This is a genomic window from Micromonospora sp. DT44, assembly GCF_049841635.1.
GTDB lineage: Bacteria > Actinomycetota > Actinomycetes > Mycobacteriales > Micromonosporaceae > Micromonospora.
Map to the genome: position 1 here is coordinate 76,392 of NZ_JBNCKS010000006.1, position 56,428 is coordinate 132,819.

Annotated in this window: 54 protein-coding genes and 5 pseudogenes (1 of these 59 running past the window's edge); 37 read left to right on the forward strand and 22 right to left on the reverse strand. The window is 71.1% G+C overall.

Annotated features, from left to right (window positions below; genetic code table 11):
• Nucleotides 1–145 precede the first annotated feature (145 nt).
• Entirely contained in the window at nt 146–487 is a 342-nt protein-coding gene (locus ACLQ25_RS05245; RefSeq protein WP_425729602.1) for a YnfA family protein, read from the forward strand.
• A 519-nt stretch (nt 488–1,006) separates the two neighbouring features.
• Nucleotides 1,007–1,687, forward strand: coding sequence for a polysaccharide deacetylase family protein (locus tag ACLQ25_RS05250; protein WP_425729603.1), 681 nt, complete (start codon nt 1,007–1,009; stop codon nt 1,685–1,687).
• Nucleotides 1,688–1,690: 3 nt separating this feature from the next.
• On the opposite strand, the gene ACLQ25_RS05255 is transcribed toward ACLQ25_RS05250, so the two are convergent.
• Nucleotides 1,691–2,635: an NADP-dependent oxidoreductase gene (locus tag ACLQ25_RS05255; RefSeq protein ID WP_425729604.1), complete on the reverse strand. Its 945-nt coding sequence runs from the start codon at nt 2,633–2,635 to the stop codon at nt 1,691–1,693.
• Nucleotides 2,636–2,746: 111 nt separating this feature from the next.
• Here ACLQ25_RS05255 and ACLQ25_RS05260 point away from each other — a divergent pair, with 111 nt between their 5' ends.
• Nucleotides 2,747–3,295, forward strand: coding sequence for a TetR/AcrR family transcriptional regulator (locus tag ACLQ25_RS05260; protein WP_425729605.1), 549 nt, complete (start codon nt 2,747–2,749; stop codon nt 3,293–3,295).
• A 172-nt stretch (nt 3,296–3,467) separates the two neighbouring features.
• Here ACLQ25_RS05260 and ACLQ25_RS05265 read toward each other — a convergent pair whose 3' ends face one another.
• Nucleotides 3,468–4,859 (reverse strand): KamA family radical SAM protein, encoded by a 1,392-nt coding sequence (locus ACLQ25_RS05265; protein WP_425729606.1) that lies wholly within the window; start codon nt 4,857–4,859, stop codon nt 3,468–3,470.
• A 153-nt stretch (nt 4,860–5,012) separates the two neighbouring features.
• Between ACLQ25_RS05265 and ACLQ25_RS05270 the strand changes: the two genes are divergently transcribed.
• From ACLQ25_RS05270 to ACLQ25_RS05310, 9 genes are all read left to right on the forward strand, one after another.
• Complete coding sequence (locus tag ACLQ25_RS05270; protein ID WP_425729753.1) at nt 5,013–6,062, forward strand: zinc-binding alcohol dehydrogenase; 1,050 nt, start codon at nt 5,013–5,015, stop codon at nt 6,060–6,062.
• Between the two features lie 4 nt (nt 6,063–6,066).
• The gene (locus ACLQ25_RS05275; RefSeq protein ID WP_425729607.1) at nt 6,067–7,632 is read left to right on the forward strand and encodes an amidohydrolase; all 1,566 of its coding nucleotides are present in this window, start codon (nt 6,067–6,069) and stop codon (nt 7,630–7,632) included.
• A 22-nt stretch (nt 7,633–7,654) separates the two neighbouring features.
• The gene (locus ACLQ25_RS05280) at nt 7,655–9,217 is read left to right on the forward strand and encodes a lysine 5,6-aminomutase subunit alpha (protein ID WP_425729608.1); all 1,563 of its coding nucleotides are present in this window, start codon (nt 7,655–7,657) and stop codon (nt 9,215–9,217) included.
• Nucleotides 9,210–9,959 (forward strand): OAM dimerization domain-containing protein, encoded by a 750-nt coding sequence (locus ACLQ25_RS05285; protein ID WP_425729609.1) that lies wholly within the window; start codon nt 9,210–9,212, stop codon nt 9,957–9,959. The genes ACLQ25_RS05280 and ACLQ25_RS05285 overlap by 8 nt, the downstream gene beginning before the upstream one ends.
• Nucleotides 9,956–10,351: a hotdog domain-containing protein gene (locus ACLQ25_RS05290; protein ID WP_425729610.1), complete on the forward strand. Its 396-nt coding sequence runs from the start codon at nt 9,956–9,958 to the stop codon at nt 10,349–10,351. Before ACLQ25_RS05285 ends, ACLQ25_RS05290 begins: the two co-directional genes overlap by 4 nt.
• Complete coding sequence (locus ACLQ25_RS05295) at nt 10,348–11,679, forward strand: glutamate mutase L (RefSeq protein WP_425729611.1); 1,332 nt, start codon at nt 10,348–10,350, stop codon at nt 11,677–11,679. The genes ACLQ25_RS05290 and ACLQ25_RS05295 overlap by 4 nt, the downstream gene beginning before the upstream one ends.
• A gap of 562 nt (nt 11,680–12,241) precedes the next feature.
• Entirely contained in the window at nt 12,242–13,861 is a 1,620-nt protein-coding gene (gene lnt / locus ACLQ25_RS05300) for an apolipoprotein N-acyltransferase (RefSeq protein WP_425729612.1), read from the forward strand.
• A gap of 34 nt (nt 13,862–13,895) precedes the next feature.
• Nucleotides 13,896–14,705 (forward strand): polyprenol monophosphomannose synthase, encoded by an 810-nt coding sequence (locus ACLQ25_RS05305; protein WP_357118545.1) that lies wholly within the window; start codon nt 13,896–13,898, stop codon nt 14,703–14,705.
• A 62-nt stretch (nt 14,706–14,767) separates the two neighbouring features.
• Complete coding sequence (locus ACLQ25_RS05310; RefSeq protein WP_425729613.1) at nt 14,768–15,292, forward strand: FxsA family protein; 525 nt, start codon at nt 14,768–14,770, stop codon at nt 15,290–15,292.
• 64 nt (nt 15,293–15,356) lie between these two features.
• Here ACLQ25_RS05310 and ACLQ25_RS05315 read toward each other — a convergent pair whose 3' ends face one another.
• From ACLQ25_RS05315 to ACLQ25_RS05325, 3 genes are all read right to left on the reverse strand, one after another.
• Complete coding sequence (locus ACLQ25_RS05315) at nt 15,357–15,698, reverse strand: RNA polymerase-binding protein RbpA (RefSeq protein WP_046564157.1); 342 nt, start codon at nt 15,696–15,698, stop codon at nt 15,357–15,359.
• Between the two features lie 236 nt (nt 15,699–15,934).
• Nucleotides 15,935–17,110: a hypothetical protein gene (locus ACLQ25_RS05320; RefSeq protein WP_425729614.1), complete on the reverse strand. Its 1,176-nt coding sequence runs from the start codon at nt 17,108–17,110 to the stop codon at nt 15,935–15,937.
• A gap of 26 nt (nt 17,111–17,136) precedes the next feature.
• The gene (locus ACLQ25_RS05325; protein WP_425729615.1) at nt 17,137–18,489 is read right to left on the reverse strand and encodes an MFS transporter; all 1,353 of its coding nucleotides are present in this window, start codon (nt 18,487–18,489) and stop codon (nt 17,137–17,139) included.
• A 57-nt stretch (nt 18,490–18,546) separates the two neighbouring features.
• On the opposite strand from ACLQ25_RS05325, the gene ACLQ25_RS05330 reads away from it, so the two are divergent.
• The 3 genes from ACLQ25_RS05330 to ACLQ25_RS05340 are packed head-to-tail and all read left to right on the forward strand — an operon-like array spanning nt 18,547 to nt 21,367.
• Nucleotides 18,547–19,191 (forward strand): TetR/AcrR family transcriptional regulator, encoded by a 645-nt coding sequence (locus tag ACLQ25_RS05330; RefSeq protein ID WP_425729616.1) that lies wholly within the window; start codon nt 18,547–18,549, stop codon nt 19,189–19,191.
• A gap of 59 nt (nt 19,192–19,250) precedes the next feature.
• On the forward strand, nt 19,251–20,552 hold the full coding sequence (locus ACLQ25_RS05335; RefSeq protein WP_425729617.1) for a flavin-containing monooxygenase: 1,302 nt from the start codon (nt 19,251–19,253) through the stop codon (nt 20,550–20,552).
• Nucleotides 20,549–21,367: an SDR family NAD(P)-dependent oxidoreductase gene (locus ACLQ25_RS05340; protein ID WP_425729618.1), complete on the forward strand. Its 819-nt coding sequence runs from the start codon at nt 20,549–20,551 to the stop codon at nt 21,365–21,367. Before ACLQ25_RS05335 ends, ACLQ25_RS05340 begins: the two co-directional genes overlap by 4 nt.
• Nucleotides 21,368–21,375: 8 nt before the next feature.
• Here ACLQ25_RS05340 and ACLQ25_RS05345 read toward each other — a convergent pair whose 3' ends face one another.
• On the reverse strand, nt 21,376–21,960 hold the full coding sequence (locus ACLQ25_RS05345) for a LysE family translocator (protein WP_425729619.1): 585 nt from the start codon (nt 21,958–21,960) through the stop codon (nt 21,376–21,378).
• Here ACLQ25_RS05345 and ACLQ25_RS05350 point away from each other — a divergent pair.
• From ACLQ25_RS05350 to ACLQ25_RS05360, 3 genes and pseudogenes are all read left to right on the forward strand, one after another.
• A pseudogene (locus ACLQ25_RS05350) lies at nt 21,959–22,462 on the forward strand (IS30 family transposase); the annotation flags it as partial. The gene ACLQ25_RS05345 and the pseudogene ACLQ25_RS05350 overlap by 2 nt on opposite strands.
• A gap of 249 nt (nt 22,463–22,711) precedes the next feature.
• A pseudogene (locus ACLQ25_RS05355) lies at nt 22,712–22,756 on the forward strand (hypothetical protein); the annotation flags it as partial.
• 38 nt (nt 22,757–22,794) lie between these two features.
• A complete protein-coding gene (locus tag ACLQ25_RS05360; protein WP_425729761.1) occupies nt 22,795–23,241 on the forward strand; it encodes a hypothetical protein in 447 nt (148 codons plus the stop codon).
• A gap of 303 nt (nt 23,242–23,544) precedes the next feature.
• Here the strand turns inward: ACLQ25_RS05360 and ACLQ25_RS05365 are convergent, their stop codons facing one another.
• Both ACLQ25_RS05365 and ACLQ25_RS05370 read right to left on the reverse strand, forming a co-directional pair.
• Nucleotides 23,545–24,738: a hypothetical protein gene (locus ACLQ25_RS05365; RefSeq protein WP_425729620.1), complete on the reverse strand. Its 1,194-nt coding sequence runs from the start codon at nt 24,736–24,738 to the stop codon at nt 23,545–23,547.
• 587 nt (nt 24,739–25,325) lie between these two features.
• Nucleotides 25,326–25,892, reverse strand: coding sequence for a maleylpyruvate isomerase N-terminal domain-containing protein (locus ACLQ25_RS05370; protein ID WP_425729621.1), 567 nt, complete (start codon nt 25,890–25,892; stop codon nt 25,326–25,328).
• A 63-nt stretch (nt 25,893–25,955) separates the two neighbouring features.
• Between ACLQ25_RS05370 and ACLQ25_RS05375 the strand changes: the two genes are divergently transcribed.
• Nucleotides 25,956–26,942, forward strand: a complete 987-nt coding sequence (locus ACLQ25_RS05375) for a helix-turn-helix domain-containing protein (protein WP_425729623.1) — start codon at nt 25,956–25,958, stop codon at nt 26,940–26,942.
• Nucleotides 26,943–26,953: 11 nt separating this feature from the next.
• Here ACLQ25_RS05375 and ACLQ25_RS05380 read toward each other — a convergent pair whose 3' ends face one another.
• Nucleotides 26,954–27,433, reverse strand: coding sequence for a hypothetical protein (locus ACLQ25_RS05380; protein ID WP_425729625.1), 480 nt, complete (start codon nt 27,431–27,433; stop codon nt 26,954–26,956).
• A 53-nt stretch (nt 27,434–27,486) separates the two neighbouring features.
• Nucleotides 27,487–27,679 (reverse strand): annotated as a pseudogene (locus ACLQ25_RS05385) (IS110 family transposase); the annotation flags it as partial.
• A 120-nt stretch (nt 27,680–27,799) separates the two neighbouring features.
• Here ACLQ25_RS05385 and ACLQ25_RS05390 point away from each other — a divergent pair.
• The 12 genes and pseudogenes from ACLQ25_RS05390 to ACLQ25_RS05445 all read left to right on the forward strand — a co-directional run.
• Nucleotides 27,800–28,006, forward strand: a pseudogene (locus ACLQ25_RS05390) (transposase); the annotation flags it as partial.
• A gap of 1,232 nt (nt 28,007–29,238) precedes the next feature.
• Nucleotides 29,239–30,648 (forward strand): glycosyltransferase, encoded by a 1,410-nt coding sequence (locus ACLQ25_RS05395; protein WP_425729627.1) that lies wholly within the window; start codon nt 29,239–29,241, stop codon nt 30,646–30,648.
• 112 nt (nt 30,649–30,760) lie between these two features.
• Nucleotides 30,761–32,225: pseudogene (locus tag ACLQ25_RS05400) on the forward strand (NF041680 family putative transposase).
• 59 nt (nt 32,226–32,284) lie between these two features.
• Complete coding sequence (locus tag ACLQ25_RS05405) at nt 32,285–33,235, forward strand: ABC transporter ATP-binding protein (RefSeq protein ID WP_425729755.1); 951 nt, start codon at nt 32,285–32,287, stop codon at nt 33,233–33,235.
• 15 nt (nt 33,236–33,250) lie between these two features.
• Nucleotides 33,251–34,009 carry an ABC transporter permease gene (locus tag ACLQ25_RS05410; RefSeq protein ID WP_425729629.1) on the forward strand — a complete coding sequence of 253 codons (759 nt, stop codon included), beginning with the start codon at nt 33,251–33,253 and terminating at the stop codon, nt 34,007–34,009.
• 31 nt (nt 34,010–34,040) lie between these two features.
• Complete coding sequence (locus ACLQ25_RS05415) at nt 34,041–34,823, forward strand: ABC transporter permease (RefSeq protein WP_425729631.1); 783 nt, start codon at nt 34,041–34,043, stop codon at nt 34,821–34,823.
• Between the two features lie 252 nt (nt 34,824–35,075).
• The gene (locus tag ACLQ25_RS05420) at nt 35,076–36,500 is read left to right on the forward strand and encodes an FAD-dependent monooxygenase (RefSeq protein ID WP_425729757.1); all 1,425 of its coding nucleotides are present in this window, start codon (nt 35,076–35,078) and stop codon (nt 36,498–36,500) included.
• Between the two features lie 73 nt (nt 36,501–36,573).
• The gene (locus ACLQ25_RS05425; protein WP_425729633.1) at nt 36,574–36,906 is read left to right on the forward strand and encodes an ArsR/SmtB family transcription factor; all 333 of its coding nucleotides are present in this window, start codon (nt 36,574–36,576) and stop codon (nt 36,904–36,906) included.
• A 5-nt stretch (nt 36,907–36,911) separates the two neighbouring features.
• The gene (locus ACLQ25_RS05430; protein WP_425729635.1) at nt 36,912–37,352 is read left to right on the forward strand and encodes an SRPBCC family protein; all 441 of its coding nucleotides are present in this window, start codon (nt 36,912–36,914) and stop codon (nt 37,350–37,352) included.
• Nucleotides 37,349–37,945 (forward strand): maleylpyruvate isomerase family mycothiol-dependent enzyme, encoded by a 597-nt coding sequence (locus ACLQ25_RS05435; RefSeq protein WP_425729637.1) that lies wholly within the window; start codon nt 37,349–37,351, stop codon nt 37,943–37,945. The genes ACLQ25_RS05430 and ACLQ25_RS05435 overlap by 4 nt, the downstream gene beginning before the upstream one ends.
• Nucleotides 37,946–38,123: 178 nt before the next feature.
• Entirely contained in the window at nt 38,124–38,561 is a 438-nt protein-coding gene (locus ACLQ25_RS05440; protein ID WP_425729639.1) for a hypothetical protein, read from the forward strand.
• Between the two features lie 19 nt (nt 38,562–38,580).
• A complete protein-coding gene (locus tag ACLQ25_RS05445) occupies nt 38,581–41,769 on the forward strand; it encodes a tetratricopeptide repeat protein (protein WP_425729641.1) in 3,189 nt (1,062 codons plus the stop codon).
• 59 nt (nt 41,770–41,828) lie between these two features.
• Here the strand turns inward: ACLQ25_RS05445 and ACLQ25_RS05450 are convergent, their stop codons facing one another.
• The 10 genes from ACLQ25_RS05450 to ACLQ25_RS05495 all read right to left on the reverse strand — a co-directional run bounded on the left by ACLQ25_RS05450 (nt 41,829) and on the right by ACLQ25_RS05495 (nt 50,882).
• Nucleotides 41,829–42,488 (reverse strand): dihydrofolate reductase family protein, encoded by a 660-nt coding sequence (locus ACLQ25_RS05450; RefSeq protein WP_425729643.1) that lies wholly within the window; start codon nt 42,486–42,488, stop codon nt 41,829–41,831.
• A gap of 57 nt (nt 42,489–42,545) precedes the next feature.
• Complete coding sequence (locus ACLQ25_RS05455; RefSeq protein WP_425729645.1) at nt 42,546–43,259, reverse strand: AraC family transcriptional regulator; 714 nt, start codon at nt 43,257–43,259, stop codon at nt 42,546–42,548.
• A gap of 181 nt (nt 43,260–43,440) precedes the next feature.
• Entirely contained in the window at nt 43,441–44,136 is a 696-nt protein-coding gene (locus tag ACLQ25_RS05460; RefSeq protein WP_425729647.1) for a hypothetical protein, read from the reverse strand.
• Nucleotides 44,133–44,627: a SigE family RNA polymerase sigma factor gene (locus ACLQ25_RS05465; RefSeq protein ID WP_425729649.1), complete on the reverse strand. Its 495-nt coding sequence runs from the start codon at nt 44,625–44,627 to the stop codon at nt 44,133–44,135. Before ACLQ25_RS05465 ends, ACLQ25_RS05460 begins: the two co-directional genes overlap by 4 nt.
• 140 nt (nt 44,628–44,767) lie before the next feature.
• Entirely contained in the window at nt 44,768–45,448 is a 681-nt protein-coding gene (locus tag ACLQ25_RS05470; protein WP_425729651.1) for a CHAP domain-containing protein, read from the reverse strand.
• A 115-nt stretch (nt 45,449–45,563) separates the two neighbouring features.
• Nucleotides 45,564–48,326: a BTAD domain-containing putative transcriptional regulator gene (locus ACLQ25_RS05475; RefSeq protein ID WP_425729653.1), complete on the reverse strand. Its 2,763-nt coding sequence runs from the start codon at nt 48,324–48,326 to the stop codon at nt 45,564–45,566.
• A gap of 203 nt (nt 48,327–48,529) precedes the next feature.
• Entirely contained in the window at nt 48,530–48,937 is a 408-nt protein-coding gene (locus tag ACLQ25_RS05480; protein WP_425729655.1) for a hypothetical protein, read from the reverse strand.
• 119 nt (nt 48,938–49,056) lie between these two features.
• Nucleotides 49,057–49,518 (reverse strand): HNH endonuclease, encoded by a 462-nt coding sequence (locus ACLQ25_RS05485; protein WP_425729657.1) that lies wholly within the window; start codon nt 49,516–49,518, stop codon nt 49,057–49,059.
• A gap of 9 nt (nt 49,519–49,527) precedes the next feature.
• Entirely contained in the window at nt 49,528–50,103 is a 576-nt protein-coding gene (locus ACLQ25_RS05490; protein WP_425729659.1) for a nucleotidyltransferase family protein, read from the reverse strand.
• A 44-nt stretch (nt 50,104–50,147) separates the two neighbouring features.
• Nucleotides 50,148–50,882 carry an SDR family oxidoreductase gene (locus tag ACLQ25_RS05495; protein WP_425729661.1) on the reverse strand — a complete coding sequence of 245 codons (735 nt, stop codon included), beginning with the start codon at nt 50,880–50,882 and terminating at the stop codon, nt 50,148–50,150.
• A gap of 129 nt (nt 50,883–51,011) precedes the next feature.
• Here ACLQ25_RS05495 and ACLQ25_RS05500 point away from each other — a divergent pair, with 129 nt between their 5' ends.
• On the forward strand, nt 51,012–51,497 hold the full coding sequence (locus ACLQ25_RS05500) for an RrF2 family transcriptional regulator (RefSeq protein ID WP_425729663.1): 486 nt from the start codon (nt 51,012–51,014) through the stop codon (nt 51,495–51,497).
• A 23-nt stretch (nt 51,498–51,520) separates the two neighbouring features.
• Here ACLQ25_RS05500 and ACLQ25_RS05505 read toward each other — a convergent pair whose 3' ends face one another.
• The gene (locus ACLQ25_RS05505) at nt 51,521–53,074 is read right to left on the reverse strand and encodes an ArnT family glycosyltransferase (RefSeq protein ID WP_425729665.1); all 1,554 of its coding nucleotides are present in this window, start codon (nt 53,072–53,074) and stop codon (nt 51,521–51,523) included.
• 172 nt (nt 53,075–53,246) lie between these two features.
• Here ACLQ25_RS05505 and ACLQ25_RS05510 point away from each other — a divergent pair, with 172 nt between their 5' ends.
• Entirely contained in the window at nt 53,247–53,753 is a 507-nt protein-coding gene (locus tag ACLQ25_RS05510) for a DinB family protein (RefSeq protein ID WP_425729667.1), read from the forward strand.
• A 24-nt stretch (nt 53,754–53,777) separates the two neighbouring features.
• Nucleotides 53,778–54,413, forward strand: coding sequence for a GNAT family N-acetyltransferase (locus ACLQ25_RS05515; RefSeq protein WP_425729669.1), 636 nt, complete (start codon nt 53,778–53,780; stop codon nt 54,411–54,413).
• Here ACLQ25_RS05515 and ACLQ25_RS05520 read toward each other — a convergent pair.
• Entirely contained in the window at nt 54,366–54,629 is a 264-nt protein-coding gene (locus ACLQ25_RS05520; protein ID WP_425729671.1) for a flavin reductase, read from the reverse strand. The genes ACLQ25_RS05515 and ACLQ25_RS05520 overlap by 48 nt on opposite strands.
• A gap of 201 nt (nt 54,630–54,830) precedes the next feature.
• Between ACLQ25_RS05520 and ACLQ25_RS05525 the strand changes: the two genes are divergently transcribed.
• The 3 genes from ACLQ25_RS05525 to ACLQ25_RS05535 all read left to right on the forward strand — a co-directional run.
• Nucleotides 54,831–55,601 carry a DUF5753 domain-containing protein gene (locus ACLQ25_RS05525; protein ID WP_425729673.1) on the forward strand — a complete coding sequence of 257 codons (771 nt, stop codon included), beginning with the start codon at nt 54,831–54,833 and terminating at the stop codon, nt 55,599–55,601.
• Nucleotides 55,592–55,783: a DUF397 domain-containing protein gene (locus ACLQ25_RS05530; RefSeq protein WP_425729675.1), complete on the forward strand. Its 192-nt coding sequence runs from the start codon at nt 55,592–55,594 to the stop codon at nt 55,781–55,783. The genes ACLQ25_RS05525 and ACLQ25_RS05530 overlap by 10 nt, the downstream gene beginning before the upstream one ends.
• A gap of 94 nt (nt 55,784–55,877) precedes the next feature.
• Nucleotides 55,878–56,428, forward strand: partial view of a sulfite exporter TauE/SafE family protein gene (locus tag ACLQ25_RS05535; protein ID WP_425729677.1) — the 5' portion only. The gene runs 181 nt beyond the window's last position; the window shows 551 of its 732 coding nt (coding positions 1–551); it begins with the start codon at nt 55,878–55,880; its stop codon lies beyond the right edge, outside the window.

Consider the following 56,428-nt stretch of genomic DNA (forward strand, 5'->3'; position numbering starts at 1 on the left):
CACGGTTGCCTCTTCGTCGGCAGCGTCATCTGACTATCCCCTGCGAGATGTGTATAAGCGACAGCACGTGACCTGCGCGGTCGGGGGGTCCCCGAGCAGATGCTGCTCGGGGACCCCACGCGTGCGAGCCGTTAGGGTCGGCGGCGTGACCGTGCTTCGTTCGCTGGTGTTGTTCGCGTTGGCTGCCCTGGCCGAGATCGGCGGCGCCTGGCTGGTCTGGCAGGGTTGGCGTGAGCAGCGCGGCCTGTGGTGGATCGCCGCAGGTGTCGTCGCCCTCGGCTGCTACGGCTTCGTGGCCACGTTCCAGCCGGACCCGAACTTCGGCCGCATCCTGGCCGCGTACGGCGGCGTGTTCGTGGCCGGCTCGCTGGGCTGGGCGATGGTGGTAGACCGATTCCGCCCAGACCGCTGGGACCTGCTAGGCGCAGCCCTGTGCCTGCTAGGCGTAGCCATCATCATGTACGCCCCCCGAACCCCAACGTCATAACCCCCCTTGCGCCCTCGCCCTCGCTCCCTCGCCCTCGCCCCTTTACGCCGTCGATCATGGAGTTGTGGTGGGGACGAAGCCCTCACCAGGCCCCAATCCAGGCACCAGAAGTCCATGATCGACGCTTGCGGGGAGCACGGGCTCCCGAGTGCGGCGATCTTGCACTTTCTGTGGTGGCGTAACGGGCATCTCGCTCATTCCGGCGACCGAAAGTGCAAGATCGGCGGGAGGTCGGCGGGGGCGGGGGGGCGGTCAGGTCTGCTCGCTTCTGCGATGATGCGGCGCGTGATGGGACCACGGCTGCGCTCGTTCTCGTGTGGGGTGCTGGTTGTGGTGGCCTCTATTGGCGTTGGCGGGTGCGCGGCGTCTCGGGTGCCGCCGCCGGAGCGGCCGACGTTCGTCGGACCATCCGCCGTGCCCTCGGCCGGCAGCGCCGGATCGGCAGCTTCTCCGACGGCAACCCCGCCGACGACGGGAACTCCGACGTCGGGCGTTGCGAGCGTCCCTGGGGCGTCGAGGGTGGGGGCCAGGGCGCCGGTGGTCGACCATGGGCCACGGGCCGGCAGCCGGGTCGCGTTGACGTTCGACGCGGACATGACCGACGGGATGCTGGCCAATCTGCGCAGTGGCAAGGTGCGGTCGTACGCGAACCTGCGGATCCTTGACCTGCTGGAACGGGAGCAGGTGCCGGCGACGTTCTTCCTGACCGGCAAGTGGGTGCAGCGGTACCCGGAGGTGACCCGGCGGATCGCCGCCAATCCGCGCTTCGAGTTGGCGAACCACACCTACGGGCACGCGGCGTTCACGGCGGACTGTTACGACCTGCCCCGGCTGCCGGTCGACGAGTTGGCCGCCGACGTGGCGAAGACGTTCGAGGTGATCGCGCCGTACGGGGGACGGCAGACGCGGTACTTCCGCTTCCCGGGGTTGTGCCACAACGCGGCGGCGTTGGACGCGTTGGCGCCGTTGGGTGTGACGGTGGTGGACGGTGACGTGGTGAGCGGTGATCCGTTCGCGAAGGCGTGGAAGCCGCTGGTGCGGGCCGTCCTGGACCACGTCCGTCCCGGCTCGGTGGTGATCATGCACGTGACCGAGGCGAACGCGGCGATGACCGATGAGGCGTTGCCGCACATCCTGGCCGGGTTGCGCGAGCGTGGGTTGACGCCGGCGCCGTTGTCCGAGGTGCTGGCCGAGGGCTGAGGTTCAGCTTTCCCATACGTCATCGACGGTCAGGACGATCTTGCCGCGCCGGGATCCGCGCTCGGCCGTCCGGTGCGCGTCGGCCACCTTCGGAAGGGGGAAGGCTGCTTCGATCGGCACCCTGAACCGGCCCTCGGTGAACAGTTCGGCTGCGGCGGGCAGTCCGTGGCGGCCGTCGGGTTCGCCGGCCAGTTGTCCCATGGACAGGCGGACGCCGTGGGTGGGGGCGGTGAAGTCGGCGAGGGTGACGACTGCTGTGGGGTCGCCGGTGAGGTGGAGCAGTTCGGCCAGGGACCCGGCGCCGGCGACGTCGAGGGCGCGGTCGATCCGGGTCGCTCCCACGGCGTCGAGGCGGGTCGTGAGGTCGGGGCCGTAGGTGACAGGTGTTGCCCCGAGCTGGCGGAGGAGGTCGTGGTTGTCGGCGCGGACGGTGCCGATGACGTGGACGCCACGGGCGGCGGCGAGTTGGACGGCGATGCTGCCGACACCGCCGGCGGCGCCGTCGACAAGCAGTGTCATGCCGGGCCGTAGGTCCAGCAGGTCGAGGGCCCGGGTGGCGGTTTCGACGCTGGTGCCGGCCGCGCCCGCCTGGGTCCACGGCATGGTGGTGGGCTTGTGCGTCCAGAGCTGTAGGACCGCGAACTGTGCGCTCGCGCCGCCGAGTGTGGCCAGCTCGACGATGCCGAAGACGTGGTCGCCGAAGGTCACGCCGTCGACGTCGTCGCCGATCTCGTCGACGGTGCCGGCGGCGTCGACGCCGGGGATGTGGGGCAGGGGCAGGCGGGCACTCATCGGGGTCCGGCCGGAGCGGAGGCCGATGTCGACGGGGGAGACGCCGGCGGCGTGGACGCGGATGCGGATCTGGCCGGCCCGGGGGCGTGGCGCGTCGGTGGTGCCGAGGTGGAGTACCTCGGGGCCACCGAACCGGTCGTACTGCACGGCGAACATCAGGGGCTCCTCTGCCTGGTGACGGGGTGGTGGTCGTACCGTAGGCAGGAAATGGAGCAGCTGTTCCGCTGTGGGGTCAAGTGAGAGGGAGGCCGGCCGGAGATGTCTCAGATGCAGCGTGCCGATGCCCGGTCCAACCGTGATCGGGTGGTGGTGGCGGCGCGGGAGGCGTTTGCGGCAGCGGGGCTTGAGGTGCCCATGCGGGAGGTGGCGCGACGGGCGGGCGTTGGTGTGGCGACCCTGTACCGGCACTTCCCGTCGCGTACGGAGTTGGTCGCGACGGTCCTGGCCGAGCGTGTGGCCGACTGTGGTGTGCAGATGCGCCGCGCGCTGGACGATCCGGATCCGTGGCGGGCGCTGGCCGGGGTGGTGGGCGTGTTCGCCGAGCGGCAGATTCATGACCGGGCGCTCAACGAGGCGCTGTTGGGTCCGGGTGCGGTGGGTGCGGCGTTTCAGCAGGAGCGGCGGGAACATTCGCAGGCGTTGGATGTGCTTGTCGTACGGGCGCGGGCCGCGGGTGTGCTGCGTAATGGCGTCGACGCGGACGATGTTCGGGCCGGCCTGTTGGCGATCGCGTCGCTGCGGCGGTTGCCGCCGGCGGCGAGTGCCCGGGTGATCGGTAGGGTTGCCGGTCTCGTGCTGGCCGGTCTCCGCGCCTGACTGCGGGCGGACTGTCACGGTTGTGGTTGCGCCGGACATGGACTGGACGTGCGCTCAGGGACAGAGCGGATGCGTTGCGCGGCAGCCACGGGTGGCGGGTGCTGCGGGACATGGACGCGGCCGGTGACGGCGACACCCCGGGGGTCTGCCCGGGGGTGTCGCCGTGGGTGGGTCAGTCGTCGCGGTGCTCGGTCCACCACTGCTGTCCGTCGGCGGGCAGGGTGTCGATCGGGTCGTAGTAGGCGTAGCGCTTGTTGAGCGCCTCCAGGTCGGCGGACTCGATGGAGGTGCGGTAGTTCTTGGTCCAGTAGGAGATGCCGCGCTCACGGTCGTAGTCGGTGAGCATGTGGACCCAGCGCTTGCCGACGAAGGGGACGTCGCAGACGATCCGCGGGGTGGCGTAGCCGGGCAGGTAGCCCATGATGTCGTGCTGGAGCTGCTGGGCGTGCCAGACCGGGACCCGCCAGTGCTCGGCGTTGGGGATCATGTCGCACATGTAGAAGTAGTACGGCAGGATGCCCGCTTCGCCCTGGAGGGCGAAGCAGAGGTCGAGCAGGTCGGCGTTCGTGGCGTTGACGCCACGCATGAGGACGCCCTGGTTGCGGACGTCGCGTACGCCGACGTCGAGCGCGGTCTGGGCGGCCTTGGCGACCAGTGGGGTCAGCGACTGGGCGTGGTTGACGTGGGTGTGGATGGCGAGGTTGACGCCGCGCCGGGCGGCGGTGCGGGCGACCCGTTCGAGGCCTTCGACGACGTCGGGCTGGAGCCAGTGTTGGGGGAGGCCCATGAGGGCCTTGGTGGCGAGCCGGATGTCGCGGACCGTCTCCAGTTCCAGCAACCGCATCAGGTACGACTCGAGGTTGCGCCAGGGGACGTTGGCGACGTCGCCGCCGGAGACGACGACGTCGCGTACGCCGGGGTGGTTCTTGAGGTAGGCGATGTGGGCGTCGTAGCGGTCGACGGGCTTGAGGGTGAGCTTGAGTTTGTCGACGGTGGGGGTGGAGTTGCCGACGAGGTCCATGCGGGTGCAGTGCCCGCAGTACTGCGGGCAGCTGGAGAGCAGTTCGGCGAGGACCTTGGTGGGGTAGCGGTGGGTGAGGCCTTCGGCGACCCACATGTCGTGCTCGTGGAGGCTGTCGCGGCTGGCATAGGGGTGTGAGGGCCAGTCGGTGCGCCGGTCGGAGGCGACCGGGATCATGTAGCGGCGGATCGGGTCGGCGAGCAGCGCTTCGGTGCTCATCGCCTCGAACGGCACCATCGTGTTAATCATCTGTGGGGGCACCAGCATGGACATGGTGGCCAGTGCCAACTGGTCGGCCTCGAGGTCGGCGTAGAAGGTCTCGTCGATGGTGTCGCCGAGGACGGCGCGGAGCTGCTTGATGTTCTTGACGCAGTTGACGCGCTGCCACTGGGCGCTTTCCCACTGGTCGCGGGTGACGTGTCGCCAGCCGGGGAAGCGGGTCCAGTCGGGTTCGACCAGGGGGCGGCGGTGGTATTCGTACGGCTGCCCGGCGGTCGGTGTGGCGACCGGGGCGTGACGGGGTTGGGGGATGGTCTGGGTCACGGCCCCTCCTCGGTGGTGCGGTGGATCATCGAAGCTCGAAGGCTACTGGAAAATATTCGGCAAAGAAATTAGTCTGCCGTAAGTTTTCCCGTTACGCGAGCCCTGGCCGGGGCTTCGAGCGGCTGCGTAGGGGAGGTTGACGTGACGTCACCGGTGGGACTGCACCGCGTCGTGCAACCGGCGGGGGTGCTGCCGCAGGCGGCGTGGCGCCTGGACGCGTCGAGGGAGATCGCGCCGAACGAGGTGCGGATCCGGGTGCAGCGTCTGAACCTGGACGCGGCGAGCTTCCGTCAGTTGTCGGAGAAGCACGGCGGGAACGGTGACGCGGTACGCGCCGAGGTGTTGGAGATCATTTCCACGCGGGGCAAGATGCAGAACCCGGTGACCGGCTCGGGTGGGATGTCGATCGGCGTCGTCGAGGAGGCCGGTCGGCGTTCCCCGCTGGGACTCAAGCCCGGCGAGCGGGTGGCCTCGCTGGTGTCGTTGACGCTGACGCCGCTGGTGATCACCGACGGGTTGGCCCGCTGGGACGGTCGCAGCGAGCAGGTGCCGTGTGACGGGTGGGCGATCCTGTTCGCCCGGTCGATCGCGGCGGTGCTGGCCGAGGACGAGGATCCGCAGTTGTCCCTCGCCGTGTTGGACGTGTGTGGGGCGCCGGCGCTGACGGCGCGGGTGGTGTCGCGTCACGTCGAGGACCGGCGGCGTGCCGGCGATCCGACGCCGGTGAGCGTGGCCGTGATCGGTGGAGCGGGCAAGAGCGGGTCGCTGTCCCTGGCCGCTGCGCGGCGCGCGGGCGCCGCCCGTACCGTCGGGGTGGTTCCGGTGGCGGCGGAGCGCGACACGCTGACGGCGGCCGGGCTGGCGTCGGTGGTGGCGGTGGCCGACGCGCGGGATCCGGTGGGCCTGTCCACGGCGGTGACCACGGCGCTGGGTACGCCGGCGGACGTGACGGTGGTCTGCGTGGACGTGCCGGGTTGTGAGCACGGGGCGGTCCTGGCGACCGCGGACGGCGGCACGGTGATCTTCTTCTCGATGGCGACGAGCTTCTCGGCGGCGGCGTTGGGCGCGGAGGGGCTGGCGGCGGACGTGACGATGCTGGTGGGCAACGGGTACGTGCCGGGGCACGCGGAGTTGGCGCTGGGGTTGCTGCGTGCCGAGCCGGGGGTGCGCCAGCTTTTCGCGGCGCGGATCGCGGCAGACTGAGGTCATGACGAACCCCTCGACGTTGTACCGCGGCGGCGTGTTGCACTGTCCGGCGGATCCGAGCGCGACCGCGCTGCTGGTGTCCGGTGGGCGGATCACCTGGTTGGGCACGGACGGTGACGCGCCGCCGGCCGACCGGGTGGTGGACCTGGGTGGGGCGCTGGTGACGCCGGCGTTCGTGGACGCGCACGTGCACGCCACGGACACCGGTTTGGCGTTGTCCGGGTTGGCGTTGTCCGGGGTGCGGTCGGCCGCGCAGTTGCTGGACGCGGTGGCGGGTTTCGCGGCGGGTCTGCCGGCGGACGCGGTGGTGCTGGGGCATGGCTGGGACGAGTCGGGTTGGTCGGATGCGACGTTGCCGGACGCGGCGGCGCTGGACCGGGCGGCCGGTGGCCGGCGGGTGTACCTGTCGCAGGCGTCGATCCATTCGGCGTTGGTGTCGTCGGCGTTGCTGGCGGCGTGCCCGCAGGTGGTGGACGCGGCCGGCTACGACCCGTCGGGTTGGCTGCGTCGCGACGCGCACCACGTGGTGCGGGCGGCGGCGCAGGGGTCGGTGACGCGGGCGCAGCGGGTGGCGGCGCAGCGGGTGGCGCTCGCGCACGCGGCGTCGTTGGGTATCGCGGCGGTGCACGAGTGTGGCGGTCCGGAGATCTCCGACGAGGAGGACTTCACGGGTCTGCTGGGCATCTCGGGCGCGGGGGTGCCGGAGGTGTACGGGTACTGGGGTGAGTTGGGTGGCGCGGCGAGGGCCCGGGAGTTGGGCGCGGTGGGCGCCGGCGGGGACCTGTTCGCCGACGGGGCGTTGGGGTCGCGTACGGCGCACGTGTCGCAGCCGTACGGCGACGGTGACGGCTCCGGGCACGGTTACCTGACGATCGAGCAGGTGCGTGATCACCTGGTGGACTGCGCGGCGCACGGCCTGCAGGGCGGGTTCCACGCGATCGGTGACGCGGCGATCGGCACGGTGCTGGACGGGTTCGCGGCGGCGGCGGCGACGCTGGGTGTGGAGCGGCTGCGGGCGGCCCGGCACCGCGTGGAGCACGCCGAGATCATGAGCCGGCGGATGATCGCGCGGTTCGTGGAGTACGGGATCGTGGCGAGCGTGCAGCCGGCGTTCGACCGGCTGTGGGGTGGTGCGGGCCGGATGTACGAGGCGCGCCTGGGCCTCGCGCGGTCGTTGGAGTCGAACCCGATGGGTGCCATGCACTCGGTGGGTGTGGCGTTGGCGTTCGGGTCGGATTCGCCGGTGACGCCGTTGGATCCGTGGGGGTCGGTGCGGGCGGCGGCGGCGCATCACAACCCGGCGCAGCGGATGAGTGTGCGGGCGGCGTTCGCGGCGCACACGCGTGGCGGGTGGCGGGCGGTGCACCTGGACGCCGAGGGGGTGCTGGCGCTGGGTGCCCCGGCGACGTTCGCGGTGTGGTCGACGCCGGCCGGCGTCGAGCGGGGTCTGCCGGTGCTGCTGGCCGAGGATCCGGACCTGCGCGGCCCGGACGACCCGACGCCGCTGCCGGTGTGTCGGCGGCTGGTGCTGCGCGGCGAGGTCATCTATGAGGAAGGGTCGTCGTGAGCGAGCAGATGAGCGGTGTGGCGTGACCGGGAAGCTTGATCTTGATCCGGTGTTGGTGGCGCGGGCGCGGGAGTTGGCGCGGCGGGCCGGGCAGCCGGTGGTGGACCTGGCGCGCAGCCACACGACGGTGTCGGTGGAGCGGGCGGTGCTGCGCCTCGCCGGGGTGGAGGGCGCCGACCCGGACGGCATTCCGTGGGTGAACCGGCTCGTCGACGCGGTCGTCGCGGACGTCGGCCTGGGGCACGGGGTGGCGGCGCCGGTGTTCGACGCGCTGGTGCGCGAGGGCAGCACCGACGTGACGTTGCTGGCCCAGAAGGCCGCCGCCGGGTCGGTGCGGTTCGGCGTGCCGTCGGGTCGGGCGGCCACGTCGGCCCGGTCGGCGGCCCGCCGGGCGGTGGGCGCGGGGATCCGGCGGATCGACCGGCGGCGCATCGAGCGGGACCGGCTCGTCAAGCGGCACGGTGACCCGGCGCAGCGGCCCTGGATCTACCTGATCGTGGCGACCGGGGACATCTACGAGGACATCCCGCAGGCGCAGGCGGCGGCGCGGGCGGGCGCGGACGTGATCGCGGTGATCCGGTCCACGGGCCAGTCGTTGCTGGACTACGTGCCCGAGGGCGCCACGCGCGAGGGGTTCGCCGGCACGTACGCCACGCAGGAGAACTTCCGGCTGATGCGCGCGGCGTTGGACGCGTCGTCGAAGGAGTTGGGCCGCTACGTGCGGCTCACGAACTACGCGTCGGGGTTGTGCATGCCGGAGATGGCGACCCTGGCCGGCCTGGAACGCCTCGACATGATGCTCAACGACTCGATGTACGGGATCCTGTTCCGCGACATCAACCCGGTGCGCACGTTCGTCGACCAGCGGTTCTCCCGGCAGGTCCACGCCCGCGCGGGGATCATCATCAACACCGGTGAGGACAACTACCTGACCACCGCCGACGCCGTCGACGAGGCGCACACGGTGACGGTGTCGCAGTTGCTCAACGAGTTCTTCGCCCACGAGGCGGGCCTGGCGGACTGGCAGTTGGGCCTGGGGCACGCCTTCGAGATCAACCCGGAGGTGCCGGAGTCGTTCCGTCTGGAGCTGGCGCACGCCCTGCTGGCGCGGGAGTTGTTCCCCGACGCGCCGCTGAAGTGGATGCCGCCGACGAAACACATGACCGGTGACGTGTTCCGGGGCAACCTGCTCGACGGGTTCTTCAACCTGGCGGGGGCGCTGACCGGTCAGGGGATCCTGCTGGTGGGGATGATGACCGAGGCGGTGGTGACGCCGTGGTTGTCCGACCGGGACATCGCGCTGCAGAACGTGCGGTACGTCCTGGGCGCGGCCGGCGGGCTGCACGAGGACTTCGTTCCGGCGGCGGGCGGGTTCATCCGTCGCCGCGCCAACCAGGTGCTCGGTGAGGCCCTGGACCTGCTGGAGCGCATCGGGGAGCAGACGCTGCTCACCGCGATCGCGGAGGGCACCTTCGGGATCATGAAGCGGCCCGCGGACCGGGGCAAGGGCCTCGACGGTGTCGCCGCGCACGAGGGCGACTACTACAACCCGGCCACGGAGATCCTGGAGGCGGGTCGTGAGTAAGGCGATCGTTCGGCCCTACGGGGACACCACCGGCGACGGGATGGTGCAGGTGTCGTTCACCCTGCCCGTGCCGCATGACAAGCGGGCCGAGGGCGCGGCGGTGCAGTTGGCCAACAAGATGGGCATCGACCCGGCGATGGTGGTGCACGCCAAACCGATGGGGGACGGGTTCACGTTCTTCGTCGTGTACGGGCGGGTGAACCATCTCGTCGACCTGGCCGCCGTGCAGGTCGTGGAGCGGGACTTCGCGCTGCTATCGGCCAAGGACGTCAACACGGTGATCAAGCAGCGGCTGCGGCGCAAGCTGTCCGTGGTCGGGGCATGCATCGGCACCGACGCGCACACCGTGGGCATCGACGCGATCCTCAACGTCAAGGGCATCGCGGGGGAGAAGGGCCTGGAGTACTACCGGGAGCTGAAGGTCACCAACATGGGCGCGCAGGTCAGCGTCCCGGAGTTGGTGGAGGCCGCGCGGGCGGAGAAGGCCGACGCGGTGCTCGTGTCGCAGGTCGTCACGCAACGCGACGCGCACCTGCACAACACGCGGGAGATGTCGGCGGCGTTCCGGGAGGCCATGCCGGCGGGCAGGCGGCCGCTGCTGATCGTCGGCGGTCCCCGTTTCGACGAGACGATGACCGACGAGTTGGGCGTCGACCGGATCTTCGGTCGGGGCACCACGCCGGGCGAGGTGGCCAGCTACCTGGTGCACGCCCTGATCACGCGACGGAAGGCGAACGCATGAGCGACGACGCGCGGCTCGGGTTGACGGTGACGCACCGGCGGTACGTGCCGTACGCGCACGCCCACTACGCCGGCAACCTCGTCGACGGGGCGTACGCCCTGGGGCTGTTCGGTGACGTCGCCACCGAGGTGTGCATCCGCACCGACGGCGACGAGGGCCTGTTCGCCGGGTACGCCGACGTGCGGTTCACCGCGCCGATCCGCGCCGGAGACGTGGTCGAGGTGACGGCGCGGGTGTCGCGGGTGGGCAGCCGCAGCCGCACCCTGGAGCTGAGCTGCGCGGTGGTGTGCCGGGGCCGCCCGGACCGCTCCGAGTCCGCCGCCGAGGTCCTCGACCCGCCGATCGTGGCGGTGACCGCGACCGGCACCGTGGTCGTACCCGCTTCGTCATGACCCTCGCGGTCTGCGCGGACGTCGGCTCCACGTACACCAAGGCGGCCGTGGTGGACCTGGCCGCCGGTGTCCTCGTCGGCGCGGCGGCCGCGCCCACCACGGTGGGCAGCGACGTGCTGCGCGGCCTGGACGCCGCGGTCACGGCGGCCACCGCCGGGCTCGGGCTGCGCGACGTGCCGTGGTACGTCTGCTCGTCCGCCGGCGGTGGGCTGCGGCTGGCCGTCATCGGGTACGAGGCCCTCGTCACCGCGCAGGCGGGCCGGCGGGTCGGGTTGTCGGCCGGCGCGCACGTGGTGCACACCGCCGCCGGGCGGCTCGACGCGGCGGCCCTGGCCGCGCTGCGGGCGGCCCGGCCGGACGTGGTGCTGCTGGTGGGTGGCACCGACGGCGGCGACGCCGACACGATCCGCCACAACGCGACCCGGCTGTCCCGCGCCCGCTGGCGCACACCGCTCGTCCTGGCCGGCAACGCCGACGTGCGTGCCGAGCTGACCGGGCTGTTGCGGGACGCCGGTGTGCCGGTGAGCGGCGCGGACAACGTGCTGCCGCGCATCGGGGTCCTCGCGCCGGGGTCGGCGCGGGCGGCGATCCGGGCGGTGTTCCTGCGGCACGTCATCGGTGGTAAACGACTGTCCCGGGGCACCCGTTTCGCGCGCCTGGTGCGGGCGGCCACGCCCGACGCGGTCCTGACCGGGGTGGAGGTGCTCGCGGACACCATCGGCGGTGACCTGGCCGTCGTCGACGTGGGTGGGGCGACCACCGACGTGTACTCGGTGCTCACCCCCGACGAGCGGGCCAGCGGGCCGGGCCGGGAGGTCGCCGGCAGCCTGTGGCGTGCCCGCACCGTCGAGGGCGACCTCGGCATGCGGTGGAGCGCCCCGGGGGTGGTGCGCGCGGCCGTCGAGGAGCGGCTGCTCACCGACGCGGGCGGCCTCACCGCCGCCGCCGACCGGCGGGCGGCCGACCCGGCGTTCCTGGCCGTCGACGACGCCGAGCGGGCCGTGGACGCGCGGATCGCCACCCTGGCGGCGACGGTGGCGCTGCGCCGGCACGCCCGTGGTGTCGCCACCGGCGAGCGGGCCGGGCGGGACCTGCGGGACGTGCGGCTGCTGGTGGGCTCCGGTGGGGTGCTGCGGCACGCGCCCGCCGACGCGTCGGGGCGGGTGCTGGCGGCGGTCCTGGCCGACCACGCGGGCGGGTGGGCGGTGCCGCGCGCCGCCCGCGCGGTCGTGGACGTCGACTACGTGCTGGCCGCCGGAGGGCTGCTCGCCGAGGAACACCGGACGGCCGCGCAGGCGCTGTTGCGCCACCATCTGTGCCCGCAGTGAGACACACCGATCCGACACGCCGTGTCGCAACACACGACAGGCCCGGGTGGGTTGACAGGAGGCGGGGTGCAGCACGTACCGTCTTTGAGTCCTACCACGGGAAGCGGCTGTTGTTCGCTTCGTCCCTTCGTCCGCTGGCCGAGCGACATGTTTGAGCGTCATCGTCGCGGCGGCCAGGTCCAGCGGGCGGGGGTCGGCGGGGCGGCGCGAACCGGCCGCGGTTACCGGTGTACGGGCAGGGTGAGGTGCACGGCCAGTAGACAACGGCCCGGCGGGGGCAGCCAGTCAACCGCCTGGTCGGTCCGAAGGTCGGCGTGCCCCATCCTCGCCCCACCGGCCGGGAAGGGCCTGGGAGCATCGGGGCGCGGCGCAAGCCGCGCCCCGATTTCATGTGCGCCCAACGTCGCCCGCCTCCAACGTCCGCGCCGATCGTGCGGTTTCTGTCGTCGAGATGGGCGGGAATGCCCCTTGTGTCGGGGCAGCACGTGCAAGATCGCGGAGCAGGGGTCAGGCGCGGTTGGCGGCCGGGTAGCCTTCGGCGGGTGATCGAGGTGAAGCAGCGGTGACGACGCTGGACCGGGACGAGAGTCACGTCCCCACGGCGACCAGTGCGCCGGTCGCCGCGGGTCGGCCGCTGCCGCTGCGCGTGGCCGCGCCGATGGCCGTGGTCGCCGGGTTGGCCCTGCTGCTGGCGTTCCCGCCGTACGGGGTGTGGCCGCTCGCGCCCGTCGGGGTGGCCCTGCTGGCCGCCGCCGCCCACCGGCGGCGGTTGCGCGCCGGCGCCGGCCTGGGCTTCCTCACCGGGGTGGCGCTGTTCGCGCCGATGCTGGCCTGGACGAACCTGCACACCGGCTACCTGCCGTGGGTGCTGCTGTCGTTGCTGCAGGCCGGCTACCTGGCGCTGCTCGGCGCCGCCACCGCCTGGGTGTCCCCCCTGGCCGACCGGGGTCCCTGGCAGTGGCCGGCACTGACCGGGCTGCTGTGGGTGGGGCAGGAGGCGGTGCGCGACCGTACCCCGTTCGGCGGTTTCCCGTGGGGTCGTCTCGCGTTCAGCCAGGACGACTCGCCGCTGCTGCGCCTGGCCGCCCTCGGCGGCGCGCCACTGGTCACCTTCGCCGTGGCCCTCGTCGGTGGGCTGCTCGCCGCCGCCGTCTGGCGGGGCTGGGCGGCCCGCCGCGACGCCCGGCCCGAGTGGTGGCTGGCGGCCGTCGTACCCGCCGCCGTCGCCGTGGCGGTGGGCGCGGTGAGCCTGCTGGTGCCCGTCGCCGCCGTGGGCGGCGGCAAGACCGTGACCGTCGCCATCGTGCAGGGCAACGTGCCGCGCCTCGGCCTGGACTTCAACGCCCAGCGGCAGGCCGTGCTCAACAACCACGTCGACGCCACCATCGAGCTGGCCGCCCGGGTCGTCGCCGGCACCGCGCAACGGCCCGACCTGGTGGTGTGGCCGGAGAACTCCAGCGACATCGACCCGCTGCGCAACCCCACCGCCGGGGCCCGCATCGCCCAGGCCGCTGAGGCGATCCGCGCGCCCATCCTGGTCGGCGCGGTGCTGCTCGGCCCCGGCCCCGGGCAGGTCCGCAACGCGGGCATCCTGTGGCGACCCGGCACCGGCGCCGACATGGCGCAGCTCTACACCAAACGGCATCCGGTGCCGTTCGCCGAGTACGTGCCGTTGCGGGACATCGCGCGCATGGTCAGCGACAAGGTCGACCTGATCCGCACCGACTTCGTACCCGGCAGCACCCCGGGCGTGGTACGAGCCGGCCCGGCGACCCTCGGCGACGTGATCTGCTTCGAGGTCGCCTACGACGAGGTGGTCCGCGACACGGTCACCGGCGGCGCGCAACTGCTGGTGGTGCAGACCAACAACGCCACCTTCAACGAGGCGGAGGCCCGCCAACAGCTGGCCATGGTGCGGCTGCGGGCCGTCGAGCACGGCCGCCCCGCGCTGATGGCCTCCACGGTCGGCGTGTCCGGGTTCGTCGCCCCCGACGGGCGGGTAAGCGATGCCACCGGGTTCAACACCCGGGAGGTCGTGGTGCGGCAGCTACGGCTCGACAGCGGGCTCACCCTCGCCACCCGCCTCGGCTGGTGGCCGGAGCTGGCCCTGGCCGGGCTGGCGGTGGCCGGGCTGGTCGGCGCGGGCGTGCTGCGGCGCCGCCAGCGGGTCGTGCCCGGATAGCAGCAGCCGGTACGCCGGCGGGAGCGGAGGAACCGTGGTCCAGGCGACCGATACGATCCGGCGTCCCGACGAGGTGCCCGGCGTGGGTCGGGTCCTCGTGGTGATCCCCACCTACAACGAGGCCGACAACGTGGCGGCGATCGTGGGGCGGGTCCGCCGGGCCGCCCCCACCGTGAGCATCCTCATCGCCGACGACAACAGCCCCGACGGCACCGGCGCGATCGCCGACGCCCTCGCCGACGGCGACCCGCACGTGCAGGTGTTGCACCGCAGGGGCAAGGAGGGGCTCGGCGCCGCGTACCTGGCCGGGTTCGGGTGGGCGCGCGAGCGCGGCTACCACGCGGTGGTGGAGATGGACGCCGACGGCTCCCACGCCCCGGAGGACCTGCCGGCGCTGCTGGAGGCCGCCCGGGACGCCGATGTGGTGATCGGGTCGCGGTGGACCAGCGGGGCGCGGGTGGTGAACTGGCCGCTGCGGCGGCTGCTGCTGTCGCGCGGCGGCAACCTGTACGCGCGTCTCGCGCTGGGCATGCCCGTCTCGGACGCGACCGGCGGCTACCGGGTGTACCGGACCAGCGCCCTGGACGCCATCGACCTGGCGTCGGTGACCTCGCAGGGGTACTCGTTCCAGGTGGAGCTGTCGCGGCTGGCGCACCGGGCGGGGGTGCGGATCGTGGAGGTGCCGATCACGTTCGCCGAGCGGGAACGCGGCGACAGCAAGATGAGTCCGCGCATCGTCGCCGAGGCGTTGTGGCGGATCACCGCGTGGGGTGTGCAGGACCGGCGGCAGGCCGTACGCCGCAGCCTGAACGGCACCCCCACCGGTCAGGTGCGGTGGCCGTGAGCGCGGCCGTGTCATGCTGGATGCGCGGTTCGTGTCGTGCCGCGGGATGGCGATGAGGTGAGATGCGCCGAGGACTGAGGTTCGTGCCGCTGGCCCTGCTGCTGACGGTGGTGCTGGAGCTGGCGGTGTTCGTCGTCGTGGGCAAGGCGGTGGGGTTCGGCGCGGCGGTGCTGTTGGTGTTCGCGGCGTCCCTGCTGGGGCTGGTGCTGCTGCGCCGCGAGGGAATGCGCGCCTGGCGGGGGTTCCGCACCGCCGCGCAGGCCGGGCAGCCGCCGGGACGGCAGGTGACCGACGGGCTCGTCGGGTTGGCCGGTGCGCTGCTGCTGGCGATACCCGGGCTGGTCAGCGGCCTGGTCGGGTTGCTGCTGATGGTGCCGCCGGTGCGCCGGTTGGCCCGCTCCGGGGTGCAACGCGTCGCCGAGCGGCGGGTGTCGTCGATGGTCGCCGGTGACCTGTTCGGGCCGCGTACGGTTCGGGTGCGTCAGGGCGCGCCACAGCCGCCGCCACGTCCGCAGCCGGAGCAGCCGGTGGTCGTCGACGGTGGCCGCGCCATCGAGGGCGAGATCGTCGAGCCGGGCCGCAACTGAAATCCACACACACACGACGGCGCCCCCGGGAAATCCCGGGGGCGCCGTGTCGTGCGGGTGCGGCTCAGGCGCGGCCGCGGCGGGTACGAACCTCCTGGAGCCGCTCGGCGAGGATGTCCTCGAGCTCGGCGATCGAACGCCGCTCCAGCAGCATGTCCCAGTGGGTACGCGGCGGCTTGGCCTTCTTCTGCTCCGGCTCGCTGCCGTCGACGAGTCGGGCGACGCTGCCGTCGAACTTGCACTCCCAGGTCGTCGGGACCTCGGCGTCGACGGCGAACGGCACCTCGAACTGGTGGCCCTTGGCGCAGAGGTACTCGCGGGTCTGACGCGGCGCGAGCTCCGTGTTGCGGTCGGATTCGTAGCTGACCGCGCCCAGCCGGCTTCCGCGCAGCATACGCTCGCCCATGATCGACTTCCCCTCGTTCGTGGTGCTGGTCTTCTGGGTGTAACGGCGCGTTCCCGTCGCCCCATTCCCGCCCGAGGGCGTGAGGCGTCCACGGGCGGGCCGGAACCAAGGGTAGCCGGCCACGACCGGGACGCCACGGCGGTGGCGTGTCGTGACTGCCACCGGGGATGTTAGGGCATGCCGAAGTCCCGGTCCGACCGAAGACTTTGACACACGCCCTAACCGCCCGAACGCGGTCAAGGTTGCGGGGACGTCGCAGCCGGGCCGGAAGCGGGTGCGGCCGCGCCGAGGCGCGCCAGCGCCAACGCCAGGTCGCTGACCTGGTCACCGAGCTGCGCCACCCGCCGCTGGGCCATGTCCCGGTCGGCCTCGGCGGCGTCGAGCCGTATCTTCAGGGCCGTGAGCCGCCCCTCGGCGGTGGCCGCGGCCTGCCGGGCGGCGGTCAGCTCGGCGGTGAGCGTGTCGCGCTGCTCGGTCGCGGCCGTCAGCTCCGCGCGGAGCCGGGCGGCCAGCTCGGCGGCCTCCTGCCGGGCGTCGTCGGCCTCGGCGGCGACGGCCTGGGCGCGGTCCCGGGCCCGTTCGGCCTGTTCCCGGGCCCGGGCGGCGTCCGCGGCCTCGGCGCGGGTTCGTGCGGCGTCCGCGCGGGCCTGGTCGATCTGACGGCGTACGTCCTGTGCCTCGGCCTGCCACCGCGCGGCCCGCTCGCCCGCGTCGGCAGCGTCCCGGGTGGCCCGTTCGGCGTCGGCGCGCGCCGCGTCCCGCTCGATTGTCAGGTCGGCCGCGCGCTGCCGTTCGGTGTCGCGCTCGCCCCGCAGGTCACGGACCTCGGCGCGGGCCTGGTCGCGGTCGCGTTCGGCCTGCGCGCGCAGCGCCTCGGCGGCGCTGACGTCGTGGCGGGCCTGGTCCCGGGCGGTCTCGGCCTGTTGAGCGCGTTCGTCGGCCGCGTCGGCGCGGTGCGCGGCGGCCTCGGCACGTCGGGTGGCGTCGTCGGCCTCGGCGCGGGCCGTGCGGGCCTGCTCGCGGGCGCGCGCCGCGTCGGCCGACGCGGTCTCGGCGTCGTCGCGGGCCTCGTCGCGTTCGGTCTGCGCGGCCGCGACCTCGGTGGCGGCCTCCGCGCGGGCCTGCGCGAGCTTCCGCTGCACACCGACCGGGGACAGCTCGGCGTGCAGCGCCTCGGTCAACGTCTCGACGATCTGGTCGAGGCGGTCCACCGCCTCCCAGGTGCGGGCCACCTGCCCGGGCAGGCCGGGGGCGTTGCGGTGGCGCATCCGACTGTTGCGCGAGGCGCGTTGGCAGGCGCCGTCGTTGTCGCGGCAGTAGCGAAACGGCCGGCCCGCGCCGACACGCTGCGCCACCGGCGCTCCACAGTGGGCGCACGGGCGGGTTTCGGCGGGGGTGAGCGGGGCGTCCATCGAGGGCGAAGTCTAGTGCCGGCCGCTCAGGTCGCCGCCCGGGCCGTCGCGTCCAGGGTGTAGCGGCGCTGCAGCAGCAGCGCGGCGAGCATCGCCGCCGCCGGCAGCAGCCCGAAGCCGTAGCGGACCGCCGCGAGCGCCGCGTCCGGCTGCGCCGGTGACTCACCGGCGGTTGACGCCACGAAACCGCCGGCCGCCAGGCAGAGGGCGTACGCGTAGGGGCCCAGGGCCGCGCCGGTGGCCTCGGTGGCGGTCCACACCCCGGTGTAGGTGCCCGCGCCGGTGGTGGCGCCGGCGGCATGGATCACGTCGGGCAGCATCGAGAAGGGCAGCAGTTGCATGCCGGCGAACGCCACCCCGAGCACCGCCACCGCGCCGACGAGCACCGGTAGGCCGGCCGGTCTGCCCACCGCCAGCACCAGCGACCCGGCCGCGAACGCGCCCTGCGCGCCGAGCAGCGCCCGCTGCTTGCCGATCCGGCGGGCCAGCACCAGCCAGGCGGGGGTGACCAGCAGCGCCGGAGCGACGAACGCGGCCACCAGCACCGTGGTCAGCGCGGGGGCGCGCAGCTCGTACTCGGCGTAGTAGGGCACCCCGGCCAGGACCAGGTGGGTGGTGGTGGACATGGCCAGGTAGGCGGCGACCAGCGGGCGGAACTGTCGGTCGCGCAGGGCGGTGCGCAGCGCCCGCCACCCGCCGTGGCTCGGCGCCGTGCCGCCCGATGCGACGCCGCGCAGCCGGGCGATGCCGGCCACGCCGACCAGCATGGCCACCAGCATCCCGACGGCGAGGACCACGCCCATGCGCTGGTAGCCGCCCCGGGTCGAGGCGTCGGCGTCGGTCAGCAGCGGCGCCAGCAACCCGGAGGCGAGGATCCCGAGGGTCAGCACGACCATCCGGAACGCCATCAGCCGGGTGCGTTCGTCGTAGCCGATGCGCAGGTCGGCGGGGGTGACCAGGTAGGGGACCTGGTAGGCGGCGAAGAGCAGGTTGCCGGCGACGAAGGCCACCGCCACCCAGGCGGCGGCCGGCGCGCCGGTCAGGCCGCCGGGCACCGCGAACAGCGCGGCGAACGCGACCGGCAGGGCGCAGCCGAGCAGCAGCAGCCGTCGCCGGTCGCCCCGGCGGGCCTGTTCGACGTCGGCGCGGTGCCCGATCCACGGGTGCAGCAGCACGTCGGCGACCTTCGGCAGCAGCAGCGCCAGACCGGCCAGCCACGGCCCGACGGCCAGCACGTCGGTCAGGAAGTAGAGCAGCAGCAGCCCGGGAACGGTCACCCAGACACCCATGCCGAGGGAGCCGGCGGCGAACCCGGCGAGGGGGCCGCGGGGTAGCGTCGCGTCGGTGGCGACCGCGGGCCGCCGGTCGAGCCCGGTCATCGCCGCATCCTCTCCGCAATCCAACAGTTGCTGGATTCTAGGGGCAGAATGGCGGCCATGACCATGCCCCGACGCCGTCCGGGTCGACCTCGGCGCGACGAGACCCGACCCACCCGCGAGGTGGTGCTCACCGCCGCGACCGCGCTGTTCGCCGAGCGTGGCTTCGACGCCGTCGGGCTGCGGGAGGTCGCGGCCGCCGCCGGGGTCGACGTCGCCACGGTCGCCCACCACACGGGTACGAAGGCGGCGCTCTACGAGGCGTGTTTCGCGCGGGTGTTCGACGTGGAGCGGCAGGTCCTCACCGAGGCCGCCGACCGGGCCCGCACGGTCCTCGACGCGGGCCCGGAGGCGGCGCGGCGGGCGTTGCACGACCTGGTCGACGTGTTCGTGGACTTTCTGCAGGACCACCCGGAGACCACCGCGCTGTGGCTGCGACGCTGGTTGGAGCCGCAGCGGCACGCCGAGCTGGACCAGCGCTACGCCGAACCGCTCTACCGGCTGGTGGCGGAGCTGCTGACCGCCGCCGCGGCGGCCGGCGCGCTGGCCGAGCCGACCCCGCACATCACCGTACGCAGCCTGGTCTGGGCCACCCACGGACACGTCGTGGCGTTGGCCGCGGGCGTGCCGGCGGCCCGGGAACGCCGCGAGTTCCGGGCGTACGTGCACCGCTTCCTCACCGCGTTGTACGGACCGACGGGTTGACGGGCCGCCGCCGCCCGACGATTATCCATCGGACGTTGGATAATGCGGGGGAGCGGGCGATGCGGGCAGAACCCAGGGTTGCGGTGATCGGCGCCGGCGCGGCCGGACTCGCCACCGTCAAGGCGCTGCGCGACGCCGCCGTCGCCGTGGTCTGCTTCGAGACCACCGACCAGGTCGGCGGCCTCTGGGTGTACGGGGCGCCCGACTCACCCGCGTACCGCACGCTGCACCTGAACACCAGCCGTGGCCGTACCGAGTTCGCCGACCACCCGATGCCCGCCGACTGGCCCGACTACCCGGACCACACGCGGGTCGCCGGCTACCTGGCCGACTACGCCGACCGGTTCGGGCTGCGCGACGCCATCCGCCTGCGGCACACCGTCGAGCGGGTCGTCCGCCGACCGGACGGCACGTGGACGGTCACGGCCAGCGGGCCGGACGGGCCGGTCGAGGTCACCGTCGAGGCTGTGGTCGTCGCCAACGGCCACAACCGGGTCCCCCGGCTGCCCGAGCCGCCGTACCCCGGCACCAGCACCGCCGAGCAGATCCACAGCCACGACTACCGCGGCCCCGAGCAGTTGGCCGGCCGGCGCGTCCTGGTCGTCGGCGGCGGCAACTCGGCGATGGACATCGCGGTGGACGCCTCGCACACCGCCGAGCGGACGCTGCTGTCGCTGCGCCGGGGCGTCTGGGTGGTGCCCAAGCACCTGCTGGGTCGCCCCTCGGACACTCTCAACGGCGCGCTGGCCCGCCGGCTCCCGTGGCGGCTGCGCCAGCGCATCAGCCAGACCATGATCTCCGCCGCCGTCGGCAACCCCGCCCGCTACGGGCTGCCCGCACCGACCCACGGCTTCCTGCAGGACCATCCGACGCTCTCGGACGGCCTGCTGTCCCGGCTCGCCCACGGCGACGTCGAGGCCCGCCCCGGTGTGGCCGCCCTCGACGGCGACCGGGTCGAGTTCACCGACGGCCGCGCCGACCAGGTCGACCTGATCGTGTGGTGCACCGGCTACCGGGTGGCGATCGGGTTCCTGCCGGCCGAACTGCTGGGCGGCGGGGCCGACACCCTGGCGTTGTACCGGCACGTGTTCCACCCCGAGGCCCCCGGCCTGATGTTCGTCGGACTGATGCAGTCCACCGGCTCCGCGTTCCCGCTGGTCGAGGCGCAGGCCAAGCTGGTCGCCGCGCAGCTCGCCGGCCGGTACGCCCTGCCCGACCCCGCCCGGCAGCGGGCCGCCTGCCGGGCCGAACTGCGGGCGGCGACGGCCCGTTGGGGTCACCGCCGCCCGGCGATGCGGGTGGACTTCGAGGTGTACCTGGCAGAGCTGACCCGGGAGTTGAAGACCGGGGCACGTCGGTGACGGCTCTGACCGACCGGCGGGTCCTCGTCACCGGCGCGAGCGGCACCTTCGGCCGGCACCTCGGCGTCGCGCTGCGCGCCGGCGGCGCCCGGGTGGTGGGGATCGACCTGCGCGCCCGCGAGGACGACGACCTGCCGGTGCTCGGCTGCGACCTGACCGACCCGGCCGCCGTCCCCGCCGCCGTGCGGGAGGCCGTCACCCGGCTCGGAGGGCTCGACCTGCTGATCAACAACGCCGGAGTGGGCGGTCCCGCCCCGGCGGAGCTGGCACCGGACGAGGTGGTCCGCCAGCAGTTGGAGGTCAACCTGCTGGCCGCCTGGCGCACCACCGCCGCCGCGCTGCCGGCCCTGCTCGACACACGCGGGCGGGTGATCTTCGTGGCCAGCCGGATGGCGGTGCTGCCGCTGCCCCTCGCCGCCGCCTACGGGGTCAGCAAACGGGCCCTCGTGGCGTACGCCGACGCGCTGCGCCACGAGGTGGGCACCCACGTCGGGGTCAGCGTCGTCTACCCCAGCATGGTGGCCTCACCGATCCACGACAGCACCGCCGAGGCGGGCCTGTCGCTGCGCGGAGTGTCCCGCCCCGAGCCCGTCGAGGGTGTCGTCGCGGCGATCCTGCGCGCCGCCACCGCCCGACGGGCGCCCCGGGACGTGGCGACCACCCGACGCGGCCGACTGGAGATGGCCGTCGGCCGGCACGCGCCCGCGCTGGCCGACCGGCTGGTACGCCGTACCCTCGCAGCCCGGCTCGCCGCCGGCGACCTGGACGCCGCGCCGCTGGCCGCCGGCATGGTCCGCCGCCACCGTGGCCGGTGAGGACCGGATCAGGGTACGGCGACAGCCGCCCGGGAACGGTCGGCGGCGATGCGGACGGCCAACGCGGCAAGGGCCGTACCGGTCACCCACCGCTGGACGCGCAACCACAGCGGCCGACGGGCGAAGAAGCCGGCCAGCGCCCCGGCGCTGAGCACGATCATCGCGTTGACGCTCAGCGCGACGGCGATCTGGGTCAGGCCGAGCAGCAGGCTCTGCGCCGCCACCTGTCCCCGCGCCGGCTCGACGAACTGCGGTAGCAGCGACACGTACAGGATGGCGATCTTCGGGTTGAGCAGGTTGGTGACCAGGCCCATGGTGAACAGCCGCCGGGGCCGGTCCGGTGGCAGCGGCGCGGGCGTGAACGGTGACCCACCACCCGGGCGCACCGTGCCCCACGCCAGCCACAGCAGGTAGCCGGCGCCGGCCAGTTTGACCACCGTGTACAGCGCCGGGACCAGGACGAACACGGCGGCCAGGCCCGCGACCGCCGTGGCCAGGTAGACGCCGAAACCGGCGGCCACCCCGAGCAGTGAGATTGACTTAGTGGCGGCAGTGGATCGGGGCCGGCGTTCCTGAATCGGTGAGCTGCACATCAGCGCTCGTCCCGCCGAGGCCACCGACCGGGCGGTGCCCGGGCACTGGGAAGGTGACCTGGTCATCGGCAAAGCCGGCGCCTCGGCGATCGTGACGTTGGTGGAACGCGCCACCCGCTACGTCATGCTCGGCGCGCTGCCCAACGGCCGTGACAGCGAAGCGGTCATCGGTGTGCTCACCGCACTGGCCGCCCGCATGCCCGAGCATCTACGCCGCTCACTGACCTGGGACCAAGGCGTCGAGATGGCCACCCACCCGATCTTCACCGTCGCCACCGGCTGCCCGGTCTACTTCTGCGACCCCCACAGCCCTTGGCAACGCGGCAGCAACGAGAACACCAACGGACTCATGCGCCAGTACTTCCCCAAAGGCAGCTACGACTTTCGCACCATCGACCAGCACCGCCTGGACAACGTCGCCTACGAACTCAACACCCGCCCCCGCGAGGCGTTGGGCTGGGCCACCCCCACCCAACGCCTCGCGGAACTCATCGCGCCCTAACGATTGCACTCACCCCTTGACCCCAAGCCGGCATCGACCATGCCGTCACCCCCCGTTCGCCGTCCCCGACCGACGGTAGGCCGGACGGCGACCGGTGACCCAGAGCCACCTGCGAGGCGGTGGCCTGCCGCACGGGAATGGTCACCGGCCCGACCGCGCTGACCTGTCGCAGGGTGCCGCCGGTCGGAGGCGGCGCGTTACGGTCGCCGGAGGAGGTGCCGCAGGGTGACCGAAGCGTGGGACGCGGCAGTGGAGGCGCAGATCCGGGGCGCCGCGCAACGCGGCGAGTTCGACAACCTGCCCGGGATGGGCAAGCCGATCCCCGGGCGGGGATGCCGTACGACGAGTCGTGGTGGATCAAGAGTTTCCTGGAGCGCGAGAAGCTGCCCACCCCTCTGCAACTGCGCCGACGTGTCGAGCAGGTCCCCAACGAGGTCTGCGGCCTGCCCACCGAACAGGCCGTGCGGGCCTTCGTGGGGCAGCTCAACGCGCAGATCGTGGCCTGGCTGCGCAACCCCGACGGGCCCCGGGTCGCGGTCCGGCCGGTGAACGCCGACGAGGTGGTCGCTCGCTGGCGTACCGAACGCGCCCCTCGGGACGTGACCGCCACCGTCACCGAGCCGTCCACCGTCGTCGCCCCGGCCCCGCCGGGGTTGGTGGCTGCGCTGGTGCCGCCGGGGTTGACGTCCCGCCGCCCCGAACAGGTCCGAACGGTCCCGAACACCCACATCCGCCCTCGTGCCCGACAGCGCCGTTACGGTCGGCACCGGAAGATCTGACGGCCGCGCCGAGGTGTTCGCGGTACAAGCGAGTACCGCCACCGTTCGGCGGGTACCTGCTGTCCCTGGAGGGTGATCCCGGCCGGAAGTACCACTCTGCCGTCCAGGCCGGCACGTCGTACGGCATACCGACAGCAGCGGCGTAGCTCGTCGTCGGCGGCGCGGTCGGAGTGATCGGCGTAGCCGAGCGTGGTTTGGCTCTTGCGGTGGCCGGGTCGCTTGCGGATGGTTTGGAGGCTGACGCCGTCGTCGACCAGCTCGATAGCGTGGGAACCGGCAAGCGGGGAATACAGGGCATTCGGGTTACCTAACCCTACCAGATTCACGGGCCTGGACGGGAACGGGAAGACGGAGCGTCTCTTGGCCTGGGCTGGACGTCTCTTGGCTTGGACTGGCCGCCCTGGACGTACCAATGTGAGCCGCGCTTGCAATACTGGCGAGATCGACAGCAGGACTGGGCTCAGCGGCGGGACGCGACCACACGCTGGCAGCCTTGGTGACAGAGACAGCTGCGGCGGCGGTGGCGGCTACGGCGGACAAGTAGGACGACGTCCTGAGCCCGTCACGGTGAACAACAAGTGTACGATCGTCGGAAAGCCCCTGATCGACTGAGGACCACGTCCGGCCAGTTGTCCCGGTAAATGCGCCGTACATCACCGTCTTCGCGACGGCGAGGCAGAACCGCTCGTAGGAGTTACCCGACCGGGTCCACTCATGCGCGACCTCCTCAATAGCGTAATGCCCAAGTTGCGTGGCGGTAGCACCGATGATCGCGTACTGGTTCTGGTGCCACCGTCCAAGTCCATCGGCGAGGCTTGCCAGACCGTCTACCAATTTGGTGCGGTCCGCAGGATCCATAATGGCGTCTCGCAGCGCCCCCCACCCCCGCTGCAACACGGTAGCGCCGGTTCCGCAAGACGCGCTGAACCGGTCCAACACACTCCAGCCGAATGAGCCAAAGTTTGTGGCTGACGTCGCCCATGCGTAGTAGCCGGCTTTCCTTGCCTCGACCCGCATCAGGCGGAGAAGCAGCGGATCACTGTCGTTGCTGATCGACGCGAGCGTTTGCGCGGGCGCTCCGATCTGAAGGAAGAATCGCGCCGAGTCGAGAGTGCCCCGGGCCAACGTGCCTAACTCAACGGACCTGCCGGCACTCCAGTTGTCCCACTGGCCAGCCGCCGGTATAGCCAATTTCAGAGCGCCGTCAATACCGGCGATCAGCGCCGCCCCCGTCAAGATCGATGCTCGGGATACGACACCTCGCCCAACAGCATCCGCAGTGAGTCCGACCGAATAGAAGGCGTGAATTAGCGTCTCGTCATCCCGAAGTGCACGAGCCAACCGCATACGTAGCGCTGCCCGGCCGAGATCGCTCTCCGGATCCTGGCTTGCCTCATCAGCGGGCACGCTATGGCCCTCCTCCAGCCGTCGCTCACTAATCGACCCTTGCGTTTCGTTCTGCGTGCGGCTGTTCTGCTGTAACTGCAATTCATCCACCTGCGGCACCCAATCCCGACCAGCATGATTGGCTGTGGGAAGCCATGCACACGGCCGCCCACAGCCAATATCCCGCTCCCAAAACCCACGTAACCTATGGGTTGAATAGGTTATCCTGCGCCCATGCGGGTTGCAAGAGTGCCCCGCGGAACGGCAGGGGACGGCGATGGTGCTGGTGGGTCTGGCCGCCGACCGCTGGTTGGCCAACATGGTGGTCGGGTCCAGTGGCTTGTCGGGCGCAGTGGCCGTCCTCGCACTCGGTCCACTGTGGCGGCGTGCCGCCCGATCGACGCCGTTCGGGGACCGGTTCGTACAAGATCGAACGAGTCCGAACCCGAAAGCCCTACCGTCGAGGTGGGCGGCGGTCGACGCTGAGGTCGTCGGGTGGGCACGGGGCCGCCCTGAAGGGGGAAGGGGGAAGGGCATGCGTGGCGTTCGCGAGCGTGGCATCAGCTGGACCTGAGGAACTACCCGCAACGGCGTCGGCATCCCCGCAGGTGCCGACGGCGTTCAGCAGAGCAGGCGCGGGTGCCGCGGAGGTCGTTGATCCCTCGACCACCGCGGCACCCGCCCGACCGCTGCCGGGGTCACTCCACGGCGGCCCGCCACGTCCAGGAGGTACGCCGTGCCCGACCCGGCAGCTCACCCCGGCCGGTCATCCACAACAGCACGTCGGGAGCGTCGCCGGGCGGGGCGTCCGGGAAGAGCCGCCGCAGCACCAGCGCGCTCAGGCCGCGCGGCGGCTGCCACGGCACGCCGAGGCCGAGGGCGATGTCGTGGGTGTGCAGCACCGTCTCGGCCACCCCCATCGCGGCGAATCCGGCCGGGTCGCAGGTGCCCCAGTGCCAGGCCCGCTCGGTCGGTTCGGCCGCCTCGACGGCGACCGCGAGCAGCCGGGCACAGGCCCGCACCACGTCGAGCACCCGCGCCGGGCCCGCCGTGGGGGAGACCCGCAGGTCGTACGGCAGGTAGCTGTCCTGCGCCAGGCCGGTGACCTGGCCGGCGTACGCGAGCAGGTCGTGCGCGACGTGCGCGGCGGTCGTCCAGCAGCTCCAGCTCAACGTGCCCGCGGGCACCGACCAGTCGCGGTCGAGGTGCGGGTGCAGCACCCGTGTCATCTCGTCGGCCGCCGCCCGTACGTCGGCGCCGGTCATCGCGGACGTCCGTAGGTCGATGCGTGCAAGAATCCATCCTCGTGCTTGGGGGAGGCGGACACCATGTTGCCCAACCTGGTGGTGGACACGACGGTACTGCCGCCGGCGGACCGGTTCGAGTTCTGGTATGCCCTGGTCGCCCAGGAGACGGGGCCCGTGCACATCACCAGCGCACGGCTGGACGACTTCGTCGCGTACGCCCAGGCCATCGACCTCGGCCGGATCCGGTTGGCCTCGCTGCGGTACCCGTCGCTGCTCGCCACCCGGCCCGCTGGGCTGGTCCGCCGAGCGCAGGCGGACATCTACCAGCTCACGCTGCCACTGACCGGTCGCAGCACCCTGGTCCAGGATCGCACCGAGACCGCGCTCGTCGCCGCCAGCCACTTCACCCTGCTGGACACTGCCCGTCCGCACATCGCCCGGCACCGGGCGGACAGCCCCGGTCTCGCCACGACGATCACCGTGCAGATCCCCTACGCGGCGCTGCCGTTGCCGCCGGATCGCGTGCGTCCCCTGCTGGCCACCCCGATGTCGTCGGGTCCCGGCGTCGCCGGGCTCCTGGTCCACCACCTGCGTAGCATCGCGGCGCACCCGGAGCAGTACGAGCCGAACCAGGCCGAGATGCTGGGCGGCATGGCGTTGGACCTGCTCGCCGCCACGCTCGCCCAGCGCCTCGACATCGAGGGCGTCCTGTCGCCGGAGACACGGCACGCCGCGTTACGCGCCCGCGTCGTCGCCTTCATCGACCGCCACCTCGACAGCGCCGAACTCAACCCCCGTAGCGTCGCCGCCGCCCACCACATCTCCCTGCGCTCCCTGCACCGCCTGTTCGAGGGTGAGGCGACGACTCCTGCCGAGCTCATCCGGGCCAAGCGTCTGGAGCGTTGCCGGCGGGACCTGGGCAACCCCCTGCACGCGCGACAGCCGGTGCACCTCATCGCCGCCCGTTGGGGTTTCCCGGACAAGGCCCACTTCAGCCGCCTCTTTCGCGCCCGCTACGGGCGTTCACCGCAGGCGTACCGGGCGGCCCAGACGGTAGCGGACCGCTGAGCCGGCAGCCGTTACCGCCGTCGGTGGTCGGTCGGGTCGTCCGCGTCGAAGTCGCGTACGGCGGTGCGGATCATCTCGCCGTACGGGTCGTCCGGTAGCTGGTCCAGGTGTTCCCGGACCCGGGCGAGGTGCTCCCGGGCCGGGCCGGCGTTGCCCAGTCGCCGGTGACAGTCGGCGAGGTTGAGGTACAGCGACGGTAGGAGCGCCCGGACCTCAAGCGAGGGCAGGTGCCGCCGGACGCGTTCGTCGGTCAGCTCGGACACCGCCACCAGGGCGCGTTCGTCCCAGCTCAGCTCCGCGTCGAGGGTGTCCTGTAGGTCGGCGAGATGGTGGGCCACTGTGCAGCGGTGCAGCGCATCGCCGGTCGGGCCGAGCTCGTCCCACAGCGCGGTGAGCAGTTCGCGGGCCTCGGCGGTGTCGCCGGTCTGGCCGAGCCGCACCGCCTCGATGACGCGAGTCGTGGTCGGATCGGGGGCCATCTGGTCGTTCATGTCGCCGATGGTGGGTCCTCGATGAGGTCGAGGGTCAAACGAACGAGCCGGCGCAGCGCTTGTCCAGATAGCGGGCGGAGGTCTCCTCGCCGAGCCGGACGTAGCTCGGTATTCGGCAACGGCGCGTCGTGTAGCCGCTTGCCGTCCGGGGCCAACCCGACCGCGTGGTGATCACCCTTACCGACGTCCGAAACCCAGGAAGACGCCATATCCGTCGTGCACCAGACTCTCCTCCACGCATCGCATCGAGCTGCCATGGGTTTTCCGGACAGGCCGACCAAGTAGAATTGGTTGATCTGGAGAGGGAAACTGGTGCCATGCGCGAAGAGGACTTTCTCCCCGTAGTTCCGGTAAGAAGCGGTGAAGATGGTGATCGAGGGGTCGCGGCCGATCGCCGCGGTCGCTCGTGAACTCGGTATCGGAGACGGCACGCTCGGAAATTGGGTGGCTGCGTACCGGCGTGAACACGCCGGCGACGAGCCGGACCTGAACGTCAGCGAACGGGAACGGCTACGGCAGCTCGAACGCGAAGCGCGGGAACTGCGTATGGAGAACGAGTTCCTGAAAAAAGCCGTATTACCGCAGATCCGGCCACGCGCGCACGCCGAGTGCGGCACGAAGGCGCTGCTGGACGCCACGTTCGACGGCTACCGGGCCGCGGAGACCGTGCTGGCCGACCGGTTGCTGCCCTCGTTTACCGCGGGGATGCCCATGATGGCCGATCGTAACTTCTGAGCTGGTCGTTGTGGCGTAAAGCGGTAGCAACCGGGGCTGATCTGCTATGGCGGGCCAGCGCATCGTTCCGGCTCCCCGTGGTCGACCGGCTGCCCGACGGCAGTTACTGTCCGTGCTGCGCCCGCCGCGTAAGAAGGATGGCGAGCCGATCACGGTGCGGGTCATCGAGTACACCGTGACCACGACCGACGGCGACGGGTCCACGACCAGTGAGTTGTTCTGCGTGGTCACGAACCTGCTCGACCCGACCATGTGCCGATCGAGGACATCCCGGCCCTGTACAACGAGCGATGGTCCGGAGAGACCATGCTGGAGGCGGTCAAGCCCGAACTCCGCGGCGGCCCGGACGTGCTCCTGCGTTCGCAGAGCCCCAACGGGGTACGCCAGGAGATGTGGGGGTTGTTCTGCCTTTATCAAGGCCTCGCCGACCTGATCGGTGACGCCGCCCGGCGTCACCGTGCCGATCCCGACAGGATCAGCTTCCTCCGCGCCCGCAACGCCGCCCACCGATCCGGGCCCCGGAGCCAGGCGGGGTTTCCCCTAAACGCCTACGCCGCGCCCGTGAACGCGCCTGGACCGAACTCAGCCGGCGCACCCACGACCACCCCGGAACGCTCCAGCCCCCGCGCCACCAGACGACGCAGCCACCGCTACCCCGCCCGCGGCGACCAGCCCGCCTAGTCGCCGGCTAAGCCACACCATCACCCTGCACCGCGTCAAGCCCCTACCAGCCAAGATCACCTTAAGAAGTGCCATTGGCAGCAGGCGGGCCGCAAACGATCTTGAGCATGCCGCTTGACGGCCCTCGGCGCATCTACGCAACGAGCGAAATCAGCCGTTCACGGAACAGACCCCCAGTCAACACGAAGCCGTCGATGCCATGAAACAACCTTTGGTTAGTTTTTCGCGCTTAGGGAAAGTTGTCCAACAGTAAATAGTCTCGTACGAAGTATCTGATATAACCGATCCACGGACGGAGCCTCATTGTGTTCTCGGCTTCTAGCACGGCAGTCGGCCGTGACGACACGACTGCAAGGAGTTCGCGCAAGGGTCTTTACAGTATCCGGGACTTGCCACCCGAGCTTTCCGCGGCGACGGTGTTGAGCCGCGGGCAGCGAAACACTCTGCTCGCACTACTGCTCGGCTTGACGGCGCTCGTAGCCGCCAAGCCCTTGGTGGGTTACGGCCTCTCGCCGATCACTCTGGTCCACGCGGTGATAGTCACCTCTGCAGTCACATACGTCGTTTACGAGTCCTACCAGATGATGCTCGCCATTGTGGGGTTCCGCCGGATTTCTCCGCCGGCGACCAAACAGCTCACCGACAAGGAGCTACCCACGTACTCGGTCCTGGTGCCGCTGTACAAGGAAGCCGCCGTCCTGCCGACTCTGATTCCTGCTTTGGCCGCCCTGGACTACCCCGTGGAGAAGTTGCAGATTCTGCTGGTCATCGAGGAATCCGACGACGTCACGCGCGCGGCATTGGACGGCATCACCTTGGGTCAAGCATTCGAGGTAGTCCTCATCAACCCGAGCATGCCCCGGACCAAGCCGAAAGCCTGCAACATCGCTCTCGAGCGCGTCTGGGGTGAGCTCTGCACAGTCTACGACGCGGAGGATCGGCCGGACCCCCAACAACTACGGGTTGCAGCGACCGCCTTTCGAGCTCATCCCGACGAGGTGGTGTGCCTACAGGCCGAGCTGAGCCACTGGAACCCCTATACGAACTGGCTTACCGCAACCTTCGCCGCGGAGTACGCATTGCGCTACGGGCCGACCATGCGCGGGCTGGACCGCTTGCAGGTGCCGATTCCCCTCGGCGGCAATTCCAACCATTTCCGAACTGCAGCACTGTGCGAACTGGGCGCGTGGGACCCATACAACCTGACTGAGGACGCTGACCTTGGCATGCGGATCGCCCGCCGCGGTTGGGTGACGCACAGCATTCCTTCGCTGACGCTGGAAGAGGCTAACAGTGATGTCGGTAACTGGATTCGGCAGCGCAGCCGATGGATCAAGGGACATGTGCAGACCTGGCTAGTGCATATGCGTCAGCCGCGCCGGCTCTGGAAAGAACTGGGACCCAAGGGTTTTCTGGGATTTCAAATGGTCATGGGCCTACCCGCGTTGGGCAAGATCCTGCATCCCTTCATCATCGCGGTGACCATCGCGTCGTTCCTACCCGGCAGTGGCCGATCCGAAGCAATCTTCCCGCCCTTCATCGCCAGCCTGGGACTTATCACTCTCATCATCGCCACGATCATGGTCATCACCCAACTGGTCAGCGCATGCGTCATGTGGAAGCTGTACCGATGCATTCCCACGGCTTTCACCTGGCACCTCTACGGGATGCTGATGAGCGTCGCCGCAGTCAAGGGCATAGGGCAGCTGATGCGACCGAGCCGCCGATTCCACTGGGAACTTACCAAGCACGGGCTGGTCAACGAACCCGGAGGGCCTCCCGCAACGCCGCTTCCCTAGCTTGATCTTTAACCCCGCGGGTCCTGTTGAGACCCCGGCCGAGCACGGAAACAGCCCTTGGTTGATGATCTTCTTGTCTAGGGAAGAACATCAATAACCAAGGGCTGTTCTGGTGATCAGTGTGCATGACTGTGGTCCGACTGATGCGGTCGGGGACTTGGCGGGGTTCCGGCGAGAGTTCTACGGATGTCTGACGGCGCGGGCTGACGCGTTGTTCGACCTGACCGACGCCGTGTTGTGCGCCGACGGGCCGGTCCGGTCGTTGGTGGAGTTGTCGCTGGTGGGTGAACACCGCCGTGGCCACGGGGCGTTGTATGACGCCCTCGCCTGCGGCCGGCTGGACATCGATCGGCTACGCACCGCTTTGGCGGCGGTGCCGTTGCCGCGGACAGCCGACGGCCGGTTGGTCCTGGCGGTGGACGTCACCTGCTGGCTGCGGCCGGACGCCCACACCTCACCGCAGCGAATCCTGTGCCACACCTACGGCCGCGGCAAGGACCAGAGCATCATGATCCCGGGCTGGCCGTATTCGATGGTCGTGGCCCTGGAATCGGGCCGCAGTTCGTGGACCGCGCCGCTGGACGCGGTGTGGCTCGCGCCCGGTGACGACGCGGCCACGGTCACCGCTGGGCAACTGCGCGACATTGTGGGTCGTCTGATCGCGGCCGGGCAGTGGCAGCCCGGCGACCTGGAGATCCTGGTCGTGGCCGACGCCGGCTACGACGCGCCCCGGCTGGCGTTCCTCCTGCGTGATCTGCCCGTGCAGGTCCTCGCGCGGATGCGCTCAGAGCGGGTACTCCGCCGGGCCGTGCCACCTCGGCAGCCCGGGACGATCGGCCGGCCACCCCGCCACGGCGGCGAGTTCATCTTCGGCGACCCCGCGACCTGGGGTGAACCGAATGCAGCCACCGTTGCCGACACCCGCCTCTACGGCACGGCGTGGGCCCGAGCCTGGGACCGGCTGCACCCCCGGCTGACCCACCGCAACGCCTGGATCGACGCGGCGACGGCACTGCCGGTCATCGAGGGAACCGTCATCGGCCTGGAAGTCGACCACCTACCCAGCGGCGCGACCCCGAAGCCGGTCTGGCTGTGGTGGTCCGGCGTCGACGCCACCAGCGCTGATATCGACCGGCTCTGGCAGACGTTCCTGCGCCGTTTCGACATCGAACACACCTTCCGCCTGTTCAAGCAGACCCTCGGCTGGACCTGCCCCAAGATCCGCACCCCGCAAGCCGCCGACTGCTGGACCTGGATGATCCTCGCCGCCTACACCCAACTCCGGCTGGCCCGCGCCCTCGCCACCGACCTGCGCCGCCCCTGGGAGAAACCCGCTCCACCGCAGCGTCTCTCGCCCGCCCGCGTCCGCCGGGGGTTTCGGCACCAAGGCGCGAAGACCACCAGTCCCGGCCGGCGCACCCAAACCCTCCCGGCCGGGACCAGGGCAACCACCCGGCCGCCGCAACAACCACCCCACCCCGCGCTACGACGTCCACATCGCGACCACCAAGAACGCCAGAACACCCGCTGCAAAGAAGACGAAGCCGCTCAATCCCCGTCCACGCCGCACAGGTTAAAGATCAAGCTAAGCCGGGATAGAGCTTGATCAACCCTCAGTTCCTACCGTTGTTTTGGACTGGAAACTACGGGCGGACCTATCCCGCGGCGTGGGTCCACAGCGGAGTTTCGCGCGGTCGACGGAATCGACTTCGCGCTCCAGCGGGGGGAGTGGTTCGGGCTTCTCGGGCCCAACGGCGCGGGCAAGTCCACCACCATGCGGATGATCGCCGCGACGTCGCCGATCAGTGGCGGCAGCCTGCGCGTCCTCGGCATGGACCCGATGACGCAGGGCCCGCAGATCCGCGCCCGGCTGGGCGTCGTCACCCAGGACGACCACCTGGACAACGAACTCAGCGTCCTGGAGAACCTGCACATCTACGGGCGCTACTTCGGCCTGCCCCGGGCCGTCATCCGGGACCGGGCGACCCGGCTGCTGGACTTCGCCCACCTGCGGGAAAAGGCCGGCGACCAGGTGGAGACACTGTCGGGCGGCATGCGGCGGCGGCTGACGATCGCCCGCGCCCTGATCAACGAACCCGACATCCTGCTGCTCGACGAGCCGACCACCGGCCTCGACCCGCAGGCCCGACACATCCTGTGGGACCGGCTGTTCCAACTCAAGCAGGAGGGCGTCACGCTCATCCTCAGCACCCACTACATGGACGAGGCCGAGCAGCTCTGTGACCGGATCGTCGTCGTCGACCATGGTCGGATCGTCGCGCAGGGCTCCCCACGCGACCTGATCACGCGACACGCCAACCGGGAGGTCCTCGAACTGCGCTTCCGCCCCGACGAACGAGACGCCGCGGCGGAGAAACTCCGGACCTCGGCGCTGGCCACCGGCGGCACCGCCGCCGACGGTCGCGTCGAGCTGCTCGCGGACCGGGCGCTTGTCTACTGCGCCGACGGTGAGTCCGCCCTCGCCACGGTGCACGCCCTGTCGCTCACCCCACTCACGGCCCTGGTCCGCCGCGCGACGTTGGAGGACGTGTTCCTCACGCTCACCGGCCGATCCCACATCGAGTAGGAGAAGGGACCACTGGTGCTGCGCGCATTCGGATACTGGCTCACCCGCTACCGGCGCACCTGGCGCGGGACGGTCGTGATCAACGTGCTGAACCCGTTGCTGTTCCTCATCGGCATCGGCGCCGGCCTGGGCGCCCTCGTCGACGACAACGCGCCCGCCCAGATCAGCGGCGTGTCGTGCACGGCGTTCTTCGCGCCGGGCATGCTGGCCGCGGCGGCCGTGCAGAACGCATTCCTGGAGGCGTCCTGGGGAGTGGCCCGCGCCGCCGGTTTCGGCGCCTACCGGGGCGCCACGCCGACGCCGATCGAGCCGGAGCAACTCGCCGCCGGGCACCTGCTCTTCATCACCGTACGGCTGCTCACCACCAGCGGCGCCTTCATCGCCGTGATGGCCGCGTTCGGGTTGGTCGAGGGCCGGTGGGCGCTCGGGACACTCCTCGCCGCAACACTGACCGGGCTCGCGTTCGCGGCGCCGGCCGCGGCGTGGGCGGTCGGGGTACGCACGCTGCGCCACATCGACACGGTGTTCCGATTCGTGATCATGCCGCTCTACATGTTCTCCGGCACCTTCTTCGCCGTCTCGCAACTGCCGGACTGGATCCGGCCGGTGTCCTACCTGCTACCGCTGTGGCACGGGGTGGAGCTGTGTCGCACGGTGAGCCTCGGCACGGCCACGGTCGCCGCGACGTCCGTCCACATCGCCTACCTGTTGGCGCTCACGATCGGGGGGTTCCTCGTCGCCCGCGTGACCTACCGCCGCCGGTTGCACCCCTGACGCCCCACGTCCAGAGCCCTGTGGAGACACCATGACCAGCGTCGTCGTACCTGCCTGGACCCGTCGCCGCGCGCTCGCGCTGATCGAACGCAACTTCATGATCTACCGGCGGTCGATCACACCGCTACTCAACGCGCTCGTCGAACCGATCCTCTACCTGCTGTCGATCGGCGTCGGCGTCGGGCTGCTCGTCGGCACGGTCCCCAGCGTCGACGTCCCCTACGCCGCCTACGTGGCGCTCGCGATCCTGGCCACCACCGCGATGAACACGGCGTTCAACCAGACCAGCATGGGCGTCTTCACCCGGATGCGGGTCGAGAAGACCTACGAGGCGATCCTGCCGACACCGCTCTCGGTCACCGACATCGCCGTCGGCGAGGTCACCAGCGCGATGATCAACGCGTTGCTGACGTCGATCGGCTTCCTGGCCATCATGGCGATCGGTGGGCTGGTCACCTCGGCCTGGGCGCTGCTGGCCCTGCCGGCCTCGCTGCTGATCTCGTACGCGTTCGCGGCGGGAGGGCTGGCCGTCACGACGTACCTGCGCGATTTTTCCGACTTCCAGTACATCCAACTGTTCATGCTGCCGATGTACCTGTTCGCCACGACGTTCTACCCCCTGTCGGTCTACCCGGAGGCGGTGCGGCCCCTCATCCAGGCCCTGCCGCTCTACCACAGCATCGAGCTGGTCCGGGAGCCGCCGCTGGGTCACCTCGGCTGGGGCCTGCTGATCGCGGCGCTCTACCTCGTCGCGTTCGGCTCGATCGCGATGTACGTGGCGACGCGCCGGATGACCCGGGCGATGCTGCGGTGAGCGAGGCGAAAACGTTGGACGCGACGCCGCGCGGGCGGTAGCTTGCAGTCGACCGCGACACCGTCCGAGGAGGTGAGACCCATGACCGCTGGTTCGATGTGGGTGCTCCCCTCGCCGTCACGGTTGGGCGACTGACGTAGGTGTCGCCGGGAGCGCCTTTCACCAAGGCACTCTCGAAAGGCCGCTCCTGTGTCCTCCGTTCACCTCGATCCTGCTTCCTCGCCGAGCCCTGACGCGGATCGTCCGCCGCCCCTGTTCGACGTGATCATCGTCGGCTGCGGGCCGACCGGCGCCATGCTTGCCGCCGAACTACGCCTGCACGACGTGCGGGTCCTCGTGCTGGAAAAGGAGACCGAGCCTCCGTCGGCCGTCCGCATCGTCGGTCTGCACATCCGCAGCCTCGAGGTGCTGGCGATGCGCGGACTCCTGGACCGCATGCTCGCGCACGGACGGCGACGTCCGGCCGCCGGCTTCTTCGCCGCCATCGACAAACCCGCGCCCACCGGGCTGGACTCCCCGTACGCCTACCTGCTGGGCATCCCGCAGCCGGTCATCGAACGTCTGCTCGCGGAACACGCGACCGATCTGGGCGCGCAGGTCCGGCGCGGGCGGGCGGTCACCGGTCTCGCGCAGGACGACGAGGGGGTGACCGTCGAACTGTCCGACGGGGAACAGCTACGCACCCGCTACCTCGTCGGCTGTGACGGCGGACGCAGCACGGTGCGCAAGCTCCTCGGCGTCGGCTTCCCCGGCGAGCCGTCGCGGACCGAGACGCTGATGGGCGAGATGGAAGCGGGTGTCCCGCCGGAGGAGATCGCCGCCACCATCGCCGCGATCGGCGGAGCCCGGCACCGATTCTGGGTCCGACCTGCGGGTGTCGGGGTCTACAGCGTCGTCGTCCCGGCGGCCGGAGTCAGCGATCGCGCCCAGCGGCCCACCATCGAGGACTTCGCCCAGCAACTGCGGGCTGTCGCCGGAACCGACTTCGGCGTGCACTCGCCGCGCTGGATGTCCCGCTTCGGCGACGCCACCCGGCTCGCCGAGCGGTACCGGGTCGGTCGGGTCCTGCTGGCCGGCGACGCCGCCCACATCCATCCGCCCATCGGCGGTCAGGGCCTCAACCTTGGCGTGCAGGACGCGGTCAACCTCGGCTGGAAACTGGCCGCGCAGGTGCGGGGTTGGGCCCCGGACACCCTGTTGGACACCTACCAGGCCGAACGTCGTCCGGTCGCCGCCGACGTGCTGGACAACACCCGCGCCCAGACGCAACTGCTGTCCGACGAACCGGGCGCCCGGGCCGTACGCCGACTGCTCACCGAGCTGATGGACTTCAACGAGGTGAACCGCCATCTCCTGGAGAAGATCACCGGCACCGGCATCCGCTACGACGTGGGCGAGGGCCCCGACCTGCTCGGTCGCCGGCTGCCCGACGTCGACGTGCGACAGGGCAACCTCTACGGGCTGCTGCGTCGCGGCCGTGGCCTGCTGGTGGACCGCACCGGACGACTGACCGTCGGTGGCTGGAAGGACCGGGTCGATCATCTCGCGGACGCCAAAGCGGCGGTGGACGTCCCGTGCCTCCTGCTGCGTCCCGACGGCTACGTCGCCTGGATCGGCGACGAGCAGCGGAACCTCGACGACCATCTCGCCCGGTGGTTCGGCAGATCCATGCCGTGAGTACGAGCGACGCTCATGACCCTTACTAAAGTTGACGCTTTATAAAGCTTCTGCTTGGATAAGGGTCATGAGCGTGACCCTCGACGACCAGCAGCTTGATGCCCTGTTCACGGCACTGAGCGATCGGACCAGGCGCGACATCGTGACTCGGCTGACCACCGGCCAGGCGACGGTCAAGGAGCTGGCCGAGCCGTACGCGATGAGCATGCAGGCCGTGTCGCAGCACATCCGTGTGCTCGAGCGGGCCGGCCTGATCAGTCAGGGGCGGCACCGGCAGAGCCGGCCGTGTCGCCTCGAACCCGCGGCGCTGGAGGCGGCGATGTCCTGGATCGAGCAGAGCCGCCAGGCCTGGGCGGATCGCCTGGACCGCCTGGAGACGCACCTCGCCCACCTGCAGGAAGGCTGAAATCCGTGGGTGACGGCGAACTCGTCTACCGGCGAGTCTTCCGCGCGCCGCGCGAACTTGTGTGGCGGTGCCTCACCGAGCCCGACGAACTCGCGCAGTTCTGGGGACCGCGCGGCATGGTGACACCGGTCGAGGGCATCGTCGTCGACCTCCGACCCGGGGGTCGGTTCGAGACCCTGATGATCGGAGACCAGGGCAGCTACCGGATGGTCGCCACCTTCACCGAGATCGTTGCGCCCGAGCTGCTCGCCTGGGTCGAGCCGGCGACCGGGATGCACACGACCAGCACGTTTCACGACCTCGGCGACGGCGGAACCGCGGTCGTCATCCACCAGCGGCACGTGCCCGAGACGATGCGTACCCCCGATGCCCGCGCCGGGTTCACCACCTCACTCGACAAGCTCGCGGAACGCCTCGCGCAGCTCACGCGAAAGGATCAGTCATGACGGACACGCAGCCCTGGGTCGCGTCGACCTACCGAAGACTCGCCGCCCTTCTCGCGACCGCTGCCGCCGACACCTGGGATGCACCCTCGCTGTGTGAGGCGTGGCTGGTGCGGCACGTTGTCGCGCACGTCACGATGCCGGTGCGGCTGACGCCCGTGGAGTTCGCCACCGAGATGGCCGCAGCCGGCGGCGACTTCACGGTGCTCTCCAACAGCATGGCCACGCGCGGCGCGGCGCTGCCCCGCACCGACCTCCTCGATCAGCTCCGATCGCCGGCCCTGCACGCCTGGCAGCCGCCGGGCGGCGGCCCCGCGGGCGCGCTGAGTCACGCCGTCATCCACTCCCTGGACGTGACGATCGCTCTCGACCGGCCCACGGTCGCACCGGCAGGCGCGGTCCGCACTGTCCTGGACACGCTCACCAACGCGAGCGGCGCCATCTTCGGGATCGACCTGGCCGGTGTCCGACTCGAATCCACCGACACGGACCGGAGCTGGGGAAGCGGTGAGGTCGTCCGTGGCGACAGCGGTTCTCTGGTGGCGCTGCTGAGCGGTCGAACGCTGCCCGACGGCCGGAGCCTGCCCCACGGCTGACGCCGCGGGACGCCACGATATCGAACCATGACCGACCGCGAAGTTGTGTGTCGTGTCCGGGTAATTACGCAGGTGGCGACGGCGCTTCATGATGGTGCCAGGATGTCGATCTGGACGTTCGGTACGCCAACTCGGTCGCCACAGAACGAGAGTGCGCCTACCCCCGGCGAGGAGAGACGTGACCCCGGATATTCAGGCGGTGCTGGCCATCGGCGCCACGACGCTGGTGACCGCTGCCGCTACGGACGTGTGGAACGGGTTGGCTCGCCCGGGGTTCATCCGGCTGTTCGGACGCGGTCGCGCCGACCAGGAGGCGAAGGCCGCGCGTCGGCTCGACGCGCTGGCGGCCACCGTGAAGCAGGCGCCGGCGGACAAGCAGGTCGAGGTCCGGGCCCAGCAGCAGCCGCAATGGCTGACCCGGTTGCAGGATCTCGTCGAAGACGACCCGACCGTCATCGACGACCTGCGGGCTCTTGTCACCGAGCTCACCGCCCGGCTACCCGCCGAGCAGAAGGTACAGATCCAGAACATCGTGGCCCGTGACCACGGACTCGCGTTCGGCGTCCAGAACGGCAACATCATCTACCACGAGGCACCACCTTCGACGGAAGCGTGAGCGGGAGTCGATGGATCGCATGGTCACGGCAGACGGACCAGACCCCTCGTTCCAGCAGGTCACGTCAGTCGGCGGGTTCGCCTACGGCGTGATCAACGCCGACATCCATGTCTTCGCCAACGGCGAACCGCTCTACCTGCTGGCCAACTGGCAACCCGAACCGGACGCCGACGTGGACTGGCTGCGGCAGATGCCCAGCCGCATGCTCAACGCCCGACGCGCCGTGGTGCCGTTCACCGGCCGCGATCAAGAACTCGCCGACCTGCGGCAGTGGCGCGACAGCGGACCGCCGCGGCTGAGCGTGCGCTGGCTGCACGGGCCCGGCGGCCAAGGCAAGACCCGTCTCGCCGCCCAACTCGCGGCCGAGTCGCTCACCGCCGGCTGGAAAGTGGTTGCCGCATTCCACGGTCCCGACGCCGACCGGCCCGCGCCCGGCAGCCACGACCTCGCCCTGACCGGGACCGCCGGGCTGCTTCTCGTGGTTGACTACGCCGACCGGTGGCTGTTGAGCAACCTCACCTGGCTGCTCAAGAACGCTCTCCTTCACCAGGACGGCGTCCCCACCCGAGTTCTCATGATCGGCCGCAGCCTGGACACGTGGCCGGCGATCAGCGCCATCCTCGACAACTATCGGGGCCACACGAGCGCCCAGCGGCTCCCCGACCTGCCCACCGATCACGCCCGACCCGCCATGTTCACCGCGGCCCGCGATCGGTTCGCCGCCATCTACCGGCATCCCCGCCCTACCACGATCCTGCCCCCGGCCCAGCTCGACAGTCCCGAGTTCGGGCTCACCCTCGCCGTACACATGGCCGCCTTGGTCGCCGTCGACGCCGCTGTCAGCGGCGAACGGCCTCCCGAAGGCATGGACGCCCTGACCCGGTACCTGCTCAATCGGGAACAACTGCACTGGCGACGGCTCTACCACGACGGCATCACGGGAACAGGGAGCGGCTATCGAACCCCGGGCGACGTGATGAACCATGCCGTTTTCACCGCTGCCCTCACCGGCGCACTCGACCCCACCGCCGGCGCCGAGCTTCTCGAACACCTCGGTATCGGACCAGACGTCGAACAGATCCTCCGCGACCACACCGTCTGCTATCCACCCGCCGAATCCAACCAGCCAACCGTCCTGGAACCCCTCTACCCGGACCGGCTCACCGAGGACTTCCTCGCACTCACCCTGCCGGGACACCACATCGACTACCCCGCGCAGAACTGGGCGCCCAATACCGCAACCGCTCTCCTGACCGCCCGCCCCCAGGACGACTCGACAAGCTCGGTGCTCTCCCGAACAGTCACGTTTCTCGCCGCAGCCGCTGACCGCTGGCCCCACGTGGGCAGCACTCTGCTCTATCCGCTATTACGCGAATATCCCGATCTCGCGATCAGAGCGGGCGGCACGGCGTTGACCGCTCTCGCTACCAGCCGATCCGTGAGCATCGAGGTGCTGGAGAGCATCGAACCTCTGCTACCGATCGACAGGCACATAAACTATGACATCGCCGCGGCCGCCGTCACCAGCGTGCTGACCGCACACCGCCTCGCCCACACCTCTGATCCCGCCGAACAGGCCGTTCTGCAGTCCAATCAGGTCTTCCGCCTTGCCCGTGCCGGCCGCCAGGAGGAGGCTCTGGCCGTGGCCGAGGAGGCCGTGGACACCTGGCGGCGGCTGACCGAGGCAGACCCGGACGCCCACCAAGAAAACCTCGCCACCTCGTTGAGCGACCTCGGCCTCCGTCTGTCCGAGCTGGGTCGCGGCGAGCAGGCCGTGGCTGCGGTCCAGGAGGCTGCCGCCATCTTCCGTCGGCTGGCCGCGGCAGACCCGAGCGCCTACCTACCTTTTCTTGCCGCGTCGCTGAACAACGTCGCTGCCGTCCTAGCCCGGCTGGGCCGCCTGGCGGGGGCTCTGGCCGTGGCCCAGGAGGCCATGGCCACCTGGCGGCGGCTGGCCGCGGCGAACCCGGACGCCTACCTATCCGACCTCGCCAACTCGTTGAACACCCTCGGTGCCTGCCTGTCCCAGCTGGGCCGCCCCGGGCAGGCCCTGGCCCCAGCCACGGAAGCCGTGGCCATCTTGCGGCGGCTGGCCGAGGCGAATCCCGGCGTCTACATGTCCAACTTCGCCCTGGCGTTGAATAACCTCGGCAACTGCCTGTCCGCGCTGGGCCGCCGTGAGCAGGCGCTGGAGACGACTCAGTTGGCCGCCGGCACCTACCGGGTACTGGCCGAGGCGAATCCGGACTCCTACCTACCCGACCTCGCCCTATCGCTGAACAACCTCGGCCTCCGCCTGTCCGCGCTGGGCCGCCCTGAGCCGGCCCTGGCCCCGGCCCAGGAAGCCGTGGCCATCCGGCGACGGCTGGCCGAGACGAACCCGGACGTCCACCTTCCCCACCTCGCCGACTCGTTGACCAACCTCGGCGCCTACCTGTTCGAGCTGGGCCGCCCTGAGCCGGCCCTGGCCCCGGCCCAGGAAGCCGTGGCCATCCGGCGACGGCTGGCCGAGACGAACCCGGACGTCCACCTTCCCCACCTCGCCGACTCGTTGACCAACCTCGCGGCCCACCTGTCCGCGCTGGGCCGCCCTGGCCAGGCCCTGGCCCCGGCCGAGGAAGCCGTGGCCATCGGACGGCGGCTGGCCGAGACGAACCCGGACGCCTACCGACCCCACCTCGCGGCGTCGTTGACCAACCTCGGCACCTGTCTGTCCGGACTGGGTCGCCCTGAGCAGGCGTTGGCTGCTGCTGAGGCCGCCGCCGTCATTCACCGGCGGCTGGCCGAGGTAAATCCGGACGCCTACCTGTCCGACCTCGCCACCTCGTTGACCAGCGTCGGCAGCATCCTGTTCGGGCTGGGTCGCCGCGAACGGGCCATAGCCCCGGCCGAGGAAATCGTGGCCATCCGGCGACGGCTGGCCGAGACGAACCCGGACGCCCATCTACCCGACCTCGCCATGTCGTTGTGGACGTACGCCACGCTGTGCGCAGACGTGAAGCAGAACCTGTCCGAAGCTTTGAAGGCGATCACCGAGGCGACTCAGCTCTACGGATCGCTGGCCAAACGTATGCCGCAGAAGTTCGCAGGCCAAACACTCTCCGCGTACCGGACTCTGGCCGATGTGCTGGAAGGAGTCGGCCGCGGGCAGGAAGCGGACGGTCTTCGGCAGCAGCTCGACAGGATTTCGATCAGAACCAGGAATTGAGCAACCCTGTTCGCCTTCAGGGACGGCCACGGCCCCACGACCTGTGCCACTCGTCGGTGTCAGTCGAGCATCGGCACCGAGCGCCCTTGGTCCACCGTGTATGCGCCCGTCGAGAGGACACCGAGGGTCGCGGGAGTCAGCGTCAGCGACACGACGCCGCCGGGCAACACGCGGATGCTGTCCTCGGACGCCGCGAACGTCGCGGGCGTCGACCCGTCCGGGAACAGGCGCTTCCCGCCGCCGACGACGACCGGGTACTGCAGCAGCCGGTAGATGTCGACGAGTCCGGCCTCGTGCAGCGTCTGGACGAGCTGCCAACTGCCGTGCACCTGGAGTTCCCCGCCCGGGCGTTCCTTGAGCCGGCGCACCGCGTCGACGATGTCGGTACGCAGGACCGTCGTCGGACTCCAGTTGGCCTCCTCGTCGGGCAGCGTCTCGCTGACGACGTACTTCGGCAGGGTGTTCAGCTTGGTGGCGATCAGGTCGTCGGGTGCGGTGACCTTCGGCCAGTACCCGCCGAGCAGGCCGTAGCTCGTGCGGCCGAACAGGAAGGCGTCGGCCGCACGGAACCAGCCCTCGATGACCTCGTTGGTGTGCGCCGACATGTGCGGGACGAGCCATCCGCCCCGGTCGAAGCCGTCCGAGCGGTCCTCGTCCGGGGCGCCCGGTCCCTGCATGACGCCGTCGAGGCTGACGAAGACGTTGACGCTGAGCAGCACGGTTCTCCTCCGTTGGTGTGATTCGGCCGGTCGCCCCCGGCGGCCGGCCGACGGAGGTTAGCTGCCGGGCCGCGGGTCGGTCTTGTACAGGAACGACATCGTCGGGTTGTCGCCCGGCCGCAGTCCCCGCGCGGTGTGTCCGACGAAACGCCGCAGCGCGTGTGCCAGGTGGGCCTGGTCGAAGTAGCCCAGCGTGTCGACGGCGGCGCGCCAGTCGAGGCCGTCGCGCAGCATGGTGGCTGCGGCGTTCGCGCGGTCGATCTGGGTCACGGCGGTCTGCGACAGTCCGGTGACGGCCCGGTGTTGCCGCTGGTGGGTGCGCGTGGACCCGTGACGGTCGGCCTCGCCGCCCGTCAGGCGTGAGGGCACCAACAGCCCTGCGTCGCGCAGGCGTCGGATGAACTGCTCGACGTTCTCGTACGTCGGCGCCTCCCAGTCCTCGCCACCGATGACCACCCGGCCCGAGCGTGTCACCGGAAAGGACACGTGGCTGTCGACGATCGAGGTCGCGGGGTGCGGCCGGAAGACAGCGCCGAGCGTGAGCCGGATCCCGAGGAACTCGGCCTCCGGCGGGACCGGTGCCGTGGTCGCCCTGGTCTCCGGCCCGCGCAGCGAGACGAGGACCCGCCCGGTCGTCCGCGTGACGATCAGGTGGCAGCACGTACGCGCCACAGACGTCATCGTCTCCTCGGCGTCGCTGGTGGTGCGCCACACGCGGTCGACGATGCGCGTGTCCGTCTCGGTCTGGCGATGTTCGAACCGCAGAGCCATGACCCCTCCATCGAGCTGGCGCAACGTCGGCTCCTGAGCGTAGGCGATCGCCTCAGCCACGAATTAATGGATTGCCGGTAACAGTAATCCATTAATTTGCACCCACAAAAGGTGCATAACACACAGGCACCATAATGACAGTTCTTGTGCGTAAGCGCTCACGCTGTTGTAGAGCCGGCGTTCATCTCGTCGCGGTGGCCCATTCGGCCGCCGTCGTGGGGCTGTAGTACCGGGTGAAGCCACAGCCCCACGCGATCGGGTCGGCGAGCGGCGCGCCGCCCCAGCGGGGCATGCCGGACACGAGCAGCCGGGTGCCGACCTGATAGGCAGGGCCAGCCTCGGACGTGGCATCGCCCGTCCCGGCCCCTGCGGCGGGCGGCGACATGTCCACCACGGCGGTGCCTGCGGATCCGCCTCTGAACCAGGTGTGCACCTGGAACTTCACCGATCGCAGGTCCAGGGGAGGATTCGCGCCGCGTTCGGTTCGGGCCGGTCCGATGCCGGTCACGGTGCCGTCGAAGGCGAAGGCCTGCTCGGCGAGCGTCTCTGGTGCGTACGCCTTGACGCACTGGGTCGCGCCGAAGGCGAGCGGATCGCCGGGCTTGACCCCGGCCGGCAGGTCGGCCGTAGGCGTCGGAGTGACCGGTGCGGACGAGGGGATGACCGGCGGCTGTGCCTGCGGCGTCGCGGCCGGCCGGAAGGCTCCGTACCCGCCCACCGCGAAGATCACCGTGGTCGTGGCCGCCGCCACCATCAGGGTCCGTCGCCTGCGGTGGACCCTGCGCACCGCCGCGGCGGCCACGGTCAGCTCGTCGGGGGCGTCGGCGGCCTCGGCGGCGAAGAGCTCGCGCAACTCGCGCTCGGTCGACTGGTTCATCGGGTCTCCCTCTGGGCGTCGATGGCCGCTGGCCCGCGCAGGCTCGCCAGGGCACGTGAGGCGGTGGCTCGTACGGAGCTCTCGCTGACCCCCATGGCCGCGGCGATCGCCGCGTCGTCCAGGTCGGCGTAGTAGCGCAGGACGAGCACGGTGCGGGCGCGCGGGGCGAGCCTGTTCAACAGCACCCGCATCTGGTCCCGGGCGGCGACCGCGTCGGCCGGGTCGGCCACCGTGGCACCGGTCTCCTGGCGCAGGTCGGTAGGCCGCTCCGTCGTCCAGCGTCGGCGACGCCAACTCAGATGCGCGTTCACCAGCATGCGGCGTACGTAGGCCTCGGGGTCTGACGCGGCGCGCACCCGCTTCCAGTGCCGGTACACGTCGGCCAGCACGGTCTGCGCAAGATCCTCCGCCACCTGCCGGTCGCCGCTCAGGACGAACGCCAGGCGCACCAGCGACCGGCCATACCCCGCCACGAAATCCTCGAACGACACGCCTGCTCCCGTCAGTGCTCTCCACTAGGAAGACGCACCGGCCACCGCCCGGCGCTGCACGGCTACCCTCTCCGAGCGCTGGTCGGCGTTCGACACCGGCTCCGGGCCCGGCGGGCCCGGAGCCGGTGTCGTTGCCCGATCTACCTCGCGGCCGGTGAGGCGTACCCGACGATGGACGAGGCCCAGTTGCTGTACTGCGGGTGGGTCACGCCGTCCGACTGGTTGCCGCCGACCACGTAGTGGTTGCCGTCCGTGCTGGTGTCGTAGTACGACGTGACGATGGCGACGTGGTCGTAGCTGCCGTTGCCGTCCCAGTCGTAGACCACCGCGTCACCCTTGCGCGGGACGTAGCCGCTGCCGCGCCCGTGCCAGGTGCCGTTGTTGATGCCGTACGTCCGGAAGCTGCCGGCCGCCGCGGTGAGACCGGTGTACTTCGCGCCGCCCCAGTAGAAGGCGAACTTCGCGAAGTCCGCGCACCATTGCCGCTTGCGCCACGCCACCGGCCCCCAGGCCTTGGTGCCGTCGCGGTACATGTAGCCGTTGGTGGTCTTGCCGCACTTGCCGTAGGTGGAGGCGGTGCCGTCATTGCGGTCGTTGGCCGGGTCGGTCCAGAAGCCGGTGTAGAAGTTGCAGTCTTCGGTCGAGGTCTCGGACAGCCGTGCCTGGACGTCGGCGTTGGTGGACGTGTACTGCTCCCACGCGATGTTTCCGACGTCGATGCCGAGCTGGGTGTCGCCCGCGGCGTACGCGGGGCTGGCCACGCTGAGGGTCGACGCCGCGAGGGCGACCGCCGTGACCAGCGCCATACGGATCCTTCTCATCGGTTCTCCTACTTTCTGACTGACGAAGGTGGACGTCAGAAAGCGTCGGCGTGCCGGCTTGGGCGGCCCTTGAGGGAGTCTTGACTCTCCTCTTCGACGACGGTGGTGGAGGCGGTCAGTCGTCGAGGTCGCGTAACGCGGCGGCCACCGACTCGGCGTTCGGATGGTCGAGTTCGCGAAGGATCGTCGCTGCCTGCCGCAGGAACTCGCGCGCCTGCTCCGCCTCGCCGGCGGCGGAGTGGCTCTGCCCCAGATGCGTCAGGATCTCCGCCTCGTTGTAGCGGTCCCGGAAGTTGCGGACCAGCTTGAGGGCCCGCTGGTAGCAGGTGTTGGCCTCGGCATGCCGGCCCAGGTGGTGGTACGCGTAACCGAGGCTGTCCCAGGCGCCGGCCTCGGCGTGCTGGTCGCCGATCTCCTGGTTGAGCTCGACCGCCCCCTCGCAGTACGCCACGGCCGCGCCGTGGTCGCTGAGCTGGGTGTGCAGCCAGCCGACATTGTTGACGGCCATCGCCTCCCCGGCCCGGTGCCCGGCCTGCCGGTAGAGCTCGAGGGCCAACTCGTTGTGGCGTAGCGCGTCGGACCAGCGGTCCTGCTGGTTGTATGCCCAGCCGAGCCCACGGTGGGTGTGCGCCTGGCTGACCGGGTCGCCCAGGTCCTCGAACAGCGCGAGTGCCCCCTGGTAGTGCCGGTGGGCCTCGTCGAGTTCCCCGAGCTGGGTGTGGGCGACTCCCAGGCTGCGGTGGGAGCACGCCTGCCAGCGCCGCTCACCGAGCCGGCCCGCGGCCCGCAGCGCCGCGAGCTGCGTCGCGGTCCAGTCGCGCCAGTGTCCCTGCTCGTCGAGGTAACTCTCCATCGTCCAGGCCAACTGCCAGGTGTACGCGTCGAGCCCGTCGCGCGCGGACTGGCGCAGGATGCCGAGCAGCACGGCGTGTTCGGTGTGGAACCAGGCCAGCGCCTGCGCCTGGTCGGCCACCGGGTCGAGGGTGAGTTGGGGCTGTGCGGGCGGCAGCGTGATCGGCTCGCGGGCCGGGTCGAGCAGGCACGTCGCCGCGTGGGCGGTGTGCAGGTAGTGGTCGAGCATGCGGACGAGGGCGGCCTGCCGGTGGTCCGGGGCGTCACGCTCGACCTGCTCCGCCGCGTACAGGCGGACCAGATCGTGCAGGCGGTACCGCGTCGCCGTCTGTTGGTGGACCAGGTGCGCCTCGTGCAGGTCGTGCAGCAGCGGCCGGGTCTGCCGTGGGGAGAGGCCGCTGAGGCTCGCCGCGGCCCCCAGGCCGACCTCGGGGCCGGGGGTCAGACCGAGCAGCCGGAACATCCGGGCCGCCTCCGGCTGCAGGGCGCGCGTGGAGGAGGCGAAGACCGCGCGCAGGTCGGCACTCAGGTCGCCGGTGGTCAGGGCGTCCAGCCGCGTCGCCTCCTCGGACAGCTCCTCGACGAGCGCCCGCAGCGGGAGATCGGGGTGCATCGCCGCGCGCGCCGCGACGATGCTCAGGGCCAGTGGCAGGCCGTGGCACCGGGCCAGCAGCGCGGCGACGCTGTCGGGTTCCTCCGCGAGCAGTCGCGGCCCGAACCGGCGGGACAGCAGGTGGTGGGCCTCGTCGTCGGTGAGCACGTTCAGGGTGAAGCCCTGCGCGCCCTGTGCCACGAGGCCGCCCAGGCGACGACGGCTGGTCACCAGGACGGTGCAGGTGGGGCTGCCGGGTAGCAGGGTGGCGACCTGTTCGGTGTCGTGGGCGTTGTCCAGCACGATCAGCATCCGCCGGCCCGCGAGCAGGGTGCGGTAGAGGGCCGCCTGCGCGTCCACGCCGGTCGGGATCGCCTTGGGCGGTACGGCCAGGGCGTCGAGGAGGCCGCGCAGGGCCACCGGCGGCGGCACCGGCTCGGCGGCGGGGTCGAAGCCGCGCAGGTTCACGTACAACTGGCCGTCGGGGAAGCGGTCCAGGTGGTCGTACGCCCAGCGCAGGGCCAACCAGGTCTTGCCGACGCCGCCGGTGCCACCGATCACCGCGACGGCGACGGCGTCGTCGGTCTGACCCTCGACCAGGCGGGACAGCGTGGCCAGTTCGCGGACCCGGCCGGTGAACAACGGCGGTGGGGCCGGCAGTTGTCGGGGCGTCGGGTGGGGCGCCGCCGTCTCGGTCGTCGGCGCGGCGAGTGTCGGATCGCCGTTGAGGATGCCCAGGTGCAGCGCTTGCAGATCGGGACCGGGGTCGACGCCGGTCTCGTCGGCCAGGACACGGCGCAGCCGGTCGTAGTGCTCCAGCGCCTCGGCCTGCCGACCGCAGCGGTAGAGGGCGCGCATGAGTTGCCCGGCGAGGCGCTCGTCCAGAGGATGGGCCGGCGCGTCGCGCAGGAGGTCCGGCAGCAGGGACGCGTGCAGGCCCAGGCGGAGCGCGGTGTCCGTGCGGTCCCGTTCGGCGGCCAGCCTCTCCTGCGTGAGCGCCTCGCGCGTCTCGTTGAGCCACGGGGTGTCCAGCCGGGGAAAGGGCTCGCCACGCCACAGGCCGAGGGCCTCGTCGAACCGCCCCAGCGCCGCCTCGTCGTCGGGCACTGCGCGCGCCCCGGCGACCAGGTCGCGGAACCGGTGCAGATCCACTGCGGCCGGGTCCACGCTGAGCAGGTAGCCGCCCGAGCGGCGGGAGATCTCGGCACCGCCGGCCAGGCAGGACCGCAGGCGGGACAGGTAGCTGTACAGCGAATTCACGGCGCGCTGCGGACGATGGTCGGCCCAGACGCGTTCGAGGAACTGGTCGACGTGTACGACGCGATTCGCCTCGATGAGCAGGATCGCCAGGACGCTGCGCTGCCGAGCGTGGCCCAGGTCGACCCATTCGCCGTCGATTTCCGCCTCGACCTCGCCGAGCAGCCTGAACTTCACCGACACCGTCCCCCGCTGTCGCCGTTCCCGGCTTGACCAGGCGATTCAAGATTCGCTCAAGAAGTCTCTCCATTGTATTCGGAGACATTCTCGGATCCGGATCGCGAGGACGGCCGTCTACGTGCTGGGACGGCACGGCAGCGGGCCCCGGGACTCCTTGAGGGAGTCCCGGGGCCCGCTGCGGCGGTGGTGCGCGGAGGGCGTCAGTCGCCGGCGGAAACCTCGTAGAGCCGGCTGCCGCTGACGAACGTGGACCCTTCGTAGTTCGAGATCGTGAACGTGATGTAGCCGGTTTCGGCGATGTCGAGGTCGATGTCGACGCACTTGCCGTTGCCGGGGTAGTAGTGCCGGTTGCCGCTGTACGAGCCGCCGTTGATGGCGTAGTTCACCACCGGGTGGTGATTGAGTCCCGTGTCGCAGACCCAGAGGTGCTCTCCGTAGGGCGCGAAGCAGGCGAAGGCGCCGCCGTCGTACGAGTAGCCGCCGTAGCAGGCCGAGGGCGGGCTCGCCGCCGCCTGCGCCGACGGTGCCGCCGCCGAGGCCGGCGCGGCGAACGTCAGCACCGCGCCAACGGGGATGGCGAGCGCCGTCGCGATTCGTCCGAGCTGCATGGGAACCTCCTGTGCGAGTTGCCCCGGACGTCCGGGGTATCTGCGTCGAAGGCTGCCGGCGCGGGTGTGCGAAAACCTTGCGTGGAGGTTGAATCGCCTGGTGAACCTGGGGCCGGGCGTCAGTTCGACAGGTACGCCGAGCGGGCCTGGCTCACCTCGGCGGCCTGGCGCTGCCGCCACCGGCGTTGGCTGTCCCGGTTGCAGGCGCGGCACGTCCGGCGGTATCGACCCGTCGACTCGTCGATCTCGCGGTCGTGCCCGTTGCGGCAGGTCGGGCCCTGCGTTCGGGTGCGGCAGTTCTCGGCGCGGCTGACCTGCCGCAGGTGGGTGGGCTCGATGCAGTCCTTCGCCGGGCAGAGGTGGTCGACCTCCAGATCGGGGCGGTACCCGCCGACGAAGACGACGTACGCGGCGATGTGCGCCCAGGCGCGGCCGGCGACCTTCTGGTGAACGCCGCGCCGCGTGCCGTACCCGCTGATGATGAGGCAGCCGTCGTCCTGCCGCACCGAACGCCGCAGGAGATGGTCGCGCAGACTGGCCTCGGTGAAGTGGCGGGACAACCCCTTGACCTCGCTGAGCACGGCGTCACCCTATCGGAGGCGTGCGGCGTGCTCGGGCAGGTCGACGTCGGTGTCGTCGGCGACGTCGGCGCAGTCCACCAGTCGTACGGCTGTTGCGTGGGCGTGGAGGTAGTCGCGTGCGCCCCGGTCGCCGGTGGCCGCCTCGGCGACTCCGGCCCAGTGGTCGCGCCCGAGCAGCACCGGATGTCCGCGTCGCCCGTCGCGGTAGGTGGCCATGGCGAGGGATTCGACGGTGGCGTCGCGGGCGACGCGTCGTACCGCCTCAGGGGTCAGGTCGGGCTGGTCGACCAGGGTGACCACGACGGCCGCGGCCGGGCTGGACGTGAGGGAGTCCAGCCCGGCGCGCAGCGACGAGCCCATGCCCGACGCCCAGTCGCCGTTCACCACCACGTCGGGCAGCCGGGTGCGGGCGCGGATCTGGTCGGCCTGCGCGCCGAGCACCACCAGGACGGGTCGGCAGCCGGCGGCGGCGAGGAGGTCGGCGGCGTGCTCCACGAGCAGGCGGCCACGGTAGGGCAGGAGGGCCTTGGGTTGTCCGAGCCGTCGGCCGGCGCCGGCCGCCAGGAGGAGACCCGCCGTGACCATGGCCCGAGCCTAGTCCGCACGACCGGCGGACGCCCCGCCGCCGGTCAGCGCGCCAGCCACTCCCGGTACGAGGTGGGGGCGAGCACGGCGTCCTCCTTGGCGATCAGCACGTCACCGGGGGCCGCGGCGAACATGCCGGCGGTGTCGTCGGTGGTGACGGTCCGCTGGTCGCCGCGGGCGGCGAGGGTGATCCGGCCCAGCTCGTCGAGCCCGAACACGTCGGGGCCGGCGACGTTGCGGATGCCCTGAAGGGGCGCGCCCACGCTCACGTCGGCGACGGCCTGGGCCACGTCGGCCGCGGCCATCGGCTGGACGGGGGTGCTGGGCAGGCGTACGCCGGTCTCGTCGGCGGTCCAGGAGATGACCGCGTCGATGAACTCGAAGAACTGGGTGGCGCGGACGATCGAGTACGGCACTCCGCTGGCCTTGAGGATGTCCTCCTGGAGCACCTTCGCGCGGTAGTAGGCCAGGTCGGGCACCTGGTCGACGCCGACGATCGACAGGACCACGGCGTGTCCGACGCCGGCCTGCTCGGCGGCGGTCAGGAGGTTGTCCATGGTGGTCTGGAAGAACGGGGGGGAGGCCTCGTCGAAGGTCGGCGAGTTGGTGAGGTTGACGACGACGTCAACGTCCTTGAGCGCCTCGGGGAGGCCCTGCCCGGTGAGGAGGTCGACGCCGGTCGACTGCGAGTGCCCGTACGCGTCGTGCCCGGCCGTGCGCAGGATCTGGACGACCTGGGAGCCGATCAGGCCCGTTCCGCCCATCACAGCGATCTTCATGTCCGTTCCACCTTCCGTGTCCGGTTCGTCCCCGCACCCCAGCGGCGCCGGCAAACTCGGACCTCTTATGTCCGAGAACTATACTCGGACAAGAAGGATCCGAGTATCAGGGGTGGCTAGGGTGAGGCGATGAAGATGTCCGGTGGTGTCGAGTGGGCGCTGCACTGCTGTGTCGTGCTCACCACCAGCAGCCGGCCGGTCCCGGCCGCCCGGCTCGCGGAGCTGCACGACGTCTCCGGCAGCTACCTCGCCAAGCAGCTCCAGTCGCTGGCCCGCGCGGGGCTCATCCACTCCGTGCAGGGCAAGTCCGGCGGCTACGCGCTGACCCGCGCGCCGGAGTCGATCAGCGTGCTCGACGTGGTCCACGCCGTCGACGGACCGGGCCCGGCCTTCGTGTGCACCGAGATCCGCCAGCGCGGCCCGCTGGCCACCCCGCCCGCCGACTGCACCGGCGCGTGCCCGATCGCCCGCGCCATGTGGACCGCCGAGACGGCGTGGCGCGACGCCCTGGCCGGCATCACGATCGCCGACCTCGCCCGCGACGTGGACGCCGACTCGGGCCCCGAGGCCCTGGCCACCGTCCACGCCTGGCTCACCGGCGACCCCGCCGGCTGAGCGCTCGGCGGGCGTGACGCGGCTCAGCCGGCGCGACGTACCTCGGTGTCCCAGATCTCGGCCCACGGACGCCGCAGCCCCCGGCACACGTGGATCGGGCCGCCGTTCTCGTCGTTGGCCACCTCGACCCGCTGGTCCACCCGCCCGGCCAGCACACACTGCTCGAACCAGCCGTTCAGCGCGTCGGGGCGCTCCCAGCCGACCGCGATGACCACGTCCGCATCGGCGGGCGGGCGGCCGAAGTCGAGCATGCTGTTGTGACCGGAGTACGCCCGGGGCAGCCCCCGTGCCGGTCCGTAGCGCGCGACCGCCCCGGCCTCGCCGTAGTTGGCGGTGAGAACGACCGCCCGCGCGCGTTCCGACTCCGGCAGGCCACGGTGGACGGTGGCGAGTGAGTCGGCGAACGCCGGCCAGCCGATGGTCTCACCGGCGTCATAGTTCACGTCGACCATGAAGGCGGGCAGCCGATCGGCCGGCAGCACGGGCAGCAGCAGCACGATGCTGGGCAGCAGGAACGGCACCGCGCCGGCCGCGAGCACCCCTCGCCGCAGCCACGACCGGCCGCGCGACGCCCAGGCGGCGGTGACCACCGCGCCCGCCGCGACGAGCGCCAACAGCAGAGGAGCGTCGTAGTAGCCCTTGCCGCCGGCCACCAGGACCACACCGAACACGACAACCCAGGCCCAACCCACCGCCCGGTACGACCGCCACGCCGGCCGGCACAGCAACGCGACGAGACCCGCGATCCAGATCGGTACGGCGTACGGGCTGATGATGAGGAACTGGAGGGTGAACGCGTCGACGCGGCCGCTGTAGGAGCTGTCCCCGTCGGAGATGGACGCGGCCACGCCGAGCTGCGGGAAGCCGTGCGCCGCCTGCCAGATCAGGTTCGGCGCGGCCAGCACCAGGGCGATCGCGGCGGCGGCGAGTACCCGGCGGTCGCGCAGCAGCCGACGCGGCCCCGCGATCAGCACCCCGGCGAGCAGGCCCATGGCCAGCAGCGCCGGCAACAGCTTGTTGAGCATGCCCACGCCGAGCACCAGCCCGAGCGGGAGCGCCCACCGGGTGTCGCCGGTGCGCAGTAGTCGCACCGCGCACCACGCCACGCCGAGCCAGACCAGCAGGTCGACGGTCGTGGTGCTGAGCAGGTGCCCGCTGGCGAGCACGATGCCGGAGATCGCGGCGAGCACCGCCGCGAAGCTCTGCCCGCCCCGACCGCCACCCATTTCCCGGGCGATGGCGGCGACCAGCAGCACCGCGCCCCCGGCCAGCAGCGCCGACGGCGTCCGTAGGACCACCAGGTTGCCCGGCGCGATCTCGTCGAGCAGTCGGGCCAGCGCGGGAACCAGCGGGCCCTGGTCGACGTAACCCCAGTCGAGGTGCCGACCGCAGAGCAGGAAGTACAGCTCGTCGCGGTGATAGCCGTACCGCCCGGCGAGTAGCAGCAGCGTCACGCTGGTCGCGGCGGCCACCAGCCACGGGCCCCGCGTACGCGGACCGGGCTGCGACAGCTCGGTCGGTGTGGACGACCGGGCCGACGGGCGCGGGCGCTCGGTGTCGATGACGGGCTCGCTCACCGATCCATCATCGCCCGTGACGACGCCGTGTGGGTGCCCGTGAAGCCTCCGGGTGCACGTGCTCTGAGCAGGTGCGAAGATCAGTTTCGCAACCCGACCGGGAGGACGACATGCGACACCTCACTCTGGACGCCACCGGCACCCTGCGCGGACACGACCTGTCGAGCGGATCATGATTCCCTTTCCAGAGCCGACCGCACCGGCCGGCAGCCGCACCGAGGTCTTCCTGCGCTACCTGGACTACTTCCGCGAGTCGGTGGTGGCCAAGGTGTCCGCGTTGGAGGAGGCGGAGCTGCGCAGCAGCCGGCTGCCGTCCGGGTGGACGCCGCTGGAACTGCTCACGCACCTGCGCCACGTCGAGCGGCGCTGGATCGAGTGGGGTTTTCAGGGTCGGGACGTCGCCGAGCCGTGGGGAGACCGTCGGAACGACCGCTGGTACGTCGCTCCCGAGGAGACCCGCGACGACCTGGTCGCGGCGCTGCGGGCGCAGGGCGCGCACACGACCGCCGTGGTGTCGGCGCACGACCTGGCCGAGATCGGCGCGCCGGGCCCGCGCTGGGACGGCGCGGACCCGGCGTCGTTGGAACGGGTGCTGTTCCACCTGGTGCAGGAATACGCCCGTCACCTGGGCCACCTCGACGTGGTCGCCGAGCTGGCGGGAGGCCCGACCGGGGAGTGAGACCGTCGACCCGATAATGGGCCGATGCCTCTGCTCGTCACCCCCGCCCTGCCCGCCGGAACTCTCGCCGCGCAGGAACAACCCGACCTTCCGGTACGCCCCGGGCTGGCGCTGCGGCCGTGGCGCGACGACGACGCCCCGGTCGTCCAAGCGGCGTTCGGCTGTCCGGCGATCCAGCGGTGGCACGTGCTCCGGCTCGACGACGAGGCCGAGGCCAGGGCGTGGACCGCACAGTGGACCGGTCGGTGGCGTGCCGAGGCGGCCGTGAGTTTCGCGATCGTCGACGGCGACGACCGACCGGTCGGCCAGACGGGATTGCGGGAAGTACTGCTGACCGAGGGGTCGGCCCAGATTTCGTACTGGCTCCTGCCCGACGCGCGCGGACGGGGGATCGCCACCGCCGCGCTGGAGACGCTGACCCGGTGGAGCTTCACGCAGGCCGGGTTGTACCGGTTGGAGCTGAACCACTCGACGGCCAACGCGGCGTCGTGCCGGGTCGCCACGCGGGGCGGCTTCGCCGTGGAGGGGGTGGCGCGCCAGTCGATGCGGCACGCCGACGGCTGGCACGACATGCACCAGCACGCACGACTGCGCACCGACGGGGCGATCTGCTCAGCGGGGCTGCGCCCAGCCGACGAAACGCGGGGTCAGATCGGGTAGCGCCACGTCGGGGTTGAGCGTGGCGAGGTCGGCCTCGGCCTCCTTCTGGACCGCCGCCAGGTGCGTCAACAGACCCGGGCGGTCCTCGCGGTACCGGCCGAGCAGGCGCAGCTTGGCGGTCGAGCACGGCCAGAGAATGCCGCAGGCCGGGCAGCGCCATGAGGGGCGCAAGGGGGAGTGCGTCGACCTGCTGGCCGGTCCTTCGGTGTGTCGCACAGGCGTTCCTTCCGGCTCGACTGGTGGAAGCGGGGACCGCGCCCGGTCGTGGAAGCGGCCCCCGCCGCGAACGCGTCCGCCGGGTTCGGGTCCCTGCCGGCCGCGCCGTCGATACCCCACTTTGCCGGGAGTCTCTGGACAACCACACAGCGTTACGTAATCTCCTTGGCGCAGCTCATTTGCCCCCAGGGAAGGAACGGCATGAACCACGCCTTTGTCGCGGCGCTCGCCGAGGCGGGTCACACGGCCGAGAGCCTCGCTGACCGGATCGGTGTGCACCCGAAGACCGTCGCCCGGTGGGCGAACCCGGGCCACGTCCCCCAGAGTCGACACCGCGCGACCGTCGCCGAGCTGCTGGCGCGCGACGCGGAGGCACTGTGGCCGGACGCCCTTCGTCGCCGCGAACCGGTGTGGTTCCGACCGTGGGTCGACATCGAACGCGAGGCGGTGACGCTGCGGTCGTTCGAGTTGGCGTGGGTGCCGGGGCTGCTGCAAACCGAGGCGTACGCACGGGCGACCCTGGCCGGCGGGGTGCTGACGGCGGACGCGGTCGACGAGTTCACCGAGGCGCGGATGAATCGGCAGTCGATCATCGAACGGGAGACCGAGGGGCCGCTGCTCATCGCCCTGCTCGACGAGGGGGTGCTGCGCCGCCGTGTCGGCGACGACCGGGCGCTGATGGCGGCGCAGCTCACGCGCCTGCTTCGCTACGTCGAGACGGACACCGTCCAACTCCAGGTCGTTCCGACCGACGCGCCCAGCTACCCCGGGCTCGACGGGCCGTTCACCATCGCGGACCTGCCGGACGGCTCGCGCCTCGCACACGTCGACAGTGCCGCGCAGGCGCAGATCCTCGATCGGCCATCGGAGCTTGTTAGCCTGGAGCGGCGGTGGGAGCGGATTCGCGGCGAGGCGCTGCCCCGGGGACGTTCCCTGGACCTTCTCAGAGAAGCGGCGGGATCATGGACATGACCGGGGCGCGGTGGCGCACGAGCACGAGAAGCGGCGGCAACGGCGGCAACTGCGTCGAGGTCGCCGACAACCTTCCGGGCGTGGTGCTCGTCCGCGACTCGAAGGACCGCGACGGCTTGACCCTCACGTTCCGCCCGGACGCCTGGCGCGGCTTCGTCGCCATGGCCCGCGCCGCCGGCTGACCGTCCACATCGGCCCGATTACGGGCGCACCAAAGGCGTCGGCGGCCGGAGACCCTGCGTCTCGTGCCCACGCCATCACCGCCTTGAGCCGGCAATGAACGCCGGCCTGCTCATGGACCTCGCGGTAGCCTCGGCTGCCGCGTTCGCGTTGGCGTGGCTGTCGGCGGTGGCCGGCTTCGGCGGCGGGGTACTCCTGCTGCCGGTATTCACCGCCCTGTTCGGGCTGCGCACCGCAGTGCCGGTACTCACCGTGACCCAACTTGCCAGCAACGGCAGCCGCGCCTGGCTCAACCGCCACCACCTGCACTGGCCGATCATCGGCCGGTTCGCCCTCGGCGCCGTACCGTTCGCCCTGGCCGGCGGGTTGCTGCTGGTCACCGCACCCCTTGCCCCGCTGAAAGGCCTCCTCGGCGCGTTCCTCCTCGCGGTCGTGATCTGGCGTCGGATCAACCCCCACCCCCGTAAACCCACACCCCGAGCATTCGTCGGGATCGGAGCCGCCTCGGGACTCGGGTCAGCGCTAGTGGGCTCGGTCGGCCCGCTGACCGCCCCGTTCTTTCTCGCCTACGGCCTCGTCCGCGACGCCTACATCGGCACCGAAGCCACCTGCGCCCTGATCATGCACCTGACCAAACTCGCCGCGTA

Bases quoted from the DNA above. Each gene is read 5' to 3' on its own strand.
- ACLQ25_RS05255 (WP_425729604.1), bottom strand. From the start codon at position 2,635: ATGTTCGCCGTGCAGTACGACCGGTTCGGTGGCCCCGAGGTACTCCAC.
- ACLQ25_RS05260 (WP_425729605.1), top strand. From the start codon at position 2,747: ATGCAGCGTGCCGATGCCCGGTCCAACCGTGATCGGGTGGTGGTGGCG.
- ACLQ25_RS05275 (WP_425729607.1), top strand. From the start codon at position 6,067: ATGACGAACCCCTCGACGTTGTACCGCGGCGGCGTGTTGCACTGTCCG.
- ACLQ25_RS05290 (WP_425729610.1), top strand. From the start codon at position 9,956: ATGAGCGACGACGCGCGGCTCGGGTTGACGGTGACGCACCGGCGGTAC.
- ACLQ25_RS05295 (WP_425729611.1), top strand. From the start codon at position 10,348: ATGACCCTCGCGGTCTGCGCGGACGTCGGCTCCACGTACACCAAGGCG.
- ACLQ25_RS05310 (WP_425729613.1), top strand. From the start codon at position 14,768: ATGCGCCGAGGACTGAGGTTCGTGCCGCTGGCCCTGCTGCTGACGGTG.
- ACLQ25_RS05315 (WP_046564157.1), bottom strand. From the start codon at position 15,698: ATGGGCGAGCGTATGCTGCGCGGAAGCCGGCTGGGCGCGGTCAGCTAC.
- ACLQ25_RS05320 (WP_425729614.1), bottom strand. From the start codon at position 17,110: ATGGACGCCCCGCTCACCCCCGCCGAAACCCGCCCGTGCGCCCACTGT.
- ACLQ25_RS05325 (WP_425729615.1), bottom strand. From the start codon at position 18,489: ATGACCGGGCTCGACCGGCGGCCCGCGGTCGCCACCGACGCGACGCTA.
- ACLQ25_RS05330 (WP_425729616.1), top strand. From the start codon at position 18,547: ATGACCATGCCCCGACGCCGTCCGGGTCGACCTCGGCGCGACGAGACC.
- ACLQ25_RS05335 (WP_425729617.1), top strand. From the start codon at position 19,251: ATGCGGGCAGAACCCAGGGTTGCGGTGATCGGCGCCGGCGCGGCCGGA.
- ACLQ25_RS05345 (WP_425729619.1), bottom strand. From the start codon at position 21,960: ATGTGCAGCTCACCGATTCAGGAACGCCGGCCCCGATCCACTGCCGCC.
- ACLQ25_RS05360 (WP_425729761.1), top strand. From the start codon at position 22,795: ATGCCGTACGACGAGTCGTGGTGGATCAAGAGTTTCCTGGAGCGCGAG.
- ACLQ25_RS05370 (WP_425729621.1), bottom strand. From the start codon at position 25,892: ATGACCGGCGCCGACGTACGGGCGGCGGCCGACGAGATGACACGGGTG.
- ACLQ25_RS05375 (WP_425729623.1), top strand. From the start codon at position 25,956: ATGTTGCCCAACCTGGTGGTGGACACGACGGTACTGCCGCCGGCGGAC.
- ACLQ25_RS05380 (WP_425729625.1), bottom strand. From the start codon at position 27,433: ATGAACGACCAGATGGCCCCCGATCCGACCACGACTCGCGTCATCGAG.
- ACLQ25_RS05415 (WP_425729631.1), top strand. From the start codon at position 34,041: ATGACCAGCGTCGTCGTACCTGCCTGGACCCGTCGCCGCGCGCTCGCG.
- ACLQ25_RS05435 (WP_425729637.1), top strand. From the start codon at position 37,349: ATGACGGACACGCAGCCCTGGGTCGCGTCGACCTACCGAAGACTCGCC.
- ACLQ25_RS05445 (WP_425729641.1), top strand. From the start codon at position 38,581: ATGGTCACGGCAGACGGACCAGACCCCTCGTTCCAGCAGGTCACGTCA.
- ACLQ25_RS05455 (WP_425729645.1), bottom strand. From the start codon at position 43,259: ATGGCTCTGCGGTTCGAACATCGCCAGACCGAGACGGACACGCGCATC.
- ACLQ25_RS05460 (WP_425729647.1), bottom strand. From the start codon at position 44,136: ATGAACCAGTCGACCGAGCGCGAGTTGCGCGAGCTCTTCGCCGCCGAG.
- ACLQ25_RS05470 (WP_425729651.1), bottom strand. From the start codon at position 45,448: ATGAGAAGGATCCGTATGGCGCTGGTCACGGCGGTCGCCCTCGCGGCG.
- ACLQ25_RS05480 (WP_425729655.1), bottom strand. From the start codon at position 48,937: ATGCAGCTCGGACGAATCGCGACGGCGCTCGCCATCCCCGTTGGCGCG.
- ACLQ25_RS05490 (WP_425729659.1), bottom strand. From the start codon at position 50,103: ATGGTCACGGCGGGTCTCCTCCTGGCGGCCGGCGCCGGCCGACGGCTC.
- ACLQ25_RS05495 (WP_425729661.1), bottom strand. From the start codon at position 50,882: ATGAAGATCGCTGTGATGGGCGGAACGGGCCTGATCGGCTCCCAGGTC.
- ACLQ25_RS05500 (WP_425729663.1), top strand. From the start codon at position 51,012: ATGAAGATGTCCGGTGGTGTCGAGTGGGCGCTGCACTGCTGTGTCGTG.
- ACLQ25_RS05510 (WP_425729667.1), top strand. From the start codon at position 53,247: ATGATTCCCTTTCCAGAGCCGACCGCACCGGCCGGCAGCCGCACCGAG.
- ACLQ25_RS05515 (WP_425729669.1), top strand. From the start codon at position 53,778: ATGCCTCTGCTCGTCACCCCCGCCCTGCCCGCCGGAACTCTCGCCGCG.
- ACLQ25_RS05525 (WP_425729673.1), top strand. From the start codon at position 54,831: ATGAACCACGCCTTTGTCGCGGCGCTCGCCGAGGCGGGTCACACGGCC.
- ACLQ25_RS05530 (WP_425729675.1), top strand. From the start codon at position 55,592: ATGGACATGACCGGGGCGCGGTGGCGCACGAGCACGAGAAGCGGCGGC.